Source organism: Streptomyces sp. NPDC002994 (assembly GCF_040611155.1).
GTDB lineage: Bacteria > Actinomycetota > Actinomycetes > Streptomycetales > Streptomycetaceae > Streptomyces.
In genome coordinates, this window is record NZ_JBEXNQ010000004.1 from 280,797 (window position 1) to 338,467 (window position 57,671).

At 69.9% G+C, this 57,671-nt stretch carries 42 protein-coding genes and 1 pseudogene (1 of these 43 only partly in view); 30 read left to right on the forward strand and 13 right to left on the reverse strand.

The features are described from left to right. The first annotated feature begins 8 nt into the window (after positions 1–8). The 4 genes from ABZX79_RS06880 (at position 9) to ABZX79_RS06895 (ending at position 5,160) form a co-directional block, all read left to right on the forward strand. The gene (locus ABZX79_RS06880) at positions 9–809 is read left to right on the forward strand and encodes an NAD(P)H-binding protein (protein ID WP_355252750.1); all 801 of its coding nucleotides are present in this window, start codon (positions 9–11) and stop codon (positions 807–809) included. Between the two features lie 46 nt (positions 810–855). After that, positions 856–1,860, forward strand: a complete 1,005-nt coding sequence (locus tag ABZX79_RS06885) for a M28 family peptidase (protein ID WP_355252753.1) — start codon at positions 856–858, stop codon at positions 1,858–1,860. A gap of 80 nt (positions 1,861–1,940) precedes the next feature. Then, positions 1,941–4,394, forward strand: a complete 2,454-nt coding sequence (locus tag ABZX79_RS06890; RefSeq protein WP_355252755.1) for a SpoIIE family protein phosphatase — start codon at positions 1,941–1,943, stop codon at positions 4,392–4,394. A 118-nt stretch (positions 4,395–4,512) separates the two neighbouring features. Continuing rightward, positions 4,513–5,160 carry an SUMF1/EgtB/PvdO family nonheme iron enzyme gene (locus ABZX79_RS06895; RefSeq protein WP_355252951.1) on the forward strand — a complete coding sequence of 216 codons (648 nt, stop codon included), beginning with the start codon at positions 4,513–4,515 and terminating at the stop codon, positions 5,158–5,160. 39 nt (positions 5,161–5,199) lie between these two features. Here ABZX79_RS06895 and ABZX79_RS06900 read toward each other — a convergent pair whose 3' ends face one another. Next, positions 5,200–5,685 (reverse strand): hypothetical protein, encoded by a 486-nt coding sequence (locus ABZX79_RS06900; RefSeq protein WP_355252758.1) that lies wholly within the window; start codon positions 5,683–5,685, stop codon positions 5,200–5,202. A 274-nt stretch (positions 5,686–5,959) separates the two neighbouring features. Here ABZX79_RS06900 and ABZX79_RS06905 point away from each other — a divergent pair, with 274 nt between their 5' ends. Together ABZX79_RS06905 and ABZX79_RS06910 are read left to right on the forward strand one after the other, a co-directional pair. Further along, positions 5,960–6,514 carry an HPP family protein gene (locus ABZX79_RS06905; RefSeq protein ID WP_355252761.1) on the forward strand — a complete coding sequence of 185 codons (555 nt, stop codon included), beginning with the start codon at positions 5,960–5,962 and terminating at the stop codon, positions 6,512–6,514. A gap of 54 nt (positions 6,515–6,568) precedes the next feature. Beyond that, complete coding sequence (locus ABZX79_RS06910) at positions 6,569–7,039, forward strand: hypothetical protein (RefSeq protein ID WP_355252954.1); 471 nt, start codon at positions 6,569–6,571, stop codon at positions 7,037–7,039. Between the two features lie 12 nt (positions 7,040–7,051). Here the strand turns inward: ABZX79_RS06910 and ABZX79_RS06915 are convergent. Next, positions 7,052–9,307, reverse strand: a pseudogene (locus ABZX79_RS06915) (BTAD domain-containing putative transcriptional regulator); the annotation flags it as partial. Positions 9,308–9,460: 153 nt separating this feature from the next. On the opposite strand from ABZX79_RS06915, the gene ABZX79_RS06920 reads away from it, so the two are divergent. Both ABZX79_RS06920 and ABZX79_RS06925 read left to right on the forward strand, forming a co-directional pair. After that, positions 9,461–9,712, forward strand: a complete 252-nt coding sequence (locus ABZX79_RS06920; protein WP_355252764.1) for a hypothetical protein — start codon at positions 9,461–9,463, stop codon at positions 9,710–9,712. Between the two features lie 89 nt (positions 9,713–9,801). Further along, the gene (locus tag ABZX79_RS06925; protein ID WP_355252767.1) at positions 9,802–12,660 is read left to right on the forward strand and encodes a beta-L-arabinofuranosidase domain-containing protein; all 2,859 of its coding nucleotides are present in this window, start codon (positions 9,802–9,804) and stop codon (positions 12,658–12,660) included. 81 nt (positions 12,661–12,741) lie between these two features. On the opposite strand, the gene ABZX79_RS06930 is transcribed toward ABZX79_RS06925, so the two are convergent. The 3 genes from ABZX79_RS06930 to ABZX79_RS06940 all read right to left on the reverse strand — a co-directional run bounded on the left by ABZX79_RS06930 (position 12,742) and on the right by ABZX79_RS06940 (position 15,925). Continuing rightward, positions 12,742–13,596 carry a carbohydrate ABC transporter permease gene (locus ABZX79_RS06930; RefSeq protein WP_355252770.1) on the reverse strand — a complete coding sequence of 285 codons (855 nt, stop codon included), beginning with the start codon at positions 13,594–13,596 and terminating at the stop codon, positions 12,742–12,744. After that, complete coding sequence (locus ABZX79_RS06935; RefSeq protein ID WP_355252957.1) at positions 13,593–14,480, reverse strand: sugar ABC transporter permease; 888 nt, start codon at positions 14,478–14,480, stop codon at positions 13,593–13,595. The genes ABZX79_RS06930 and ABZX79_RS06935 overlap by 4 nt, the downstream gene beginning before the upstream one ends. Before the next feature lie 95 nt (positions 14,481–14,575). Continuing rightward, positions 14,576–15,925 carry an extracellular solute-binding protein gene (locus tag ABZX79_RS06940; protein ID WP_355252773.1) on the reverse strand — a complete coding sequence of 450 codons (1,350 nt, stop codon included), beginning with the start codon at positions 15,923–15,925 and terminating at the stop codon, positions 14,576–14,578. A 309-nt stretch (positions 15,926–16,234) separates the two neighbouring features. Between ABZX79_RS06940 and ABZX79_RS06945 the strand changes: the two genes are divergently transcribed. Beyond that, positions 16,235–17,749 carry an alpha-N-arabinofuranosidase gene (locus ABZX79_RS06945; protein WP_355252776.1) on the forward strand — a complete coding sequence of 505 codons (1,515 nt, stop codon included), beginning with the start codon at positions 16,235–16,237 and terminating at the stop codon, positions 17,747–17,749. A gap of 70 nt (positions 17,750–17,819) precedes the next feature. Here the strand turns inward: ABZX79_RS06945 and ABZX79_RS06950 are convergent, their stop codons facing one another. Next, positions 17,820–18,815, reverse strand: a complete 996-nt coding sequence (locus ABZX79_RS06950; protein ID WP_355252779.1) for a rhamnogalacturonan acetylesterase — start codon at positions 18,813–18,815, stop codon at positions 17,820–17,822. A gap of 108 nt (positions 18,816–18,923) precedes the next feature. On the opposite strand from ABZX79_RS06950, the gene ABZX79_RS06955 reads away from it, so the two are divergent. Further along, a complete protein-coding gene (locus tag ABZX79_RS06955; protein ID WP_355252782.1) occupies positions 18,924–20,990 on the forward strand; it encodes a pectinesterase family protein in 2,067 nt (688 codons plus the stop codon). An 11-nt stretch (positions 20,991–21,001) separates the two neighbouring features. On the opposite strand, the gene ABZX79_RS06960 is transcribed toward ABZX79_RS06955, so the two are convergent. Then, positions 21,002–22,531 (reverse strand): APC family permease, encoded by a 1,530-nt coding sequence (locus ABZX79_RS06960; RefSeq protein WP_355252785.1) that lies wholly within the window; start codon positions 22,529–22,531, stop codon positions 21,002–21,004. Positions 22,532–22,687: 156 nt separating this feature from the next. Between ABZX79_RS06960 and ABZX79_RS06965 the strand changes: the two genes are divergently transcribed. After that, the gene (locus tag ABZX79_RS06965) at positions 22,688–23,527 is read left to right on the forward strand and encodes a class I SAM-dependent methyltransferase (RefSeq protein ID WP_355252788.1); all 840 of its coding nucleotides are present in this window, start codon (positions 22,688–22,690) and stop codon (positions 23,525–23,527) included. Between the two features lie 23 nt (positions 23,528–23,550). Here ABZX79_RS06965 and ABZX79_RS06970 read toward each other — a convergent pair whose 3' ends face one another. Next, positions 23,551–24,534, reverse strand: a complete 984-nt coding sequence (locus ABZX79_RS06970; RefSeq protein WP_355252790.1) for a LacI family DNA-binding transcriptional regulator — start codon at positions 24,532–24,534, stop codon at positions 23,551–23,553. Between the two features lie 286 nt (positions 24,535–24,820). Here ABZX79_RS06970 and ABZX79_RS06975 point away from each other — a divergent pair, with 286 nt between their 5' ends. From ABZX79_RS06975 to ABZX79_RS06995, 5 genes are read left to right on the forward strand one after another with little or no spacing between them, the layout of a single operon-like run. Further along, positions 24,821–25,759: a sugar ABC transporter permease gene (locus ABZX79_RS06975; RefSeq protein WP_355252793.1), complete on the forward strand. Its 939-nt coding sequence runs from the start codon at positions 24,821–24,823 to the stop codon at positions 25,757–25,759. A gap of 3 nt (positions 25,760–25,762) precedes the next feature. Beyond that, entirely contained in the window at positions 25,763–26,710 is a 948-nt protein-coding gene (locus ABZX79_RS06980; protein WP_355252796.1) for a carbohydrate ABC transporter permease, read from the forward strand. Positions 26,711–26,746: 36 nt separating this feature from the next. After that, the gene (locus ABZX79_RS06985) at positions 26,747–28,087 is read left to right on the forward strand and encodes a sugar ABC transporter substrate-binding protein (protein WP_355252799.1); all 1,341 of its coding nucleotides are present in this window, start codon (positions 26,747–26,749) and stop codon (positions 28,085–28,087) included. Positions 28,088–28,097: 10 nt separating this feature from the next. Beyond that, positions 28,098–30,140, forward strand: coding sequence for a beta-galactosidase (locus ABZX79_RS06990; RefSeq protein WP_355252802.1), 2,043 nt, complete (start codon positions 28,098–28,100; stop codon positions 30,138–30,140). 33 nt (positions 30,141–30,173) lie between these two features. Continuing rightward, positions 30,174–32,246, forward strand: coding sequence for a glycoside hydrolase (locus ABZX79_RS06995; RefSeq protein WP_355252805.1), 2,073 nt, complete (start codon positions 30,174–30,176; stop codon positions 32,244–32,246). A gap of 82 nt (positions 32,247–32,328) precedes the next feature. Here ABZX79_RS06995 and ABZX79_RS07000 read toward each other — a convergent pair whose 3' ends face one another. Both ABZX79_RS07000 and ABZX79_RS07005 read right to left on the reverse strand, forming a co-directional pair. Then, positions 32,329–33,186, reverse strand: a complete 858-nt coding sequence (locus ABZX79_RS07000) for a hypothetical protein (RefSeq protein ID WP_355252808.1) — start codon at positions 33,184–33,186, stop codon at positions 32,329–32,331. A gap of 283 nt (positions 33,187–33,469) precedes the next feature. Continuing rightward, complete coding sequence (locus ABZX79_RS07005; protein ID WP_355252811.1) at positions 33,470–36,817, reverse strand: NACHT domain-containing protein; 3,348 nt, start codon at positions 36,815–36,817, stop codon at positions 33,470–33,472. A 301-nt stretch (positions 36,818–37,118) separates the two neighbouring features. On the opposite strand from ABZX79_RS07005, the gene ABZX79_RS07010 reads away from it, so the two are divergent. Genes ABZX79_RS07010 through ABZX79_RS07025 form a run of 4 tightly spaced genes read left to right on the forward strand, consistent with a single transcriptional unit; the run spans position 37,119 to position 40,721 of the window. After that, the gene (locus ABZX79_RS07010) at positions 37,119–38,507 is read left to right on the forward strand and encodes an MFS transporter (RefSeq protein ID WP_355252814.1); all 1,389 of its coding nucleotides are present in this window, start codon (positions 37,119–37,121) and stop codon (positions 38,505–38,507) included. 29 nt (positions 38,508–38,536) lie between these two features. Then, the gene (locus ABZX79_RS07015; protein WP_355252817.1) at positions 38,537–39,586 is read left to right on the forward strand and encodes an aromatic ring-hydroxylating dioxygenase subunit alpha; all 1,050 of its coding nucleotides are present in this window, start codon (positions 38,537–38,539) and stop codon (positions 39,584–39,586) included. Further along, positions 39,580–39,747 (forward strand): hypothetical protein, encoded by a 168-nt coding sequence (locus ABZX79_RS07020; RefSeq protein WP_355252819.1) that lies wholly within the window; start codon positions 39,580–39,582, stop codon positions 39,745–39,747. The genes ABZX79_RS07015 and ABZX79_RS07020 overlap by 7 nt, the downstream gene beginning before the upstream one ends. Then, positions 39,744–40,721: a PDR/VanB family oxidoreductase gene (locus ABZX79_RS07025; protein ID WP_355252822.1), complete on the forward strand. Its 978-nt coding sequence runs from the start codon at positions 39,744–39,746 to the stop codon at positions 40,719–40,721. The genes ABZX79_RS07020 and ABZX79_RS07025 overlap by 4 nt, the downstream gene beginning before the upstream one ends. Positions 40,722–40,788: 67 nt before the next feature. On the opposite strand, the gene ABZX79_RS07030 is transcribed toward ABZX79_RS07025, so the two are convergent. Next, positions 40,789–41,508, reverse strand: coding sequence for a transporter substrate-binding domain-containing protein (locus ABZX79_RS07030; RefSeq protein ID WP_355252825.1), 720 nt, complete (start codon positions 41,506–41,508; stop codon positions 40,789–40,791). 456 nt (positions 41,509–41,964) lie between these two features. On the opposite strand from ABZX79_RS07030, the gene ABZX79_RS07035 reads away from it, so the two are divergent. From ABZX79_RS07035 to ABZX79_RS07060, 6 genes are all read left to right on the forward strand, one after another. After that, a complete protein-coding gene (locus ABZX79_RS07035; RefSeq protein WP_355252828.1) occupies positions 41,965–42,648 on the forward strand; it encodes a CPBP family intramembrane glutamic endopeptidase in 684 nt (227 codons plus the stop codon). Positions 42,649–42,915: 267 nt separating this feature from the next. Continuing rightward, positions 42,916–45,606 (forward strand): SpoIIE family protein phosphatase, encoded by a 2,691-nt coding sequence (locus ABZX79_RS07040; protein ID WP_355252960.1) that lies wholly within the window; start codon positions 42,916–42,918, stop codon positions 45,604–45,606. A gap of 452 nt (positions 45,607–46,058) precedes the next feature. Further along, entirely contained in the window at positions 46,059–46,652 is a 594-nt protein-coding gene (locus tag ABZX79_RS07045; protein WP_355252831.1) for a carbonic anhydrase, read from the forward strand. Positions 46,653–46,744: 92 nt separating this feature from the next. After that, positions 46,745–48,199, forward strand: coding sequence for a SulP family inorganic anion transporter (locus ABZX79_RS07050; RefSeq protein WP_355252963.1), 1,455 nt, complete (start codon positions 46,745–46,747; stop codon positions 48,197–48,199). 171 nt (positions 48,200–48,370) lie between these two features. Beyond that, complete coding sequence (locus tag ABZX79_RS07055; RefSeq protein WP_355252834.1) at positions 48,371–48,760, forward strand: MmcQ/YjbR family DNA-binding protein; 390 nt, start codon at positions 48,371–48,373, stop codon at positions 48,758–48,760. Between the two features lie 212 nt (positions 48,761–48,972). Further along, the gene (locus ABZX79_RS07060) at positions 48,973–50,964 is read left to right on the forward strand and encodes an RICIN domain-containing protein (RefSeq protein ID WP_355252836.1); all 1,992 of its coding nucleotides are present in this window, start codon (positions 48,973–48,975) and stop codon (positions 50,962–50,964) included. Between the two features lie 147 nt (positions 50,965–51,111). Here the strand turns inward: ABZX79_RS07060 and ABZX79_RS07065 are convergent, their stop codons facing one another. After that, positions 51,112–51,705: a TetR/AcrR family transcriptional regulator gene (locus tag ABZX79_RS07065; protein WP_355252839.1), complete on the reverse strand. Its 594-nt coding sequence runs from the start codon at positions 51,703–51,705 to the stop codon at positions 51,112–51,114. Positions 51,706–51,768: 63 nt separating this feature from the next. Here ABZX79_RS07065 and ABZX79_RS07070 point away from each other — a divergent pair, with 63 nt between their 5' ends. Beyond that, a complete protein-coding gene (locus ABZX79_RS07070; protein WP_355252842.1) occupies positions 51,769–53,634 on the forward strand; it encodes a serine/threonine protein kinase in 1,866 nt (621 codons plus the stop codon). Between the two features lie 17 nt (positions 53,635–53,651). On the opposite strand, the gene ABZX79_RS07075 is transcribed toward ABZX79_RS07070, so the two are convergent. Further along, positions 53,652–54,854, reverse strand: a complete 1,203-nt coding sequence (locus ABZX79_RS07075; RefSeq protein WP_355252845.1) for a hypothetical protein — start codon at positions 54,852–54,854, stop codon at positions 53,652–53,654. A 163-nt stretch (positions 54,855–55,017) separates the two neighbouring features. Between ABZX79_RS07075 and ABZX79_RS07080 the strand changes: the two genes are divergently transcribed. The 3 genes in view from ABZX79_RS07080 to ABZX79_RS07090 are tightly spaced (each overlapping or abutting the next) and all read left to right on the forward strand, a layout consistent with a single transcriptional unit that may run on beyond the window. Then, positions 55,018–55,998, forward strand: coding sequence for an ABC transporter substrate-binding protein (locus tag ABZX79_RS07080; RefSeq protein WP_355252848.1), 981 nt, complete (start codon positions 55,018–55,020; stop codon positions 55,996–55,998). Continuing rightward, entirely contained in the window at positions 55,995–56,987 is a 993-nt protein-coding gene (locus tag ABZX79_RS07085) for an iron ABC transporter permease (RefSeq protein ID WP_355252851.1), read from the forward strand. The genes ABZX79_RS07080 and ABZX79_RS07085 overlap by 4 nt, the downstream gene beginning before the upstream one ends. Beyond that, on the forward strand, positions 56,984–57,671 hold the 5' portion of the coding sequence (locus ABZX79_RS07090) for an iron ABC transporter permease (RefSeq protein ID WP_355252854.1). It continues 377 nt past the right edge of the window; only the first 688 of its 1,065 coding nucleotides appear in the window; its start codon is at positions 56,984–56,986; its stop codon lies beyond the right edge, outside the window. Before ABZX79_RS07085 ends, ABZX79_RS07090 begins: the two co-directional genes overlap by 4 nt.

Here is a 57,671-nt window from a genome sequence, read left to right on the forward strand (position 1 = left end):
AGCTGCGCATGGACACTGTCCTGGTCACTGGTGGGACCGGCCATCTCGGGCGTGACGTGGTGGCTCTGCTGAAGTCCCGGTACCAGGTGCGTGTGCTGGCCCGGTCCCCGGGCTCGGATCCCGACGTGGAGTGGATCAAGGGTGATCTCGCCACCGGATTCGGAACACAGGAATCCGTATCCGGGGTGCGGGCCGTGGTTCATGCGGCGACGCTGTCCCCGGCCGCCCGGCGCGGTTACCTCCTACCGACGGATTTCTGGCGCAGCCCTCCCGAGGTCGATGTCGACGGCACCCGCCGGTTGCTGGAGGAGGCCCGCAAGGCAGGCGTCGCCCACTTCGTCCATGTCTCGATCGTCGGCGCCGACCGCCCCCGTGTTCCGTACATGCAGGTCAAGCACACCGCCGAGAAGCTGGTACGGGACAGCGGAGTGCCGTGGTCCGTCCTGCGGGCCACGCAGTTCCACTGGCTGACCGACCGCATGCTCGGCAAGATGTCGAGGATGCCGTTGCTGGCGCTTCCGGGTGCCTTGGTGACTCAGCCGGTGGACTCGCGCGATTTCGCCGCGTACGTGGCCGGCCGCGTTCAGGACGGCCCGGGCGGGGATTGCGAGGAATTCGGTGGCCCCGAGGTGCTGGAGCTGCGTGCTCTCGTCAGGCAGTGGCAGCAGGCGCGTGGCCGGGCGTTTCGCGTGCTGGACGTACCCGCGCCCGCTCGCCTGCGGCAGGCGGCCCGTGACCTGACCACTCCGGATGGCCGACTCGGCCGGACCACTTGGCCGGACTGGCTGCACACCCACCAGCCCGAGTAGGCGGCGTACACCATCATCGATGACAGCGGGCCAAGGCGGTGGAACCGTGGTGCTCGAGCTCGTACGTGAACTGAACCGGCGGGCCGACCCGCTGCGCCTGCGGCACGACGTGGAATTCCTCGCCGACCGCCCCCGCAGCCGCACCCGCGCCCCCGAGGCCATGCTGCGCGCGGAGACCTATGTGATGCGGGAACTGGCCACCGCGGGATGGCGGACCGAGCGGCAGCCGTTCGACGTACGGTGGCGACTGGGCGGCAGCGACCGCCGGAGCGATCAGGCGATCGCGCTCCAACTCCGTCTGCACCCGCACCTGACCGGCGCGAACCTCGTAGCCGGCCTGCCGGGGGCCGACGACCGGCCCACCGTGGTCGTCGGAGCCCACCTGGACACCGTCGACGGCAGCCCCGGCGCCGACGACAACGCCTCCGGAGTCGCCGCGCTGCTGGAAATCGCGCGGCTCCTCGGCGGGCTGCCGCGGCCGCCGGCCGTCACCCTCCTGTTCTTCGACATGGAGGAGCTGGGCATGATCGGTTCCCGGTTCGCCGCCCAGGAGCTCCGGCGTACCGGGCAGGTCAGAGGCATGATCTGCCTGGAGTCCGTCGGCTTCTTCGCGACCGCGCCCGGCACCCAGCTGATGCCTGCCGGGTTCGCAACGGCCTTCCCCCGTGTGGCCGCCCGGGTCCGCTCCGGCGGGCAACGGGGCGACTTCACCCTGGTGGTCCACCGGCGCTCGACCGAGGCGGCGGCCTCTGCGTGGCGCCGGGCAGCGGAGGCGGCCGAGCCCCAGCTGTCCGCCGTCACCCTGCGCGACCCACGGCCGCAAGGCCTGCTGGGCGCGGTCGTCGGCCTTGCGGCGCCCCCGCTGATCCACCTCGACCGCAGTGACCACGCGTCCTTCTGGAACGCGGGGATTCCGGCCTTGATGCTCACCGGTACGGCGAATTTCCGGAACCCGCACTACCACCGGCCGACCGACACTCCGGACACCCTCGACTACGGACGTCTGGCGGCGGTCGCCGTCGCCACCGCCGCGACCGCCGCGTCCTGGTGAGCTGCGGACACCCGTACAAGACAGCACGCGTCGCCCACCTTCCCTAGGCTGGAACTGACTGGCAAGGTGCGCGTGGAGAGGTGGGGGCGCTACGGGCTGTGAGAGAGCAGATGCGGGTATTCGGCGGAGGATCGCTGACAGCTGTCTATGTGCTGGGCACGAGGGACGACAGCCTGCGGCTGACGGAATGGACCGGAGAATCCGAGGCCCCGTACGGGCTGTCGCCCAGCTACCCGCTCTCCGGTCACGGCCCCGTCGTGGACGCCTTCCGCGCCGGCCACCCCCTGTGGTTCGACGCGGCGGACCTGGCCGCTTACACCCGTCCCACGGAGGAGGGTGCTGAGGAGAGCGCTGAGCAGCCCCTGCCCGTCGGCGTCTCGCTGGGCGCACTGCCGCTCGGAGCGAACGGCCGTCCCCTGGGCTGTCTGGTCGTCGTGGACCGCCTCGGCCACGGTTTCGACGCCGAACGGCGCAACTTCCTGGAGCTCTACGCCGACCAGATCACCGCCTGGTTCGAAGCGGTCGGCGAAGCGAACACCCAGCACATCGGCCGTACGGAGCCCCGGCCGGTATGGGGCTCCGCCCTGGACTGTCTGAGCGTCGGCTCGTTCACCCTGGTCCTCAGCAGCGGGAAGATCGACGCGGACGGCCCCGTGCTCGACCTCGTCGGCATCCCCTGGGACGACTTCGACGGACGCGTGGAGACCCTGCTGGCACACACGGTCCCTGACGACCTGCCCGCGCTCATGTCCATCGTGGAGCCGGCCCACATGGCTTCCGGTGGCCGGGAACTGGAGTTCCGTATCCGCCGCCCCACCGGCGAGCTGCGCTGGCTGCGCCTGCGGTGCCGGCTGCTGGCGGACGGCGGTGGCAGGCCGGAGCGGGTGCTCGGTGTGGTCGCCGATGCCTCGAATCTGCGGCCCAGCGCCGACGAGGTCTCCAGGGTCCAGCGGCTGTCCGTCGCGCTGGCCGGGGCGATGACCGTGCGGGACGTCAGCAGGTCGGTGGTCGCCGCGCTGCGCGAGCCGCTGGGAGCCGATCGGGTGGCTCTCGCCGGACTCGAAGTGGACCGGCTGGTGGTCACGGTCCTCGACCCGCCGGAAGCCGATGCCTGGCCGGAGCTCTGGCGGACCGAATGGCGCTCCGAGTGGCCCGACGCGCCCGTCGCGGCCCTGCCCACGCTGCAGGCCGCGCTGCGCGAGGGCGGCGCGAGCCTGTGGACGGCGGGCTCCGCCCTCGAACCGGGCCTCGCGGGCGTCGGCCCCGGCGGTCTCGCCGTACTGCCGCTCCCCGCCGAGGGCCGGGTGGTCGGCGCGTGCCTGGTCGGATGGGACGAGCCGCACGAGTTCGGCCCCGAGGAACGGTCCCTGCTCACCGCGACCGCCGGACTGGTGGGTCAGGCCCTGGTGCGCGCCCGCGCGTTCGACGCCGAGCACGAGCTCGCCACGATGCTCCAGCGCAGCCTGCTGCCCCGCAAGCTTCCGCGGCTGCCAGGGGGAGTGGCCGTCGCCCGCTATCTGCCGGCGACGGTGGGACTCGACGTGGGCGGAGACTGGTACGACGTGATCCCGCTCTCCGACAACCATGTGGCGCTGGTCGTGGGGGACGTACAGGGACACAGCGCCGGCGCCGCCACGATCATGGGTCAGATGCGTACGGCGATCAGGGCGTACGCCGTGGAGGGCCACCCGCCCGACGTGGTGGTCTCCCGCGCCAATCGCCTGCTCGTCGGCATGGAGACCGACCTCTTCGCCACCTGCTGCTACGTCGCCATCGACATGGAGGAGGGCGACGCCTGGTGCGTTCGGGCGGGGCACCTGCCGCCCTTGCTGCGCAACCCGGAAGGCGGGACCCATGAACTCGCGCTCGAAGGCGGGCCTCCGCTGGGTGTGCTCGAGGAGGCGGAGTTCCCGATGACCGCGGTCGCCCTGGTCCCCGGCGCCGTTATGGCCCTGATGACGGACGGCCTGGTCGAGTCCTCCAGCCTCCACCTGGAAGACGGCATGCGGCGCGTGTGCGACGCACTCTCCACCACTGACCCCTCCGATGCCGGGCGGATGGCCGATGAACTGCTCGGCGGCGCCAACCGGCGCGACGACGACGTGGCGCTGCTGCTCCTGCGCTACGACGGAATGGGAGACCGGCCGCTCCGGGCGGGCTGGACGGTGTGGAGGCTGCCCGACGCCGTCGCGCACGCGCGCCGTTTCACCTCCCGCACCCTGCGCGCCTGGGACGTGTCGGAGCAGCGCGACGCGGTCCTGCTCATCGTCTCCGAGCTGGTCACCAATGCCCTGGTACACACGAAGGGCCAGGTGCGCCTCGACCTCACACTCACCGGTGAGCGCCTACGGGTGGCGGTGAGCGACGCCTCGCCGCGCGCGCCCGTCAGACCAGCGACCGTGGACTGGGAGGCGACCGGCGGCCGCGGCATCCTGCTCGTCGAGGCGGTCTCGACGTCCTACGGCTCGATACCACTGGGCGGCGGCAAACAGGTATGGGCCGAGACGCCCCTGCCGCCACCGGTGATCCTCTAGGCGGAGTCAACAAGCCACAACGCCATACGTATTGTGGGCGCGAGACGACCTTGTGGTCGCCCCGGACGGAGAGGCCCACCGCGTGCACCCCACTACCGACGACCCGGCGATCCCCTCGATGGTTCAGGTGCCCGGTGGCGTCGTGGACCTTCGAGACGACCGGCGCGGCACCAGCTGGCGGGCTGAGATCGCTCCTTTCCTGCTCGGCCGGTATCCGGTCACGGCGAACCTCCACCGTGCCGTTTCGGGAGTGGATCTCGGTCCTTCTCCGAGCGGATCCTCGCCCGTGACGAACGTCAGCTGGCTCGACGCGATCGACGTATGCAACCGGATCTCGGACCGGTCCGGACTGAACCAGGCGTACTCCCGCGACGCACAGAGCGGGGAAGTGACCTGTGACTGGTCGTCCAACGGCTATCGCCTGCCGACCGAGGCGGAGTGGCAGTACGCCTGCAAGGCGGGTACCAGCGGTTACCGGTACGGGGAGATAGGCGACATCGCCTGGTACGCGGACAATTCCGGAGGCCGGGTCCACGACGTCGGCGGCAAGGCCCCCAACGCGTGGGGGCTGCACGACATGCTGGGCAACGTCTGGGAGTGGTGCTGGGATCTCTACGACGAGGAGATCTACGGCTCGTACCGCATCTTCCGCGGTGGGGGCTGGGCCGAGTCGATGCGGGGCTGCGGTGCGTCCGTGCGCCGCCGCAGTCACCCCTCGTTCAGGATCGACGACCTCGGCTTCCGGCTTGCTCGTACCGTGTCTTGAGGCGTCAAGCGTGCGAGCGGCCGCGCGGCGGACCTGCGCTCAGTCGGGAAGGGGGCTGCCGCAGCGTGCGCAGTACCGGGCGCCCTGTTCGGCGGCGAGCCGCCCGCAGTCGGGGCAGACGTGGGGGAGCAGACAGGCGGGTTCGCCTCCTTCGGCCGAGATCGGCGCCACTCCGAGCCCGGGCCGCCGGGTATGGACCGTCAGGTATGTCATCCCGTCCGGTCCGGCGGTCAGCGAGCGCCGCGAGCCCCTCGCCAGCCAGACGGCCGAGTGCAGCGTCACCGGATGGGCCTCGGAGCCGGTGACGACTCGGCCGCTGCCTTGGACGACGACCATCAGAACGTCGAGGGCGGGTTCGGTGTGTTCCGCGATGACACCGCCGGGCTGAAGGCGGATGAGATGGGCGTCCAGGCCGCGCTGGGCCTCGGTCAGCCGCCACAGCGCGCCGACTGCTCCGGCAGGAGCTTCGTCCATCGCCGCCTCAAGATCGCTCACGGCTCCGGAGGAGGGGGAGTAGCTTGTCATGTCCATCCTTTTCGTGCTTTTTCGTGCCCCGATTCCGTCCGGCCGACAACAGGCCTGGCCGACCCGGTCCATTCCATCGCAAACCTGAGCGATAAGGTCTTGGGCGATTGCGTCGGCCGAACCACGACACGGGCGCAGGACACGGGCACAAGGCCGGGCGGACTGTCGATCACAGTAACTCCGCGCAGTTCGCCCGCCTCGCCCTCCTCGCTCTCCGACTCTCAGCCTTTGCCCCTGCCCGGCCGTCGGCCGCCCTGCCCCGGAAACACCTCACATGAGCATCGACGCCGGCCCGCGTCCCGAGCCCGCCGAAGCCGCCCCTGACGCGCCCCGCCGACGTAAGGCGGCCGGCCGGGCTCCCGCCCGGCCGACTCCTGCGACCGCCTTCCACAGCATCAGCGCCGTGACAGCCGTCCTGCTGGGACTCGTCGCGATCGGCGCGGTGATCCACGAACCGGTGCTGATACCCCCGCTGGCCGCCAGCGCGGCCCTCGTGCACAGCGCACCCACCCTGCCACTGGCCCAACCCCGCAGCGTGGTCATCGGCCACCTGCTCGGCACCGCCGTCGGCTACGGCGTCCTGGCAGCAGCGGGCAGCAGCGCATGGGCCGCGGCCGTGGCCGCTGGTGTCACGCTGGCCCTGATGATGACCGCCCGTACGCCACACTCACCCGCCTGCGCCACCGCCGTCGTCATCGTGCTCCAGACCCCCGCGCCCGCCCGGTTCATCCCCCTCGTGTTCGGAGCCACCGTCCTCCTCGTCGTGACGGGGTACGCCGCCTCCCGCATCCGCCGCACCGCACTGAGGTACCCCGCCTACTGGTGGTGACCATCCCCCCTTCGGCGCAACGTCCGGCCGTCAGACAGCGTCCTTCTCGGCGTGATCGAACTTATTGACCCCTCCAGCCCCGACGACCACGAAGAGACCGTGCGGCCCGGCCCGTGGTGGCGTCATGCCTGGTGGGTGGCCGGCATCACCGTCCTCGGAGTGGGGGTGGGTTGGGCGAGCGCCTTCTTCCGTATCGGCCCCGAGGAATACGGGCTGCCGTCCGCCGCTCCGGGGGAAGTCTGGCCGTATCTGCTCGCCTGGACCGCGACCGGCCTCGCGGCGGCAGCCGTGCTGCGGGCTGTCGCCGCCAGGGTGCCGGTCTACGCCGTGGGGCGGATCGCGGCCGTGCTCACCGCCCTGGGAACCCGGGTCTCGCTGGGCTGGCGGCCGGAAGCCCCGGTGCTGGCCGCGATGGCCGCGGCCGCGCTGACGGCGGCCGCCATCTGGTGCGCCCTCGCGCTGCGCTCCCCCTCCCGTGGCAACCGCGACGGACTGGTGACGCCGGCGGGTAAGGGGCAGGCCTGAGCAGAGGTTCGCTCACGTCCGGGCCATGAGCCGCAACATCGCCGTGTCGTACCGTGCCCTCGTCGTAGCCGAACGACTCCGCCTCCCGCGCCGCGCCCTCGAGGCGCCGGATGACCTCGGCCTCGTCACCCATTCCCAGCAGCGCTTCCCCGGCCGCCGTGAGCAACAGCACCCGGGTCGCAGCCGCCGACTTCGAGGGGTTGTCGAGGGCGAGTGCGGTGACGGACGTGTCGAGGGCCGACTGCCATTGCCGGGTGTCCAGTTGGCGCCGGGCGAGGTGGTACAGGGCCAGCCGCTCGGTGTGCCGGTCGCCGGCACCGCGAGCCAGTTCGGCCGCCTGCGCGCATCCCTAGGCCGCTTCCTCCGGGCTGCCGAGCGCCGCTTGGGCCAGCGAAAGATTGACCAGCGGTCGCCTTGCCGCGCAGATCACCGGCCACGGCGGCGAGAGCCGGGGCGGCCTCCAGGTGGACCAGCGCCTCCTCGGTGCGGCCCTCTTCGGTCAGGATCCATCCGAGCAGGGCCAGGACCCGCGACTCCGCGCCGCCTCAAGCGCCCTTTCCAGCAAGGGAGTCCACCCGTCCAGCACCCGCCACACCATCTGCGGCCACAGCGCCAGGCCGATCCGCCACGTCCTGCCGTGCAGTCCGGCGGCGTGCGCCGCGGCCGCCGCCAGGGTCAGGTCGTCACGTTCGGCCGCGTACCAGGCCATGGCCTGCTCACGGTCCGCGAACTCCCGTACCGCCTCCGGAGGACGAAAGTCCGCGGGCAGCGCGAAACACGACTCGTCGCCGGGCTCGGCCGCGTGGGCGGAGGCCAGGGCGGTGGCCACACTGTGGTCGAGTACGCGGACCAGGGCGTCCGGCCCCGCGCGTACAGCCGTACGAGATCGTGCAGCGTCCAGCGCCCCGGCGCGGTCCGGGTGACGAGGTGCGCCGCCGTCAGCTTGTCCAGCGCGGCCTCGGCCGTGACCGGATCCGTACCGGCCAGGGCCGCCGCCGTATACCGGTCGACGTGCGCCCCGGGTGGCGGCCGAGGTGCGCGAAGTGGTGAGCGGCCTCGTCGGGCAGCCGGCGCACGGAGAGCCGCAGGGCTGCCGTACGCCCGTGTCCTCCACGTCCAGCAGGCTCAGACGGCGTGACTCGTCGGACAGTTCGGCGCTCATCGCGCTCAGGGACCACTCCGGCTGATCCGCCAGTCTGGCGGCGGCCACCCGTAGCGCGAGGGGAAGCCCGCCGCGCAACTCGGCCAGGCGCCGGGCGGCAACCGCCTCCGCGAGCACCCGCTCCTTGCCGAGCACCGCGGCGAGCAGAGCGGTGCTGTCCTCCGGTTCGAGTACGTCCACGGACGCGGGACGGACGGCATCCGAGGCGATCAGGCCGCGCAGCCGGTACCGGCTGGTGACCACGGTGACGCCTCGGGCGCCACCCGGCAGCAGCTCTCTTACCTGCTCGCTGCCGCCTGCATTGTCGAGTACGACGAGGAGCTGACGATCAGCGGCAAGGGACCGGAACAGCGCGGAGGCGCCGTTCGTCGACTCCGGGATCCGGCGCGGCGCGACGCCCAGCGCCAGCAGAAACTCGCGCAGCACCTCCAGATGGGCCGGCTCTCCCGTATCGCTGAAGCCGCGCAGGTCGGCGTAGAGCCGGGAAACCCGGCGCGGTTGCGGTGTGCCCAGTGCACCACGAGCGCCGTCTTGCCCACTCCCGCCGGCCCGGTGACCAGGCACACGGGTGCTTCGCCGGCGGCGGCCCGGGACAGCGCGGTGAGTTCGGCGGCGCGTCCGTGGAAGCCACGCGGCATGCGCGGCAGCAGGTCGACCGTGGCCGTGGGCGCGGAGGCCGACGGCCCGTGTGCGGTGGTGGGCACGGGGGGCGGGACGGGAGCCGGGGCTGCCTCCGCACCGTCGCCCTTCTCACCCTCCACCCCCTCCCCGCGCAGCGCCACCGCGTACGCGTCCGCCAGCTCCCGGCCCGGATCGACGCCCAGTTCGTCGGCGAGCAGCCGCCGGGTCCTGTGGAACCAGTCGAGCGCCTCCGAGCGGCGCCCCGCACGCTGAAGTGCCCTCATGAGCGCGGCGGACAGCGATTCGCGCAGCGGATGGTCACCGGCCTCCGCGCGCAGCACGGCCGCGGCCCGGGCGTGCTCACCCAGCCGCGCGTAGGCCGCTGCCAGCAATTCCACGGAGGCCAGCCGAAGTTCCTCCAGCGCCTGGGCGGCGGCCTGCAGCGGCGGGCTCGGATACACGCCGGTCAGCGCGGGCCCCAAGAACGCTCGGGAAACCTGGCGGCATGAACTGAAGGGGGCAACCGTCCGATGACGAGCACCTACTGGGTCACGATCGCGGCCTACGAAAACCTGCCGGGTCGCCTCCGGCCGATCGCGGCTGCGCGCGCTTGACTGCGCGACCGCGGCATCGACTGGATGCCCTTCGACCAGGATGAGATCCGCTGGAGCCTGGCCTGCGGCATCGGTGCTGACGGGCACTGGCATGGCTGGTTCGACGTCCGTGTCCACCCCGACGCTCTCCGTCGGCTGGGCCTCCACCCCGACCAGCCGCTCTCCGAAGTCACTACTCCCTCTCCACCGGGTTGGTGGCATGCCGCAGCCGAGCGCCAGGCTCACTGGCGGAGCTTGGGCCGGCGGTCATTGTCGAGTCGGTCCAAGTGGCCGTGAGCCGTGGTGTTGACGTGTCCGTGCCAGCGCCCTACTTTTTCGATCGAGATGTCAGACCGTGTTCGATATATCGGACGAATGAGGAGTTCATGGCGGCGCCCCTTGACAGACGAAACTTCCTCCGTGGCGCGACGCTCGTCGCGACCGCACCTCTGGTGTCGTCCCTGCCCGCAGGCCAGGCGACCGGGGCGCCTCGGATGCCCGGTGCCGGCGCCGGTGACGCGGGCGTTGGGCTGCCAGTTCCGCCCGCTTGGAAGGTGCAGCCCTTCCCGCTCAAGGACGTGACCCTCGGCGGCAACGGCATCTTCGCCGCCAAGAGCCAACTCATGCTCGACCACGGCCGTGGCTACGACGTCGACCGGCTGTTACAGGTCTTCCGTGCCAACGCCGGGCTCTCCACCCGCGGCGCGGTCGCCCCCGGCGGCTGGGAGGGGCTCGACGGTGAGGCGAACGGAAACCTCCGGGGCCACTACACCGGCCACTTCCTCACCATGCTCTCCCAGGCGTACGGAAGCACCGGGGACGCGGTCTACGCCGACAAGATCGCCCACATGACCGGCGCCCTCACCGAGGTCCGCGACGCGCTGCGCCGCGACCCGGCTGTGCTCAGCGTCCCCGGCACATTCGGTACGGCCGCCGAAAACGTGCGCGGCTCCTACCAGTACGTCGACCTGCCCGCCGGAGTCCTCGGTGATTCGTCCTCCGTCACCCTCTCCGCCTGGGTGAAGCCCACTCACGACGCCAACTGGACACGCGTCTTCGACTTCGGCAACGACACCACGGTTTATCTCTACCTCGCCGCCCGCAACGCCAACGGCCATCCCCGCTTCGCGCTCACCGCCAACGGCCCCGGCGGCGAGCAAGGTGTCAACGGCACCGCCCCGCTTCCGCTGAACCGGTGGAGCCACCTCGCGGTGACCCTCTCCGGCGCCACCGCGACGCTCTACGTCAACGGCACCGCCGTCGGCCGGAACACCACCATGACCCTCACCGCGGCGGCGCTCGGGACCCTGGCCAACAACTGGCTCGGCCGGTCGAACTACCCTGCTGACCCCGTCTTCGCCGGCGCTTTCGACCAGGTCGACATCTGGTCACGGGCGCTGACCCCCACCGAGATCGCCGCACTCCAGGACACGCCGGCCGCCGAGTCCTCCGCAGGCGCCGGCGACCTCGCCTCGTACCCCTTCGACGAGACGAAGGGCGCCACCTTCGCCGACGCCTCCGGCCACGGCCGGCCCGCGACCCTTCGCCGGACCTGGGGCGCGCCGAGCCACCCCGGTTTCCTGGCGGCGTACCCGGAGACGCAGTTCATCGCCCTGGAGTCGATGACCACCGGCAACTACACCGTGGTGTGGGCGCCGTACTACACCACTCACAAGATCCTGCGCGGACTCCTCGACGCGTACCTCTACACCGGCGACGACCGGGCGCTCGATCTCGCCGCCGGCATGTGCGACTGGATGTACTTCCGGCTGTCCAGGCTGCCGGCCGCCACTCGCCAGCGCATGTGGGGAATATTCTCCAGTGGCGAGTTCGGCGGCATCGTCGAGGCGATCTGCGACCTGTACGCGATCACCGGCAAGCCCGAACACCTGACGCTGGCCCGGCTCTTCGACCTCGACCGGCTCATCGACGCCTGCGTCGCGGGCACGGACGTCCTGAACGGCATGCACGCCAACCAGCACATCCCCATCTTCACCGGCCTGGTCCGGCTGTACGACGAGACCGGCGAGCAGCGGTATCTCACCGCGGCCAAGAACTTCTGGGGCATGGTCGCACCAACCAGGATGTACGGCATCGGCGGTACCAGTACCGCGGAGTTCTGGCGGGCGCCCGGGGCCATCGCCGCAACCCTCAGCGACACCAACGCCGAGACCTGCTGCGCGTACAACATGCTCAAGCTGAGCCGGATGCTGTTCTTCCACGAGCAGGACCCGGCGTACATGGACTACTACGAGCGGGCGCTCTGCAACCAGATCCTCGGATCCAAACAGGACCGGCCGGACGCCGAGAAGCCGCTCGTCACCTACTTCATCGGGCTGCTGCCCGGGCACGTGCGGGACTACACCCCCAAGGCGGGTACGACGTGCTGTGAGGGCACCGGCCTGGAGAGCCACACCAAGTACCAGGACTCGGTGTATTTCGCACGGCCCGACGGCGCCGCCCTGTACGTCAACCTCTACAGCCCGACCACGCTCACCTGGGCGGAAAAGGGCGTCACCGTGACCCAGGCGACCGATTATCCCAGGGAGCAGGGGTCCACGATCACCGTGCGGACCGGCCGCAGGGCCACGGCGTTCGAGCTGCTGCTGAGGGTGCCCGCGTGGGCGCGAGACGGCTTCCGCGTGACGGTCAACGGCGGGGCGGTGAAAGGAAACCCGGTCCCCGGCAGCTATTTCAGCGTGTCCCGCACTTGGCGTGACGGAGACACCGTACGCGTGAGCGTTCCCTTTCGGCTGCGCGTGGAGAAGGCCTTGGACGACCCGGCCGTCCAGACCCTGTTCTACGGCCCCGTCAACCTGGTGGCCCGGGACGCCCGCACGGACTACCTCCGTCTTGGGCTCTACCGCAACGCCGCCCTCTCCGGTGACCTGTTGCCCAGCCTCGTCCCCGTGGACGGCAAGCCGCTGCACTACTCCCTCGACGGTGTCGAGTTCGCCCCCTTCTTCGAAGGGACGGAGGATCCGGTCCACGCCTACTTCCGGCGCGCCGAGCCGCGGGTCGTCTTCGGTACCACCGAGTCCGGCGTCGCCAACCCGGCCCGGGCCGACGGCGTGACGCTCCTCGACGAGGTCTGGGCCGCCGCTCCTTTCAAAACGAAGTCGGCCCTGGTCAGACACGTGGAGTCCACGGTGAACGCCTGGGTGACCGCGAAACTGCTCGGCGCGGCCGACGGCCGGAAGGTGGTGAGCACGGCGAAGAGGGCTTCCTACGCGGCACCGAAATAGCGGCCGGCCAGGCTTACCGCCGTCGGCGCCGCGGTCGCTGCGTGCGCTCCCCGACGCCGACAAGGGCGGGTTCCAGCAGCCTCACTGGCCCGCCAGGCCCGTATGGGCCACGCCGCTGACGATCTGGCGCTGGAAGAAGACGAAGACGACGACCAGGGGCAGGCCGGCGATCAGACCGCCCGCCATCAGCTGGGCCCACTGGATGCCGTAGGAATTCATCACGGTGGCGATGCCGTTCGGCATGGTCATCAGGTCGGGATTGCTGGTCACCATGTACGGCCACAGGAAGTTGTTCCAGGAGGCGATGAAGGTGAAGATCCCGACCGCCGAGAGCGCCGGCCGCGACAGCGGCAGCACGATGGTGAAGAAGACCCGCCAGCGCCCGGCGCCGTCGATGAAAGCGGCCTCCTCCAGCTCGCGCGGGACGGACTGGAAGAACTTGTAGAGGATGTAGACCATCGCGGCGGGCGCGCACTGCGGCAGGATCATGCCCCAGTAGGTGTCGACCATCCCCATCGACTGGACCGTCGTGAACAGCGGTACGCCCAGCACGGCGGGGGAGACCATCAGCCCCGCCATGACGATGCCCAGCAGGGCGTTCTTGCCGCGGAACTCGGTGCGGGCGAAGCCGTAGCCGGCGAGCGCGGCGACCAGCAGCACGATGACGGTGACACAGACCGAGACGACGAGTGAGTTGACGAACCAGTTGGTGAGGTTCCCGGTCTCGAAGACGGCCTTCCACGCCTGGGCCGTCCACTCCTCCGGCACCCAGTGGGTCGGCACGGCGACCGCCTCGGTCTCCGACTTGAGGGAGGTGAACAGCGCCCATAGCAGAGGGGCCATCCACAGCGCGGATACGGCGACGCCCAGTGCGGTCAGGACGATCTGGCTCGCGGGCCACTTCTTGCGCGGCCGGAACTCGGTGACGGCGGTCATCGCACGCCCTCCTCACGTTTGCGCAGCAGCCACATACGCCCCAGGGCGACGACCGCGATGATGACGAAGAAGATGTTGGAGATCGCGGAGGCGTACCCCACGCGATAGCTGGTGAAGCCCTCTTCCAGCGTGTACTGGACAAAGGTGCGGGTGCTGTCCTCGGGGCCGGCCCCGAAGTCGTACATCACCACGACCTGGTCGAAGACCTGGAGCGAGGCGAGGATCTGGAGCGTCACCACCAGGCCGGTGATGTTGCGCAGCATGGGCAGGGTGATGTGCGTCATCCGCCGCCAGGCGTTGGCGCCGTCCAGCGCCGCCGCCTCGTACAGATGCCGCGGGATGTTCTGCAGAGCGGCAAGGTAGAGCAGAAAGCTGAAGCCGACCGTCCACCACAGGGTGGCGATGACGACGGCGACCATGGCGGTGGACTTCTGGGTGAGCCAGGGCGTCTCCAGGCCGAGCGCGTGGTTGACCAGGCCGGTGCCCGGGTTGAAGAGCCACTGCCACAGATTGCCGACGACCGCGGAAGGCAGCAGGAAGGGGGCGAAGAAACAGAGCCGCCACAGCCACTTCGCATGGTCGATGTGGTGCGCGAGCATCGCCATCAGAAACGCGACGACGACGATGCACGGCACGACAAGCAGCGTGAAGTACGCACTGTGGCCCAGCGAGTCCCACACCAGCGGGTCGCCGAAAGCCTCGCCGTAATTGTCGAAGCCCACAAAGTGCGCACCTTCACCGGACACGTTGGCGTCCGTGAAGCTCAGCCACAGCCCGCGGCCGAGCGGCAGCAGCACGAAGAGCGCGAAGAGCACCAGGAACGGCGCCACGAACCAGCCACCGTGCTGGAGCTTCTGTACGATCCGGGCCCGGCCGGATGCCATGTCGCCCGTACGGACCGGGCGTCCTACGGCGGCCCGCGCGGCGGCCCGCGCGGCGGTCGGCCCGGCGGCCGCCGCGCCCGCGGTGTCGACGGCGCTCATGCGGCAGAACCTCTCTCGGTCACAGCCTTGCCCTCCATCGGGTTCTTCATCGCCAGCAGCTTTTCCAGTACGCCCTTCATCCGGCGCGCAGTGGCATCGGGCCTGGCCGAGCCCAGGTTGGAGGCCGCGATGACCGGGCCGATCCGCTGGGCCAGGATTCCGGTGGAGCCGGCGAACCACACCGACGGCTCGACCGCCATGTGGTCCATGGCCCGGACGTACTCGGACTGCGGCTGGAGTGCCAGGTAGGCCTTGTCCTTCAAGGTCGGCCTGTACGCCGGGATGTGGCCGCCCCGTGACCAGTCCAGCGCGTGCTTGACGACGTACGCCGCCAGCTGGTGCGCCCCCTCGTTGGCGCCGCCGCCCCGCTCGTCCTGGTGCGGCAGGACGAAGCAGTGCGACTCGGCGTGGGTGGCGGGACTGCCGAAGACGGGCGGCAGCGGGGTGGCGCCGAAGTCGAGTTCGGCCCCCGCGTATACGGGTACCGACCAGTTGCCCTCCCAGGTGAAGGCGGATCCGTTCATGAACGTCTCGGCGTCGGCGGCGCCGACGGTCGTGTAGCCGTCGGTGACGTGCTGCCGCAGGAACTCCAGGACCCGAGTGGCTTTGTCGACGTCGAAAGTGACGCTCGTACCGTCGGCTCCGATGCAGGTCCCGCCGAGCTGGGTGTAGAAGGACAGGAAGAACCACCAGCAGAAGTTCTGGTCGTTGGCGTGCAGGCCCACGGTTTGCAGGCCGCCCTTGACGGCCTTCTTCGCGGCCTTGAGCGCCCCGAACCACTCCTCGGTGGAGGAGACCGGGACCAGGTTGCCGTCGTCGCCGATCAGCCCGGCCCTCTTGCAGACGTCCTTGCGGTAGAAGTTCAACTGGGCGTGGATGTCGAGCGGCAGACCGTAGAGCTTGCCGTCGACGACCGCCCGCTTCCACAACACGGGATTGAAGTCCGCTTCCCGTACGCCGTACTTGGCCAGCAGCTGTATGTCGAACGGGTCGAGCAGCCTTCCCGGCGCGAAACCGGGTATCCGGCCCAGGTGCATGACACCGAGCTCAGGGGCGCGGTTGCCCGAGGCGGCCATGGCCAGCTTGGTGTAGAAGGGGTTTCCCCACTGGAGGGTGGAATCCTTCACGTCGATGCCGGGATTCGCCTCACGGAAGGCATCCAGCATCGCGATCATGTTGGCCCCGTCGCCGCCGGAGAACAGGTTCCAGTAGCGAACCCGTACCTCCGCGTCCGAGGCGATCGCGGAGGCACTGCGGCCGGTCGCGGCCAGCCCGAAGCTGCCCGCGACGGCCAGCGCTCCGAGTCCGCCGAGCACGCCGCGGCGGCTCGGGAGAGATGGTGACATAGCGGCTCTCTTCTCTGAGTCACTCGCACCATCGAGGGGCGCGAGCGTTTTCCTGCGGCTCGGAGGAGGCCGTCCCACGCCCCGTTCCGGGTGTTCGAAATACCGGACGCCGCACGCACCTTCGAACGGACCGTAAAGTCGAACATCGCGCGCGTCAACGGTTCGCGCACGCTCTCGTCAATTTCCCGGCCGCCGTGTTCGGCGCACCGGACGTGCCCGCCCGGCCATTGACCTCCGGATCCGGACCGACTTACGGTCTGTCCGGGCAATCGTTCAACGTCCGGTATTTCGAACCTGGTTGAGGGAGTCATGACCCGTTCCGCCCGCTTCACCCTGCACCCCGACTACACCGTCGGCGACGTGGACCCCCGGCTCTTCGGCTCCTTCGTCGAGCACCTCGGCCGCTGCGTCTACACCGGCATCCACGAGCCGGGCCACCCCTCGGCCGACGAAGAAGGGCTGCGTACGGACGTACTCGAACTGGTCCGTGAGCTGGGCGTCACGGCCGTGCGCTACCCCGGTGGCAACTTCGTGTCCGGCTACAAGTGGGAGGACTCCGTCGGTCCCGCTGACGAACGGCCGCGCCGCCTCGACCTGGCCTGGCGGTCCACCGAGAGCAACCGCTTCGGGCTCAGCGAGTACATCGCCTTCCTGAGGAAGATCGGCCCGCAGGCCGAACCGATGATGGCACTCAACCTCGGCACCCGCGGTGTGGCAGAGGCCCTCGAACTCCAGGAGTACGCCAACCACCCGGCCGGCACGGCCCTTTCGGACCTGCGGGCGGCCCACGGCGACAAGGACCCCTTCGGCATCCGGCTCTGGTGCCTCGGCAACGAAATGGACGGACCCTGGCAGACCGGCCACAAGACGGCCGAGGAGTACGGTCGCATCGCCGCCGAGACCGCCCGCGCGATGCGTCAGATCGACCCGTCCGTCGAGCTCGTCGCCTGCGGCTCGTCCGGCCAGTCGATGGACACTTTCGCCGAGTGGGAGGCGACGGTACTCGCCGAGACGTACGACCTCGTCGACTACATCTCGCTGCACGCCTATTACGAGGAACTCGACGGCGACCGCGACTCCTTCCTGGCCTCGGCCGTCGACATGGAGTCCTTCATCGAGAACGTCGTCGCTACCTGCGACCACGTCGGCGCACGGCTGAAGTCGAAGAAGAAGATCAACCTCTCCTTCGACGAGTGGAACGTCTGGTACCTCTCCAAGACCCAGCGCGAGGCCGAGGAGAACCCCCTCGACTGGCCCGAAGCTCCACGCCTCCTGGAGGACAACTACTCCGTCACCGACGCCGTCGTCTTCGGCTCCCTGCTAATCGCGCTGCTGCGCCACGCGGACCGGGTCACCGTCGCCTGCCTCGCCCAGCTCGTCAACGTCATCGCGCCGATCCTGACGGAGCCGGGTGGCCCGGCCTGGCGGCAGACGACGTTCTTCCCCTTCGCGCAGGCGTCCCGGCACGGACGCGGGCGAGTACTGGACGTGCGCGTGGACTCACCGACGTACGAGACGCGGAAGTACGGCGAGGTGCCGCTGCTGCACGCGACGGCGGTACGCGCGGACGACGGCACCGTCACCGTCTTCGCGGTCAACCGCAGCCAGAGCCAGCCGCTGCCGCTCGAAGTGGCGCTCCAGGGACTCGGGTTGACTTCGGTCGTGGAGCACAGCGCGCTGGCCGACGCGGACCCGGAGGCCCGGAACACTCTCGCGGATCCCGAGCGCGTCACCCCGCACGAGGCAACGGGCACGAAGCTCCAGGGCGGCACGCTGAGCACCACCCTGGAGCCGCTGTCCTGGAACGTGATCCGACTGGGCTGAGGGGCCCGCTCGGATCACCGGGGGAGGAGGGGGTGGGCCGGGTGCGGGCCCGGTCCACCCCCGGCCCTCCTTACACAGAGGAACCCTGACGGGCCGGTATCACCTCGCCGGAGAGCGGCAGACCGAGCCCGGACACGGCCCGGGCGACCAGGCGGGACATCTCGGTGGCACCCTTCAGCTGGAAGTGGGTATTGTCCTGGACCCCGTTCGGGAAGTTGGGGTACTGACCCGGAGCCAGCCACAGGAAGATGCCCTTGGACTGCTCCACGCCGAGCCTTGTGAGGAAGACCCGGCTGAGCTCGGACAGGTCGACCAGCGGGACCCTCTCCTCCGCTGCGACGGCGCGCGCGGCGTTCACGTACGCGGGGAAGGAGACGTTGAACTCGCCGGTCGACGCGTTGTAGGAGCGGCGCGAGACGGGCGTGACGACGATCGGTGTCGCGCCGCGTGCGCGAGTGGCCCTGATGTAGTCGTTGCGCAGGTACTCCTTGTAGTCCGCGGGTGAGGTGTAGCGGTCCGGGTTGCTGACGGTGGCGTCGTTGTGCCCGAACTGCACGCACAGGTAGTCGCCCGGCCGGATCGCCTGGTGGATGGCGGCCAGCCGCCCCTGCTCGATGAAGCTCCGCGAACTGCGCCCGCCTATCGCGTGGTTGGCGATGGTGATGTTCTGGGTGAAGAAGCCGGGGAGCGTCTGGCCCCAGCCTGCCTCGGGGTAGTAGCCCGCGCGGTACGTCTGCGCGGTGGAGTCACCGGCGATGTACACGGTGGCGGTCGCCGCTGCGCCGGCGGCGGTACGCCGGGACTGCGCGGCAGCGGTGCCGGGGAGACACAGGCCGGCGCCGGCGCCGAGCGCGGCGGCGGTACCGACGAGAAAGCGTCTGCGGCTCGGGGCAGTGATCGGAGCCGGGTTGTCGTTGTCGCCGCTGGGGCCCATCTGGCGCTCCTGACAGTGGGGGGTTGAAAGCGTCGAGCTCTTGTCGCCGCCGCCCGTGAATAGGTTGCAGGGCGCTGTGTACGAGTTCTTGTTGTCCGGGGGGCCTTCGTACGTCTCCCTGATCTCTGCCACGGGGAAGCCTCGACGGCTCGCCATTGCGCGACCCCGGCAACCCCTGCACCGTCGGCGGCAACTGCTCTGTGAACCCCATCCCCCCACGTACGGAATGGAAGCGACCGCATGAGCGAGATACACAGAACGGCGCACCGCCGCAACGGGCGCAGGGCTCTGGCGGCCGGTCTCGCCCCGACGCTGGTTGCCGCGGGGCTGCTGGCCTACGGCACGGCCTTCGGGGTGTTCGGCGAGTACGCGCAGCCCCGGGCTGCGGCGGCCACCGCTCCGGCGGCGTGGGCCGACGACGTCGCCGACGGCTTCGCTTCGGTCGACGCGCTGGGACAGAACGGCACGTACGGCGGCCGCGGCGGACGGACGGTGACCGTACGGACCCTCCCCGACCTGGAGAAGTACGCGACCGCGGCCGAGCCGTACGTCATCGTCGTGGCCGGCGCGATCACGATGAACCCCAAGGGCAAGGAGATCAAAGTCGCCTCGGACAAGACGATCGTGGGGTCGGGAACCTCGGGCCAGATCGTCGGCGGCGGCTTCTTCCTCGGCCAGGGCGTCCACAACGTCATCATCCGGAACCTGACGATCCGAGACTCGTACGAGGGCATCTGGAACGACAAGGAACACGACTGGGACGCCATTCAGATGGACGGCGCGCACCACGTGTGGATCGACCACAACAATCTGCGGCACATGGCCGACGGCCTGATCGACGTACGCAAGGACTCCACGTACGTGACGGTGTCCTGGAACAAGCTGAGCGACAACAACAAGACCTTCGGCATCGGCTGGACCGAGAACGTCAAGACGGACATCACGATCCACCACAACTGGCTGCGCGAGAGCGAGCAGCGGAACCCCTCCACCGACAACGCCGCCCACGCGCACCTGTACAACAACTTCCTCGAGGACCCCCCGGACACGGAAATCACCACCTCGTACGGCAACTACGCACGCGGCAGCACGAAGATGGTCCTGGAGAACAGCTACTTCCGGGGCCTGAACAACCCCGTCATCATGGACAGCACCGCCGGCCTGGTCCAGCGCGGCAACGTGTTCTCCCGCACCAGCGGCCGCAACGAGAGCGGCGGCACGGCGTTCGACCCGACGACGTACTACAGCTACACCCTGGACCCGGCGGCGGACGTCCCCGCGCTGCTCAAGTCCGGGGCCGGGCCCCGCAGATCCCTCGGTACGACGACGAGCGCGGCCGGCGCCGGCGCCGCGGCCGCCCTCACGGTGGCCAAGGACGGCAGCGGCCAGTACACGAGCGTGCAGAAGGCCGTCGACGCCGTCCCGGCGGGCAACACCTCACGGGTCGTGATCCAGGTCAAGCCCGGCACGTACCGCGAAATGGTCAAGGTCCCGTCGAACAAGCCGCACATCACGATCCAGGGCACCGGCGTCGGCCGCAAGGACACCGTCATCGTCTACGACAACGCCGCCGGCACTCCGAAGCCCGACGGTTCGGGAACCTACGGCACCAGCGGCAGTGCCACCGTCACCGTGCAGGCCGATGACTTCCAGGCCCGTAACCTCACCGTCTCCAACGACTTCGACGAGGCGAAGAACCAGAACCTGAGCGGACACCAGGCGGTGGCGCTGCGCACCGCCGCCGACCGGGTCCTTCTCGACAGCGTCATTGTCAGCGGTGACCAGGACACACTGCTGCTGGACACTGCTGCCCCGGACAAACTCGGCCGGGTCTACGTCACCAACTCCTACGTCATCGGCAACGTCGACTTCATCTTCGGCCGGGCCACCGCGGTCATCGACAGGTCCGTCATCACCCTGAAGAAGCGCTGGGACGGCAGGTCGGCCGGCTACGTCGCGGCGCCCAGTACCGCCGCCGACCGCAAGGGCTTCCTCATTACCCGCTCGACCGTGAACGGCGACGTGGCCGCGGGGAGCTTCTTCCTCGGCCGCAACTGGCACGCGGGCGGTAACGCCTCCCTCGACCCGCAGGCCACCGTCCGCAACACCACCCTCAGCGCCGCCGTCAAGACCACCCCCTGGTCCGACATGGGCGGCTTCTCCTGGAAGGACGACCGGTTCGCCGAGTACAAGAACACCGGACCCGGCTCCGGCCCCGCCGGCGGCGACCGGCCGCAGCTGACCGACAGCCAGGCCGCCGACCAGGAGACCGCTGACTGGCTCGGCGACTGGACGCCCGGGAACTGAACTCCCTGGCGTCAGTCCTCCATGACAAGAGGCGGCGTCGCCCGGTGCAGCACCTCGCCGCGGAAGAACTCCGGGCTGTGTCGCCGCATCAGCAGCATGATCACGGCGCCGAGGAGCAGCAGCCCCACGCCGATGACGAAGACGCTGCCGATGCCGGCGACCGAGCTGCCGCTGCCGTAGGACGGCTCCCAGGCGTCCCTCAGCGTCCGGAGGAACACGCCGGTGAGCATCAGGCCGCCGAGGCCCGGCAGGAGACCCTTGATCAGGAGGTTCCCCGGCGAGCGCCGCAGCTCGCGGCGGAAGAACCAGACGCAGGCGAAGGCCGTGATCCCGTAATAGAAACTGATCATGAGGCCGAGTGCGAAGACGGTGTCCAGCAGGACGTTCTCACTGACCAGTGTCATCAGCGTGTAGAAGGAGCCGGTGATCACGGCCGCCGTGACGGTGGCGCGGGAGGGGGTTCTGAAGCGCGGATGGACGGCGGCGAACATCGTCGGCAGGGCCTTGTAGGTGCTCATCGCCAGGGCGGTGCGGGCCACCGGGAGGAAGGTGGTCTGAAGGCTGGCGGCGGCGCTGGTCAGGACCGCGACGAAGAGCAGTACGCCGATGCCGGAACCCATGACCGGATAGGCGAGCGCGGCGAAGACGTTGTCCGCGGTGTCCGGGTTGCCGAGCCCGGTCCCCGTGGTGCCGATTCCCGCGTACATCTGGGCGGCGACGGCGATGAGCAGGTACGTACAGACGATGACGACGATGGAGAGCAGCGCGGCGTGACCGGGCGTCCGCTCACTGCCGATGCTCTCCTCATTGACCGTCAGACAGGTGTCCCAGCCCCAGTACATGAACATCGACAGCGTGACGCCGGCGGTGAAGGCGGTGAAGGACTCGACGCCGAACGGGTCCAGCCAGTACCAGGAGAAGTCGAGCGCCCCCTCCGCCTCCCCGGATGTGGAGATCGCCATGACGATGAACAGGGCGAGTACGACCAGTTGCAGGCCGACCAGCACGGACTGGAGCCACTCGGTGACGGTGATACCGCGGTAACTGACGCAGGTGGCGGCGGTGATGAAGGCCAGGGTGGTCAGGATGTGGACGGCTTTGTTGTCGTTGAGTTCAACGACGTCGGGGCTGCCGGTCGCCTCGCCCAGGGAGAGGTAGAAGAACTCCGTGGCCACCCCCGCCAGGTTGGAGAGCACCACGATGGAGGCCATCAGCAGGCCCCACCCGCACATCCAGCCGGTCATCGGGCCGAATGCCTTCACCGACCAGGCGAAGGAGGTGCCGCAGTCGGGCAGCACCTTGTTCAGCTCGCGGTAGGCGAAGGCCACCAGCAGTATCGGCACGAACCCGGCGAGGAAGATTCCGGGCATCCGCAGCCCGGCCTCGCCGACGGTCGGTCCAAGGGTGGCGGTGAGGCTGTAGGCGGGGGCGACGGTGGAGATACCGATCACCGTGCCGCCGAGTAGGCCGAGGGTGTTGCCGCTGAGGCCCTTGGCCTTGAGGTCCTCGCGGTCCCCGGCGTGCGCGGCTCCTTGTTCCATGGCCCCAGCATTCCGTCCAGCGGTGGCGTTCGGCCCGCCGTGCCCACCGTCCGCGTGTCGCGGTCCCTGCGTCCGGCTACTCCATCCCGGTCGAGGTGCCCCTGGTACAGGTCTCTTACCAGGGCCGTAGCCCTCCGTCCTCCTACCTTGGGTGACATGACCGAAACGAACGACACTGTCGAGGCCGACCGCGCGATCAAAACCAAGCACCGCAAGATGTGGGCGCTGGGCGACTATCCGGCCGTGGCCACACAGCTGATCCCGGACCTCGGGCCGGCCCTGGTCCAGGCTTGTGGCGTACGGAGCGGCCAGCGCGTCCTGGACATCGCGGCCGGGTCGGGCAACGCCGCGATCCCCGCCGCCCTGGCCGGTGCGAGCGTCGTGGCGTCCGACCTCACGCCCGAGCTGCTGGAGGCCGGGCGCGAGCTCGCGGCCGAGCACGGCGCGGAGCTGGAGTGGCGGGAAGCCGACGCGGAGGCGCTGCCCTTCGCCGACGACGAGTTCGACACGGTCATGTCGTGCGTGGGGATCATGTTCGCCCCGCATCACCGGGCCGCCGCCGGGGAACTGGTCCGTGTCTGCCGTCCGGGTGGCACCATCGGCATGATCAACTGGACCCCGGAAGGCTTCATCGGCCAGCTGTTCGCCACCATGAAGCCGTACGCTCCCACGCCGCCGCCCGGAGCGCAGCCCCCGCCGCTGTGGGGCCAGGAGGATCACGTCCGCGGCCTCCTCGGCGACCGGGTCACGGACGTCGAAGCGCGTCGGCAGACCGTGCGGGTCGACCGCTTCAGGAAGCCGGAGGACTTCCGGGAGTACTTCAAGACCAACTACGGGCCGACCATCGCCACGTACCGGAACATCGCGGAGGATCCCGACCGGGTCGCCGCGCTCGACCGCGATCTCGACGCACTCGCGCAGCGCCACGGCGGCGGGGCGGACAGTGTCGTCATGGACTGGGAGTACCTGTTGTTCACCGCCCGTAAGCGCGGCTGAGGGGTCGGCTCACGGCCCGCGGGTCAAGGCGGCGGGGCCGTACTCGCGCGCACCACAAGGCGCGTGGGGACGAGCGTGGTGCCTTTTTCTGTCGCATCGTGACGCATCTGCCGCAGGGCGCCCTCGACGCACAGCCTTCCCACTTCCGCGAAGTCCTGGTGAACGGTGGTCAGGGGAGGCAGGAAAGAGCCGGCCTCGGGAATGTCGTCGAAACCGACGACGCTGACGTCTTCCGGCACTTTCCGGCCGCGCTCGTGCAGGGCCCGCAGAAGACCCAGCGCCATCTGGTCGTTGGCGGCGAACACCGCCGTGCAGTCCGCCTCTGCAGCGAGTTCCAGGCCGGCCCGGTAGCCGGACTCCGCCGACCAGTCGCCCCGTACCGGAGGCGGGGGGGTGCGGCCCGCCCCGGTCAGTTCGGCGCGCCAGGCGTCGGTGCGGCGCTGGGCCGCGTAGGACTCCTCGGGACCCGCGAGGTGCCAGACCGTGCGGTGACCGAGGTCGAGCAGATGGCGCACGGCGGTGCGGGTTCCGCCCGCCTGGTCGGTGTCCACCACGGTGTACCGGTCGCCGGCGTCGGAGTCGGCCACGACGACTTGGACGTTCGGCGGCAGGGAGAGGGTCACCGCGTCGAGCAGGTGCACCTCCAGAATGACGATGACGGCGTCCACGGCCAGTTCCCCGAGCCGGGAGAACGCGCCCCGCACCTCGTCCTGCGTGGGGACGGCGACGGGCAGGAGCGTGACCGCGTAGCCCTCGCTCGCCGCGGAGACGGCGATCGCCTCCAGGGTGCGTACGTTGCCCGTGCTGGACAGGCCGAAGGTGATGACGCCGATGGTGCGGAACTCGCCGCGCTTGAGTGCCCGGGCGGCGCTGTTGGGCCGGTAGCCCAACTCCTTCATGGCTGCCAGCACCTGACGCCGGGTCTCTTCCGTCACGCCCGCGTACCCGTTGGACACCCGGGAGACGGTCTGCGAGGAGACCCCGGCCACGCGGGCGACGTCCGCCATGGACGCGCTCTGCGTGCGCCCCGCGGCCCGCTTCCTGGTCCGTGCCCGCACCTGTGGCCCGCTCGCCGAGGCGCTGTCCGCTGTCTCCACCCGTATCCCTCGCTGCCTGCGTCGCGGTTTGCGAACCGACCCTTGACCACCGTCTTCAGGGCAGTGTAGACATGCCGCCATCAGATGTTTACGCAAACATAACAGGGCCGGGGTTCCTTGCGGGGCGAGATGTTTACGTAAACATTGGCGGTGCCACACAACGCCGGGGTTCCGAGATGGACGAGCGAGGAACGACATGACGACGCTGCAACAGCCGGTGGTCGCGAAACGGCGCCCGGCCCGCCCCCCGGCCCCGTCGCCGGCGAAACGGAGCCGCCGCTCCTGGACGGGATGGGGATTCATCGGCCCCTTCGCGGCGGTCTTCGCCCTGGTCTTCCTGGCCCCGATCGGCTACTCCCTCTATCTCAGCCTCTTCCGTGACCAGTTGATCGGCGGCACCACCTTCGTCGGCCTGGACAACTACCAACAGGCCCTCGGCGACGACCAGTTCTGGGCCTCGCTGGGCCGGGTCTCGGCGTTCCTGGCGGTGCAGGTCCCGATCATGCTGCTCATCGCGCTGTTCGTGGCCCTCGCCCTGGACAGCGGACGGCTGTACGGCAAGGACTTCTTCCGGATCTCGATCTTCCTGCCGTACGCCGTACCCGCCGTGGTCGCCACACTGATGTGGGGCTTCATGTACGGCACCCAGTTCGGCCTGGTGGGCGACATCAACGACGCACTCGGTGTCTCCCTGCCCGACCCGCTCTCCACCGGCCTGGTCCTTGCGTCCATCGGCAACATCGTGACGTGGGAGTTCGTCGGCTACAACATGCTGATCTTCTACTCCGCGCTGCGGGTCATCCCGCACTCGCTGTACGAGGCGGCGGAGATCGACGGCGCCGGACAGTTCCGCGTCGTCACGGCCATCAAGCTCCCCGCGATCCGCGGCGCCCTGGTCATCGCGACGATCTTCTCCATCATCGGCAGCTTCCAGCTGTTCAACGAGCCGGTCATCCTCCGCGACCTGGCGCCCAACGCCATCACGACCGACTACACCCCGAACTTCTACACGTACTCGCTGTCCTTCGACGGCCAGCAGCACAACTACTCCGCGACGGTCGCCATCGTCATGGGTCTGATCACGATGGTGATCGCCTATGTCGTCCAGCTGCGCGGCATGCGCAAGGGAGCGTGAACGATGAGCAGCCCCGCCACCACCGCTTCCCTGCCCACTCCCACGACGGCCGGCACACCCGGCTCCGCGCCCCGTCTGCGCGCACCGCGCAAACGGCACTCTCCCGGGCGCCCCCGGCGCAGCGTGCTGCTGACCGTGCTCACCGGCCTGGTCATGCTCTACGCCCTCGTGCCGCTGCTGTGGCTGGTCATCAGCACCACCAAGACGCAGGAGGGACTGGCCGGTTCGTTCGGGCTCTGGTTCGAGGGCGACTTCGCCCTCTGGGACAACATCAGCACGACGTTCACGTACAACGACGGCGTCTTCACCCGCTGGCTCCTCAACACCCTGATGTACGTCGGTCTCGGCGCGGGCGGTGCCACCTTCCTGGCGGTGCTGGGCGGCTACGCGCTGGCGAAGTTCGCCTTCCCCGGCAAACGCGCCGTGTTCGCCGTCGTCATCGGCGCCGTCGCCGTGCCGGGCACCGCGCTGGCCGTGCCCACCTTCCTGATGTTCAGCAACATGGGGCTGACCGACACCCCGTGGGCGGTCATCATCCCCTCGCTCATCTCGCCCTTCGGCCTGTACCTGATGTGGGTCTTCGCCACCGAGGCCATCCCCACCGAACTGATGGAGGCCGCCCGCATCGACGGCGCGGGCGAGGTGCGCACCTTCTTCCAGGTCGGCCTGCCCCTGCTGGCGCCCGGGATGGTGACCGTACTGCTGTTCACGATGGTCGCCACCTGGAACAACTACTTCCTGCCGCTGATCATGCTCAAGGACCCGGACTGGTATCCGCTGACCCTGGGCCTGAACAGCTGGAACGCCCAGGCCGCGACGGCCGGCGGCGAACCCGTCTTCAACCTGGTGATCACCGGCTCGCTGATCACCATCCTGCCGCTGATCGCAGCGTTCCTGCTGCTCCAGAAGTACTGGCAGTCCGGCCTCGCCGCCGGAAGCGTCAAGGAATAGTCCGAAATTCCGCCACGAAGAAGTGGAAGCGCCACCATGCCCATGAACACCCGCCGCCTGCTGCGCGGCATCGGCATCGTCTGCGCCCTCGGCCTGGGGGCGACCGCCTGCGGCGGCTCCGAGGAGGGCGGATCAAGCCAGAAGCAGGTCTCCGCCGAGGACATACAGGCGGCCCTGAAGAAGGGCGGCACGCTCACGGTCTGGGCCTGGGAACCCACGCTGAAGCAGGTCGTCGCCGACTTCGAGGAGAAGTATCCGGCCGTCGACGTCAAGGTCGCCAACGTGGGCACCAACAACGACGCGTACACCGCCCTGTCGAACGCCATCTCGGCGAAGAAGGGTGTCCCCGACGTCGCGCAGATCGAGTACTACGCACTGGGTCAGTACGCACTGACGAAGGGCCTCGACGACCTGGCCCCCTACGGCGCCGACAAGCTGGCCACCAAGTACTCGCCCGGCCCGTGGAACGCCGTCACGTCCGACAAGGCCGTCCACGCCCTGCCGATGGACTCCGGACCCATGGCCATGTTCTACAACAAGAAGGTCTTCGACCAGCACAAGGTCAAGGTGCCGACCACCTGGACCGAGTACGTCGACGCCGCCCGCGACCTGCACAAGGCCGACCCCAAGGTCTACATCGCCAACGACACGGGCGACGCGGGCATGGCCACCAGCATGCTGTGGCAGGCCGGTTCACGCCCCTACACGGTCGACGGCACCAAGGTGAAGATCGACTTCTCCGATGCCGGTGCCAAGAAGTACACCGAGACCTGGCAGAAGCTACTCGACGAGAAGCTGCTCGCGCCCGTCACCGGCTGGACCGACGCCTGGTACAAGGGCCTGGGCGACGGCTCCATCGCGACCCTCACCACCGGCGCCTGGATGCCCGCCAACTTCACCACCGGCGTGAAGAACGCCTCCGGTGACTGGCGCGCCGCGCCGCTGCCGCAGTGGACCGCGGGCGACAGGGCGAGCGCGGAGAACGGCGGCAGCGCCCTGGCCCTGCCCGCGCTCGGCAAGAACAAGGAACTCGCCTACGCCTTCACCGAGTTCGCGAACGCCGGCGAGGGTGTGCAGGCCCGTATCAAGGGCGGCGCCTTCCCGGCGACTACCGCGGACCTCCAGTCGGACGCGTTCCAGAACACCGAGTTCCCCTACTTCGGCGGGCAGAAGGCCAACAAGATCTTCGCCGAGTCGGCCGCGAACGTCGCCGACGACTGGTCCTACCTGCCGTACCAGGTCTATGCGAACTCGATCTTCAACAACACCGTCGGCAAGGCCTACGTCTCCAGCACCACGCTCTCCCAGGGCCTCAAGTCCTGGCAGGACGCCTCCGTCAAGTACGGCAACGAGCAAGGCTTCACCGTTGAGAAGTAAAGGGACCGCCATGATCTCCACCCTTCTGTCCCAGCCGAACGGGCCGGACGGTGACTCAGCCCCACGCCTCGCGTACGGCGCGGACTACAACCCCGAGCAGTGGCCGCGCGAGGTGTGGGAGGAAGACGTCCGGCTGATGCGCGAGGCCGGCGTCAACATCGTCTCCCTGGGGATCTTCTCCTGGGCACGCATCCAGCCGGCCGAGGACGTGTGGGACTTCGCATGGCTCGACGACGTCATGGACGTCCTGCACGCGGGCGACATCGGCGTCGACCTGGCCACCGCCACCGCGTCCCCGCCACCCTGGCTCACCACGGCGCACCCGGAGATCCTCCCGGTGACCGCCTCCGGCGAGACGCTGTGGCCGGGCGCGCGGCAGCACTGGCGCCCCACGTCGCCGGTCTTCCGCACGCACGCGCTGCGCCTGGTGCGGCAGATGGCCGAGCGGTACGCCGGCCACCCCGCCCTGGTCGCCTGGCACGTCTCCAATGAGCTGGGCTGCCACAACATCTACGACTATTCCGACGATGCCGCCGTCGCCTTCCGGGCCTGGCTGCGCGCCCGCTACACCACCATCAACACCCTCAACCACGCCTGGGGTACGGCATTCTGGTCGCAGCGCTACAGCGACTGGGACCAGATCCTGCCGCCCCGGCTGGCCGCGTCCCACCCGAACCCCACACAGCAACTGGACTTCAAGCGCTTCTCCTCCGACGCGCTCAAGGCGTACCTGCGCGCGGAACGGGACGTACTGCGAGAGATCACGCCGACCGTGCCCATCACCACGAACTTCATGGTGATGGGCGGCACCAAGGGCATGAACTACGCCGACTGGGCGGGCGAGATCGACTTCGTGTCCAACGACCACTACGTCCACCCCGGCCCGCAGGCCCGGGACGAACTGTCCTTCTCGGCCAACCTCACCAGCGCGATCGCCGGCGGTCGCCCGTGGTTCCTCATGGAACACTCCACCAGCGCCGTCAACTGGCAGCCCGTCAACCTGCCCAAGGACCAGGGCGACCTCGTCCGCGACTCCCTGCTGCACGTCGCGCACGGCGCCGACGCCGTGTGCTTCTTCCAGTGGCGCCAGTCGGCGGCCGGCGCCGAGAAGTACCACTCGGCGATGGTGCCGCACGCCGGAGCCGACAGCGACCTCTTCCGGGCGGTGACCGGCCTCGGGCGCACCCTTCAGGCGCTGGCACCGGTCGCGGGGAGTGAGCGGGAGCCGGCGCGGGTGGGGATCGTATTCGACTGGGAGTCGTGGTGGGCGAGCGAGCAGGACTCCCACCCCACCTCCCGGCTCGACTATCACCAGGAGGCCCTCGACTGGTACTCGGCTCTCCTCACCCTCGGCGTACGGGCCGATGTCATCACCACCAAGGCCGACCTCGACCGGTACCACGTGCTGATCACACCTGTGCTGCACGTGATCCCCGCCCCACTGGCCAAGGAACTCACGCGGTACGTCGAGAACGGCGGCCACCTGATCACCACGTACTTCTCCGGTGTCGTCGACGAGAACGACCACATCTGGCTCGGCGGCTATCCGGGCGCTCTGCGCGACCTGCTGGGCATCCGCATCGAGGAGTTCGGTCCGCTGCTCGCCGAGGACACCGTCGAGCTGGACGACGCGAGCACGGGCACGCTGTGGACCGACCGGATCACCGTCACCGACCCGGAGGTGGAGGTACTCGCCCACTACGGCACCGGTGCGTACGCCGGCCGCCCCGCCATCACCCGGCGCGCCGCGGGCCGGGGTTCGGCCTCGTACGTCTCCACCCGGCTGGGAACGGACGGCCTCGCCGGCCTGCTGCCGAAGCTTCTGGCCACCGCCGGCGTGGAGAGCGAGCTGCCGGGCCCCGCACGTGGACACGTCGAGCAGGTTGTACGCCGCAGCGCCGACAGCCGGTACCTGTTCCTGGTCAACCGGACCGACGAGCCGGTGCCGCTGCCCGGCCTCACCGGGGAAATCCTGGTCGGCCGGGCGGACGCCGACGGCGCCCTGCTTCTGGCGCCCAGGGAGGTCGCCGTACTGCGACAGCCCGCCCTCTGACACCCACCCCACCACGAGTTGGGAGCACACACGATGGCACGCCGTACCCGCAAGCGACGACTCCTAGGGGTCATCGGCATCACCGCCCTGGCCACCGGGGCCTCACTGGTCACTGTCCCGCAGCAGGACGCGCAGGCCCAGAGCGCGGCAGCGGTCCCTTCCGTGACCGTCCGGCCCGATCCCTCCTACGCGCACGAGAGATTCCAGGGCTGGGGCACCAGCCTGGTCTGGTTCGCCAACGCCACCGGCGACTACCCCGAGGAGATACGCCGGAAGCTGGCCGACCTCCTCTTCGGCGACGACGGCCTCGCCCTGAACATCGCCCGCTACAACATCGGCGGCGGTAACGCCCCCGACGTCAAGGACTACCTCCGGGCCGGGGGAGCGGTCGAAGGCTGGTGGAAGGCCCCGGCGGGCACCACCCGCGAAGACACCGACTGGTGGAGCGCCGAGGACCCGGCCGACTGGAATCCGAAGGCCGACGCCACTCAGCGCTGGTGGGTGGACCGGATCAAGAACGACATCGACCACTGGGAGACGTTCAGCAACTCACCGCCGTGGTTCATGACCGACAGCGGTTACGTCTCCGGCGGTTTCAACTCCTCCACCGACCAGCTCAAGACCGAGTCCGTCGACGACTTCGCCGCCTACCTCGCGGGCGCGACCGAGCGGCTGGAGAAGGCTCACGGCATCAAGGTCGACACGCTCGACCCGTTCAACGAACCCAACACCGACTACTGGGGGACCCGCCTGGGAGCCGACGGCCAACCGGTCGGCGGCCGCCAGGAAGGGGCCCATATAGGCCCCGGACTTCAGCAGAAGGTGCTCACCGCGCTGGCCCCGGCGCTGGAGAAGTCCCGTACCGACGCGAAGATCTCCGCGATGGACGAGACCAACCCCAACATCTTCGCGCAGAACTGGAACAGCTACCCCCAGGAAGTGCGCGACCTCGTCGACCAGATGAACGTCCACACCTATGGCACCGCCGGCCGCACCTCCGTGCGTGACCTGGCCAAGGCGGTTGACAAGCCGCTGTGGATGAGCGAGGTCGAGGGCGACTGGGGCGACGGGCAGAGCTTCACGGACATGAGGCCGGGCCTCGGTCTGGCCCAGCGCATGGTCGACGACCTGCGTGAACTCGAGCCCAAGGCCTGGGTGTTCTGGCAGCCCGTCGAGGACTACGACAACATGAAGCCCGGCGGGGAGTCGGCCAAGGGCGGCAACTGGGGGAGCATCCAGCTCCCGTTCAGCTGCACCGCGAAGGACACTCTCGCCACCTGTCCCATCCGTACCAACACGAAGTTCGACACGGCGCGCAACTTCACCCACTACATCAAGCCCGGTGACCGGCTGATCAACGTCGACGACACCTCCAGTGCCGCCGCGGTCTCCAAGAAGGGCGATGCGGCGACGGTCGTCCACGTCAACAGCACCACCGAGATCCGTACGGTCACGGTGGATCTGTCGAAGTTCGGCCACATCACCCGCAACGCCACGGTCACGCCCGTCGTGACCAGCGCCGAAGGCAAGCTCGAACGGCACCGGGCCGTCGCGGTCAGCGACCGGAAGGCCACCTTCACCGTGCCCGCCCAGTCCGTGACCTCCTTCGTCGTCAAGGGCGTCTCCGGGGTCGCGAACGACGCCGCTCTGCTGCGGAAGGACCACACGTACCAACTGACCGGCGTCCAGAGCGGCAAGGCACTCACCACCGCCGACAACGGCACGAGCCTCGTCATCAAGACCGCGAGCACGGGAGCGGCCACCACCGGCCAGCAGTGGCAGGTGCGGCAGATCAGCGGTGACACCGGCAACCAGAAGCGGTACGTGTTCACCAACCCGGCGGAAGGAAAGCGCCTGGCCGCCCGCGACGGAGCCCCGGTGCTGGAGCCTGACAGCGGCCCCCGCGACAAGGCCACCCAGTGGATCATGTCGACGACCGGCGACGGCACCTGGACCCTCGTCAACGCCGCCACCGGAAGACTGCTCGAGGTCGGCGGCCAGGCCACGCACGACGGAGCGGCGGTCACGCTGTGGACGCCGAACTCCGGCTCCAACCAGCGCTGGAAGGTGTCCGACGTAACGGCCCACACCGTCTCCCAGCCGTAGCCACTCAGGCACACACCCCGGCCCGGCACACGTCTGTGTCTCCGCCGACCACGGCGGAGACAGAGACGTCGCTGGGCCCCCGCTACGGGTTGGTGGTGACCTCGAAGCCCCCGCCATAGATGTTGGCGGAGTCGGCGGCGTCCCGGGCACGGAGGTCGGCGAGGATGTTCGCCGAGCTGGTGTAGACGTAGGGCGGCACACCAAGGATGCGCGCCTTGGTTATACCGGCCCAAGGGCCCTCGGCCTGGCCCCCGTTGGCCTCGGAAGGATACTCGCTGCCCGGCACGTGCCAGATGGCTGGGCCGCCCGAGTCGCCCGCCTTGTGCGGGGCGTGGGACTGGTAGACGCCGCGCGAGTTGTTCGTGATGCGCCCGTACCACACACCCAACTGGCCGGACACGACAAGCTCATTGTTGTTGAAGAGCCCGGCACCGAGCAGGCGCTCATTGTCGAGCGCGGGCTTCGGGGCGTTCGGGCTGACAGTGCCACCGGGGACTTTCACCATGCCGTTCTGCTTCAGATACGGCCCCTGTGAGGAGAGCGTCACCTCAGGGACCAGCTCGATGATCATGTAGTCCTTGGTTTCGTGCCCCGTCATCGAACCCTCGGCGCTCTTGAAGTACCGCATGTACCCGATCGGGCCGAACGCGAAGTCCTGGCGGTCATAGACGGGCAAGGTGTTCTCGTGGATCTCGCGGTCCACATAGTCCGCGCCACCGGCACAGTGGCCCGCCGAGACGGCTATCTTGCGCCCATAGTCGTCCGTACCCACCGCACCGATCGTGCAGAAGGCGTCGGGGGAGGAGGGGTGGGCGAACTGCATGGAGTTGTAGACGCGCTTCGTCGGCTCGTCCGCCCGGTCCTGGGCCTGAGCCGTCCCCACCCCCATGGTCGCGGTGTCCACCAGGGCTGCGACGAAGGTGCACAGTCGTCCGAGCATGCGTGATCCTGTCTGTCGGGGCCGCAAGGGCCCACGGTGAGGGCCGGCGGCTCATGATGACATTGGTGACGGCTTGCTCAGCTCTCCAACTGGCCGAACTAACACCTCCGTTGTGCTCGCTGTCAGTGGGTCAGGCCCTCTCCCACGACGTTTTCTTCGAGAAGCCCCGAAGTGACAAGATGGCCGGTTCCTCATCTCCTGACGACGCGCGCCCGCACACCGCCAAAGGGCCGGTGCCTCACGGGAGAGAACCCAGGAAGCAGCTGTACGGATACCGGTGCGGTCATCTGGGCCGGGCGTTGTTCTGTGCCCGTTCCCCCATGCGCTCCCAGAATCGCCTCAGCTCGGTGACGTCTGTGCGCCGCTGCCAGCGGGCCTGGCGACGGAAGAGCGACCGCGACAGTTGCGTGGACTGCGCGCGGCAGAAGGCCTCGCTCAGCTCGACCCGGTGGCTGTCCATGCCCTTGGGCGGGTACGGGCACAGTTCGTAGGCGCAGTCGTCCCGGCAGTTGGAGCCCGCCTGCGACGCGGCTGTACGTACGACCGTACGACCGGGGTCGAGCGGTGCGCGGTCCCGGGTGAGGCACGGCGGCAAGTCCGGCCGGCTCGTGTGCTGCAGGCGCCGTAGCCGGTCTTTGGGCCAGTCGCCCCGCTCGGCGAGGTTGAGCAGCAGGAGGACATCGGCGAGGAGCTGCTGGGCGCGCGGGTGCAGGGAACTCCAGCCGGTGGAGGGCGGAATCCACAGCTGGTGCTTGCGCGCTTCGCCCCGTGGGGCCGTCTGGGAGCCGACGTGGGCGGCGACTCCTGACTCGTCGATCCAGAGGAACCGCTCCGGCTGCCGGGTCTCCATGGCCCATACACACAACTCGGCGGCCGCCTCGACGAAGGGGTGCTGCGGCTCGCCGTCCGGGAGAGCGAGCCACTGCCGGACCTGTTCGGCGGGATCGGAGCCGTGTCCCTGCGCGGGCTGTGTCACCGTGACCCCGTCGGGCAGCGCCCAGAGGGTCAGCGCGTGCAGCAGCGTGAGCCGGGTGAACCAGAACCGGGTGCGCTTGAGCATGTCCCAGGCCTGCCCGCTGAGGTACTCACGGGCCTCGGGCCGGGCATGCGGATGGCGGTGGCGGCGGTTCGCCGCGTACTTGAAACCTTGAGCCAGAGCCACCTCCACGGTGAGGTCGAGAGCGGGCGCGCCGGCCCCGTCCGGAGCGCCGACCCGCCGCACCCAGCCCTCAAGGAACTCGTACGGCGTGTTCTGGTGGCGATGCGTGGTGACGGATCCCACGAGCAGGGGGACGAGCCACGCGCACATGGTGTCGTCCCGCCATCTCTGCTCCTCGTCCTCGCGCTCCTTCTCCTCCCGTTTGCGTTCCTCCCGCCGTCGCTCCTCGCGCTCTTTCGACTCCCGTTTTGTGCGGGCGATGTCACCTTCGGCCCGGCGGTGTCTCCTGTGCTCCTCTTCCGCGACGGCCTCCGGCTGCTGGCCCACCCACAGCTCCTCCATCCAGTCCGGATCGCGCTCCATTCGCGGTTCCTGGGCACCCTGCGGCCCGCGCAGCCTGGCCTGGAGCACCGCGAAGGCGCTGTCGCCGCCCGCCCCGATCTCCTGCGCGATGGCGACCCGGATGGGGTACGACGGCTCCAGGCGCGCGATCTCGAACAGCACCAGATAGGCGGGTTGCAGCGTGCGCCTGCGGGCGACGCCGCGCATCGCCTCGCCGAAGCGGGACACCACCAGTGCCTTGGCGACGCGCAGGGTGTGCGGATCGCGTGCGCTCAGGTCCGGCCAGGCAGTGGCCAGCCGCATGGCGATCAGGTGCTGCTGCGGTGCGGCATCGACGCTGTCGATCTCCAAGGCCGCCGCGTACAGCTCCAGCGCCTTGGCGTGCAGCGTGCGGCCGAGGAGCCGCTGGGCGGCGTCCGAGACGAGGCCTTCCGGAGCGTGCAAGCCGGGGGAGAGCGCCCGGTGGTCCCGGTCCGTCTGTGCCTGGCTCGCCGCGTTCAGCAGGAGGTCGCGGGCCGCGGACACCGGGCACCACGGCTCCCCGTCGCCGTGCGCCTCCTCGTGGAGGCACGAGCCTTCGGGCGTACGGGAGTAGAGCACCATGGCGATCAGCAGTTCCCGGCCCGGCTTCTGGAGCGCTGCGGGGAACATGGCAACGGCCCGTCGCTTCCTCGGGAAGTCCGGATGAATCACGGCGTTCATGAACCGGGCGCCGAGGTGAGCCTGGATCACGCTGTGCTGGAAGCGGACCCGGTCCCCGCCGAGCTCCAGCAGCCCCATCCGCATACCCCAGTGTGCGGCGAGGCGAAGGTCCAGCCGACTGCCCTCGACCCTTCTGTCCAACTCCAGCAGGATCTCGGGAAAGCGGGGACGTGAGGGATCCTGCTCGTCCATGACGTCGCTGAAGCGCACCTCGGAGGAGTCCGTGGCCAGCCCGACGCAGGCGATCGCCGACAGGTAGTGGATGACCGCCCTCCGCTCCTCCTGGTTGATGGGCAGTTCGGGGCGGAAGCGCCCGCCGATCAGGGCGTTGATCCAGGTGTCGAGCAAATGGAACCGCAGCGCCGCCCGGTCTCCGCCGCGCGTCTCCACGGCCTCCTCCTCTGACTGGCCGGTGAGGGCGCGTTCCAACAGCCCTTCGTCGTGGAGTTCGGCGGCGATCTGGAGATAGGTGGGCGCCTCGGCGATGCCGGCCTTCTCGACGATCCAGTCCAGCCGCTGCCGGTCCTCCCAGGCGCTGCCCGAGGAGATGTACGTGAGGGCCGCCTCCTCGCTCAGCGGTTCCAGGTCGGTGAGGGACGCCTCCATCCCCCTCAGCGAGTCGTGCGGACGTGAGGTGATGATGAGCGGCAGCCGCTCCTCGTTCGCCCGGCGGATCGCCAGCCGGATGATGGTGTCGCGCTCCTCCGCCAGCTCCGGAGCGGTCAGTGCCTCCTCCAGACCGTCCGCGAGTACGACGATCCGTCCTTGCTGGCACAGCCGCCGCCACACCTTCTCCGCCTCGGCGTCGGAACGGATGTGCCCCTGCACCTCACGGGAGAACCGTTCGAACGCCAGCTTTCGGAAGTCGAGTTCTTTCTCGGCACTCCGAAGCCGCAGCGGCACAGCGACGGCGTTGCGCCGGGCGAGCTCCTGCGTCAGCAGTACGACCAGCGCCGTCTTGCCGGTGCCGACGCCGCCGACCACGACGTGCGTACGGCGGAACCGGCTGTCCCGCTGGTCCTCCATGAGGATTTCGCAAAGCTGGTCACGTCCCACAACCTTGCCGAAGATCCCGCCCGCCGTCTCCACGAGCTCGTGCGGCTGCTCCCTGGCCTTCTTGAGATACGCCGTGCGCACACGGGTGAACCGGAAGAAGAGGTACGCGACGGTGGCGAGGGCGAGGGTGAGAAATGGCATGACGACCGTCTGGAGGACGCCACAGGAGAGCTGACTCTTCCCGCAGTGCCTGTCAGCCCACCTGATGGGCGACCAGAACTCCCTGTCCGCCCCCTCCGCCAGGGTGACCACGGCCGTGACCGCCAGGAACAGCAGGATCAGCGCGCCCAAGAAGGTCAGTACGAGCAACGGGACGTACGACCCACGCTTGCGGACCCGCCACTTCCGGGCGTGGTTGTATCCCTGCTGCATCAGCCGACGCGAAGCACCCCTGTCAACGTTCACCCGTCACTGATTCCGTGTCAGCGTGGCGCCCCACCGACATTCACCCACCCGGCGCATCACCCGGGTGCCACCCTCCGACTGAACCGCCTGAACCTCAGCTCCCGCCCATAAGTTTCCCGGCATCCGGAAAAGACCCTGGTGACCCGGTCCGGCCGGCCGCACGATGGTCCGCACCGGTCGACGCCCGGGCCCCGGTCCGCCGGGGCCGCACCTGCCGGGTGTACGGAGGCGTCGACGATCACCACGCAGTCGACAACGGAGTGCTGCCATGGTCCTGCCATCCTCTTCCCCCGCACCGAGACAGGGGCCCGGCTCCCTGCGCGCCGCCCTGGACGAGGGGCCGATGAGCCGCTTCCAGTGGGGCGCGATCGCGGTGTGCGTACTGCTCAACATGCTGGACGGATTCGACGTACTCGTCATGGCCTTCACTGGCAAAGCCGTGTCGTCGGAGTGGGCGCTCAGCCCCTCCCAACTGGGGCTGCTGCTCAGCGCCGGCCTCGTCGGCATGGCGCTGGGCGCGATGTTCGTCGCCCCGTGGGCCGACCGGATCGGCCGCCGCCCGGTCATCCTCGGCTGCCTGGCGGTGGCCGCCGTCGGGATGCTGCTCTCCTCGGTCAGCCAGTCGCCCGTCCAGCTCGGAGCGCTGCGTGTGCTCACCGGAGTCGGCATCGGCGGCGTCCTGGCCGGCAGCAACGTCATCGCCGGCGAGTACGCCTCCCGCCGCTGGCGCGGGCTCGCCGTCAGCCTCAACTCCACCGGGTACGCGATCGGCGCCACCGTCGGCGGACTGCTGGCCGTCGGCATGATCGGGGAATTCGGCTGGCGCTCGGTCTTCCTGACCGGCGGTCTGGCCACGGCTGTCGCCGTCCCGCTGGCCTTCTTCTGGCTGCCGGAGTCGGTGGACTTCCTGGCCTCCCGCAGGCCCAAGCACGCCCTGGAGAGGATCAACGTACTGGCCCGGCGCATGGGGCAACCGCCGCTGGAGACCCTGCCCGAGCCCACCGCCGTACCATCCGGAATCGGGGCCGGATTCCGCGAGCTGCTCTCTCCCGCGCTGCGCCGCTCGACGCTCCTGCTGTGGTCCGCGTTCTTCCTGGCCATGGCCGGCTTCTACTTCGTGACCAGCTGGACGCCGACCCTGCTGGTCGAGGCCGGCCTGTCCGGCACCCAGGGCCTCACCGGCGGGACCCTGATCAACCTCGGCGGCATCTTCGGCGCCGCCGTGCTCGGAGTGCTCGCCGCCCGCTTCGCGCTCCGCTCCGTACTCATGGCGTACCTGATCACCACGGCCGTGATGCTGGCGGCCTTCATCGCCTCGACCTCCTCGCTCGGGGCGGCCTTCGCCCTCGGCGCCGTGATCGGCCTGTTCGCCAACGGCTCCGTCGCCGGGCTGTACGCCCTCACCCCGGCGACGTACGGCGCAGGGATCCGGGCCACCGGACTCGGCAGCGCCCTCGCGATCGGCCGCATCGGCGCGATCCTCGCTCCGACCGTCGCGGGCGGCCTCCTCGACAGCGGCTGGACCCCGCAGGACCTCTACCTGGCCGTCAGCGTGATCTACGTCGCCACCGCGGCCCTCCTCCTGCTGCTGCGCCCCGCCACGGCACCGGGCACGGAGCCGGCCATCGGGACGCCGGCCGCAGGCACCGCGCACTGAACCCCCGCCCACAGACCCCAAGGATGATCATGACCGCTTTCGTACGCGATCAGTGGTACGTCGCCGCCTACGGCCGCGAGGTCGGGCGCGAACTGCTCGGACGCACCGTGCTGGGTGAGCCGATCCTCCTGTACCGCACCGAGGACGGCCTGGCGGTGGCGATGTCCGAGCGCTGTGTGCACCGCCGCTTCCCGCTGTCGCAGGCGCCGAGCCGGCTGGACGGCGACCGGGTGGTGTGCGGCTACCACGGCTTCACCTACGGCCCCGACGGCGGCTGTGTCTTCGTGCCCGGCCAGCAGCGCGTCCCGCGCACCGCGCGGCTGCAGACCTACCCGGTGGTCGAGCAGGACTCCTTCGTGTGGGTGTGGATAGGCGACCGCGAACCCGGTGACACCGTGCCGCCCCGCGCCCCCTGGATGGACTCGCCCGCGTACACCGTCGTGTCCGGCATGGAGCCGATCGACGGCGACTACGGGCTGCTCGTCGACAACCTCATGGACCTGTCCCACGAGACGTACCTGCACGGCGGTTACATCGGCACACCGGAGGTGGCCGAGACGCCCATCACCACCGAGGTCGACGACAAGGCCGGCATCGTCTACGTCAGCCGCCACATGGACGACGCCGAGTGCCCGCCCTTCTACGCGAAGTCCACGGGCATCGAGGGCCGGATCACCCGCTGGCAGGACGTCGAGTACCACGCACCCTGCCTCTACTTGCTCCACTCGCGCATCGCTCCCGTCGGCGCTCCCGGTCCCAATCCGGACGGCAGCGACCCCCATGCCTTCCACGTGGAGGTCGTCTACGGCATTACCCCGTCGACGGAGAAGTCGACGTACGACTTCTGGGCCGTGGCGCGCGACTTCGCCCTCGACGACCAGGAGGTGACCGAATTCCTGCGCAGCAACAACCACACGGTGGTGATGCAGGACGTCGTGGCCCTCAACGTGCTGCAGAAGTCCCTGGACACCGAGAAGCCCGGCTACCAGGAGCTGAGCATCAACATCGACACCGGCGGCCTCGCCGCCCGCCGTATTCTCGCCCGCATGGCGCAGGCGGCGCTCACCCCGCCGTGCTGACCGGCGAAGGCGTCTTCCGCATCCACTGGGTGCTGGGCACCGACCGGCTGCTGGCTGTCTGCCACTGCGGCGCCGAGCGGGAGTTCGAGGACCCGGTGGAGCTGTGGGACTGGCTGCTGGGCCACCCCGAGGGCCACAGAAATGTGAGGGAAGAACTGTGACCACCGTGATCCCCCCGCGCACTGCGGCTGAGGTCGAACTCGAACTGATCCTGGCGCGCAAGGAGATCCTCGCCGAGGGCGTCGCACTGCTGACGCTCGCGCACACCGACGGCTCGCCCCTGCCCGAGTGGAGCCCCGGCGCACACATCGACCTGCTGCTCGGACCCGGCCTGGTGCGGCAGTACTCGCTCTGCTCGGACCCGGCTGACCGCTCCCGGTGGCACGTCGCGGTCTTGTACGAACCGGACAGCCGGGGCGGCTCCCAGTGGGTCCACGAGCGCCTGCACGAGGGGGCCGAGGTGCGGGTGCGTGGACCGCGCAATCACTTCGCGCTGGAACCGTCCCCCCGTTACCTGTTCATCGCGGGTGGCATCGGCATCACCCCGGTCCTGCCCATGGTCGCCGAGGCCCAGCGCCAAGGGGCTGAGTGGCAGCTGGCCTACGGGGGCCGCAGCCGCCGGACCATGGCCTTTCGCGAGCATCTGGAGGCGGCGTACGGAGAGCGGGTTTCCGTACGCCCCCAGGAGGAATTCGGCGTGCTCGACCTGGACGCGCTGCTGGCCGGCCCGGAGCGGGACACGTTGGTCTACTGCTGCGGCCCCGAAGGCCTGCTGAAGGCCGTCGAACAGCGCTGCCGCGACTGGCCGTCCGGCGTACTGCACGTTGAGCGGTTCGCGCCCAAGGACCTCGGCCCGCAGGGTCAGGACGAGGCCTTCGAGGTTGAACTGGCCCGGAGCGGCATCACGGTGAGCGTCCCACCGGACAAGTCGGTCCTCCAAGCTGTCGAGGACGCCGGCGTGCAGGTGCTGTCCTCCTGCCAGGAGGGCACCTGCGGGACCTGCGAGACCGCAGTGCTCGACGGGGTCGTTGACCACCGCGACTCCCTGCTCACCCCGGCCGAGCAGGCAGCGGACGACACCATGTTCATCTGCGTCTCACGCGCGGCCTGCCCCCGCCTCGTCCTGGACCTGTGAGGGTCACGCCCGGGACCCCTGAACGGAGCCGGCCGGGCCGATCAGGCACCCTGTTCAGCGGGCGTGCCTACGTGGGCGGGGCAACGAGGGCGTCGGACTGATTCGCGCGACGAAGCGCCTCGGCAATGAATCCGCCGGCTTTCAGTTCCTCGACGAGGTCGCTGAGGAACTTGACGGTCTCGGGACGTCGGGTTCTGGTCGTGCCCACCGCCTGCTGGATCTGCATGAACCGGCCCTCGATCAGCCGCAGTTCGGGATGCGTCGCGACGAACTCGGTCATCGGCTGCCTGATGCCGGCCGCGACCTCCAGGCCCTGAGCGCGGAACACGTCGACACCTTCCTCTCCGCGCACAATGCTCGCGTGCCGAAGGGTGCGGGAGAGGAAGAGGTCGTAGGCGGACCCACGCTTCACGCCGATACGCACGCCTGCGCAGTCGACCTCAGCGGGCGTGGTGAAGGCTGAGTCGCGAGGCACGGCGAACACGCCCTCGATCACGACATACGGTGCGGTGAAGGCAACTTCAGCCTCACGTGCGGGCTCGATGGCCAGGAAGCACATGTCGGCCCGGCCCGCTGTCATCGCCTCGTACGACTTCCGCGCCGCGTCGAAGCAGAGGAGTTCCACCGGCACGCCCAGCCGCGCGCCGACCTCACGCGCGATGTCGACCGTGACGCCGGTCGGTGCCGTCGGTGTGCCCTGAGCCAGTACCGGATTACCCAGATTGATGGAGACCCGCAACGCACCACTCGGCGCCAGGTCCTTGGTGATGGCAGCAGTCACGATCATGGAGGGAGTGTAGGCCAGTCGGCGGGCTGTGCCGTTTTGCGGCTATGCCGAGCTTCACTTGGCGGCAGTTGCCGCCGGTGCATATCGGGTACGGCAGGCCAGGGACGGGGGATGCGCTGATCCGTGCCGCAGCAGTGGGCACCCTCACAGGTCTTGGCCACCGCACTTCACCGGGCGCCCTTCGCAAACGAGTGGCCGGGCACTCGCAGAAAGCGCGGGCAGAGCCACACGCCGGGCGGGACCTCGTCTGCCCGGGCCCCGCGCCAGGTCTCGGACAGGTCAGATGTGCGAGAGGCGGAGCCCTCGGGGATGTGCTCACGCCCCTTAGCGACGCGTGACCAGCACCGACGGTTGCTGTGGCTCGCTGGGAGCGTGCCATCTCCGGAACTGGGGCCTGACGCCGTCCGGCGCGTTGTGCGGGGGACCGCCACTGGTTTCGGTGATCCTGGTACGACGATGCGGATCACTCTCGTCATCGCGGTTCTTGCTGCCGTACAGGTGTGGGGCAATCGGCTCGGTGCCGACTGGTACGTCCCCCTCTGCGTCGCCACGGCCGCCGTTCTCCTGCTGATCGCCCGGTGGGACGGCCTCGGCTGGGCGGACCTCGGCCTCGGGGCCGGCGGTGCCCGTCGGGGACTGCGCTGGGGACTGGTCCTGGTCGGTGCCGTCATCGTGGTCTATCTGCTGGGTCTGGCCGTGCCGTTCACCCGGGAGGCCTTCCTGGACGAACGCGCTGCGGGACTCACCCCGGAACAGCTGTTGTTCCGTGTGCTGGTCCGCGTACCGCTCGGCACCGTGCTGCTCGAGGAGATCGCGTTCCGGGGAGTGGTGTGGGCCATGGTCGAGCGGCGGCGGGGACACATCTGGGCCACCGCCGCGTCCTCGGTGCTCTTCGGGCTCTGGCACGTGGCGCCCGCGCGGGGACTCACGCGCGCGAACGCGGCTGCCGAGGCGATCTTCGGCACGGGGACGACCGGCGTCGCCCTGTCCGTCGCAGCAGCGGTGGTCGGCACCGCCCTCGCCGGCGTGTTCTTCTGCGAACTCCGCCGCCGCTCCGGCAGTCTCATCCCACCCGTCGCGCTGCACTGCGCCCTCAACAGCGCCGGCTACGCGCTCGCCTGGGCCGTCGCCCGCTGGTGAGGCGCGGCGGCCGCCGTGGCCGGTTGCGCACGCCGGGGTCCCCGGCTGGGTCCGGCCGGAGAAGGACCGCCCGGTCGATGAGCTGCGGCGGTTCGCCGTCACGCTCTCTGCGGGTGCTAGAAATGGTGCGTGGCTAGACTTTTCGGTCGATCCGGGCGTCCGTCGCGTCGGCTGTCCGCTTCGGACGCCGACGGGTCGGACCACAACGAAAACCACACGGAGAAGCAGCCCGCGCCACACCGCTCCCCGTGGCGGCGGCTGCGCTCCCTGCTGACGGTACGCAGCCTCGCCGGTCAAGTTTTCGCGCTGCAAGCCGCGGTCGCGCTGCTGCTGGTCGTCGCGGCCGTGGTGGCCCTCGTGCTGCAGGCCGAGCGCGACAGCACGCGGGAGGCCCGCAACCGGTCCCTCACGCTCGCCGAGACGTTCGCGCGGGCGCCCGGGGTGGCGCGGGCGCTGGACAGCCCGGACCCGACAGCGGTGTTGCAGCCGAGGACCGAAGAGATCCGCAAGCGGACCGGCGTGGACTACATCGTCCTGTTCAGTACGTACGGCATCCGCTATACCCATCCCGACCCCGACCTGATCCGCGAACACGTCGTCGGCACGTACGACGAGGCTCTGGCAGGCCGGACCGAAACGACGACCTTCACCGGCAGCCTGGGGCCGGCCGTGGACACCACCACCCCGATCTCCCGGCCGGACGGATCCATCGTCGGCATCGTCTCGGTCGGCATCACCGTCGAGACGGTGGAAGGCGCGGTGGACCGGCAGTTGCCGGTGCTCTTGGGGACGGCGGCGGGGGCGCTGGCGCTGGCGGCGGGTGGTACGGCGCTGGTGTCGCGGCGGCTGCGGCGGCAGACGCACGGCCTGGGGCCGACAGAGATGACCCGCATGTACGAGCATCACGACGCGGTGCTGCACGCGGTGCGCGAGGGAGTGCTGATCACCGGCCCTGACCGGCGGCTGCTGCTGGCCAATGACGAGGCCCGGCGGCTGCTGGACCTGCCGGAGGACGCGGAGGGGCGGCGGGTCTCGGAGCTGGGGCTCGACGGGGCGACGGCGGAGCTGCTGGCGTCGGGTGATGAGGTGACCGACGAGGTGCGTCTGGCGGGCGACCGGCTGCTGGCGGTGAACAATCGGCCGACTGAGCGGTACGGGGGGCCGGTGGGCAGTGTGCTGACTCTGCGGGACTCCACGGAGCTGATGGCGCTGACGGGCCGGGCGGAGGTGGCGCGGGAGCGGCTGACGCTGCTGTACGAGGCGGGGGTCCGGATCGGCACCACGCTGGATGTGGTGCGTACGGCTGAGGAGCTGGCGCAGGTCGCGGTCCCGCGCTTCGCGGACATCGTCACGGTGGAGCTGCTGGACCCCGTGCTGCGCGGCGACGAGCCGACCGGCTCCTTCACCGAGATGCGCCGCGCGGCTGTCGCGGGCATCCGGGGTGACGGCCCCCTCCAGCCGGTCGGTGACCTCATCCGGTTCGTCGCGCCCACCAGTCCGATGGCAACCGCCCTCACGGACGGCCAGGCCCAGCTCGTCTCCGATCTCACCACGGCTCAGGATTGGCGGGCGCAGGATCCGCAGGGTGCCGACGAGGCCCTGGCGTACGGAATCCACTCTCTGATCACGGTTCCGTTGCAGGCTCGCGGTGTGATCCTCGGGATGGCGAACTGCTGGCGGGCGGACGGGACCGAGCCGTTCGACGAGGAAGACGTGTCCTTCGCCGAGGAGCTGGCCGCGCGGGCGGCGGTGTCCATCGACAACGCCCGCCGTTTCACGCGCGAGCACGCCATGGCCGTCACCCTGCAGCGCAGCCTGCTGCCCCGTGGCGTGCCGGAGCAGAACGCCCTGGACGTCGCCTGGCGCTATCTGCCCGCGCAGGCCGGCGCGGGCGGCGACTGGTTCGACGTCATCCCGCTGCCCGGTGCCCGGGTCGCGCTCGTGGTCGGCGATGTCGTCGGTCACGGTGTGCACGCCGCCGCCACCATGGGCCGCCTGCGCACCGCCGTGCACAACTTCTCCGCCCTCGACCTCCCGCCGGGCGAACTCCTCGGGCACCTCGACGAGCTCGTCACTCTTATCGACCAGGACGAAGGGGCCAACGGTGACGGAATCACGGGGGCCACCTGCCTGTACGCCATCTACGACCCGGTCACCGGGGCATGCAGCGTGGCCCGCGCCGGGCATCCCGGCCCTGTGCTGGTGCATCCCGACGGGAGCGTGGGCTTCCCCGACGTACCCGTCGCCCCGCCGCTCGGAGTGGGCGGGACCATGCCGTTCGAGACCACCGACCTGCGTCTGCCCGAGGGCTCCCGCCTGGTCCTCTACACCGACGGCCTGGTCAAGGACCGCAACCGTGACATCGACACCGGACTGGAACTGCTCCGTACTTCCCTGGCCGTCACCGGGGACGGCGACCCGGACGCCACCTGCGAGACCGTGATCGACGCCATGCTCCCCGAACGCGCCAGTGACGACATCGCCCTGCTGGTCGCCCGTACCCGCCTGCTGGATCCTGGGCAGATCGCCGTGTGGGACGTGCCCGCGGACCCGGCCGCCGTCGCCCCGGTGCGCGCCCAGTGCGGTGCGCGGCTGCGGGAGTGGGGCCTGGAAGAGATCGGCTACACCACCGAACTGATCCTCAGTGAGCTGATCACCAACGCCGTCCGCTACGCCTCGCCGCCCATCCGCGTACGGCTGTTGCGCGACCGCAGCCTGATCTGCGAGGTCTCCGACGGCAGCAGCACCTCACCGCATCTGCGCCGTGCGGCGACCACCGACGAGGGCGGGCGCGGGCTGTTCCTGGTCGCCCACCTCGCCCACCGCTGGGGCACCCGCTACACCCCGGACGGCAAGGTCATCTGGACCGAACAACCCCTCCACGACGGCACGGACACCACGACGGGAGAATCCCTCGCCGACCTCTTCCTGGGCGCGTGGGACGAAACCGCTCTGTGACCCGGTCTCAACTGGGGTGACCCGTGGTAGCCCCGTCATGCGGCGACTGTCAAGGGGTGTGACGCTCACGAATGTTTAACGAATCGCTGACTTTTGCGCCGTCGTGGTGTCAGAGTGACTCAAGAGGCTGGAGTTACTGACCAGTTGGGCCGAACGTCCATGGCTGGAGTCGGGGAGGGACCGTGACACGGCGAAACGCGGCACTGGATGTACGTGCTGCATGTGCTGCACTGTGCAGCCTGTTGCTCGCGGTCCTGCTGGACCCGGCCCACCAGGATCCCCTGGACAAGCTGTCCCCTCGCAACGGCGGCCCCACCGCCTCCCGGGTGCACGGATCACCACCCCACGGTCCTCCCGGACAGCGCCCCGCAGCACGGCCCGCCGTTCTGCGGGTTTTCCGCCTCTGATCGATTCCCCCCACCGCGCGCCCCTGGCGCTCTGGAGGCACCCCCATGCACATGCTCATGAAGAACGCCCGCGCCTTCCGGCACCGGGCCGCCGCCCGCGCCGAGGAGTTCGGCCGCCTCGCTGACGGTCAGTCCCCCCAAGCGTTGTTCATCACCTGCTCCGACTCGCGGGTGATCCCCTCGCTGATCACCGGAGCTCGCCCCGGCGAGCTCTTCGAACTCCGCACGGCGGGCAGCATCATCCCCGCACACGACCCCGCCCGGCACTCGAGCGAGGCGGCCACCATCGAGTACGCCGTCGAGGTGCTCGGCGTCGCCGACATCGTCATCTGCGGCCATTCCCACTGCGGTGCCGTCGGTGCGATGGTGCGCCGCGAAGACCTCTCCGCCGTCCCCGCTGTGCGCGGCTGGCTGGAGAGTGCGTCACCGCCGCCCCTCTTCAACGGCACCTCGTCCCCGGCCATCGCCGAGGCCGTCCAGCACCACGTGCTGCGCCAGCTCCGGCGGTTGCGCGACTACCCGTGCGTCGCCCGCAGGGCCGCGGAGGGGCGACTGAATCTGCACGCCTGGTTCTACGAGATAGACACCGGCTCCGTGCTCTTCCACGAGCCGCACGACGATGCGTTCCTTCCCCTGTGAACGCCGCCGACACCCGCGAACGCGGGAACCGCGGACGCCACCGGCGGGCGGCGCCGCAGCGGGCGGACGCGGAGCGACCCTCCGTCTCGACGCTGCGATCCGATCTCACCGCGTCCGTCGTCGTCTTCCTCGTCGCCCTGCCGCTGTGCGTGGGCGTGGCCGTGGCCTCCGGTGTTCCGGCGGAACTCGGCCTGGTCACCGGCATCGTCGGCGGGCTCGTCACCGGACTGCTCCCCGGGAGCAGCCTCCAGGTCAGCGGACCGGCAGCGGGTCTGACCGTCCTCGTCCTCGAAGCCGTCACCGATTTCGGACTCGGGGCCCTGGGTGTCTTCGTCCTCACGGCGGGCGTACTCCAGCTGGCCATGGGCGCGCTGCGGCTGGGCCGCTGGTTCCGCGCCATCTCCATCGCCGTGGTGGAAGGGATGCTGGCCGGAATCGGCCTCGTCCTGATCGCCGGTCAGCTGTACGCCATGGCCGACGCGAAGGCCCCCGGCTCGGGCCCCGCGAACCTCTTGGGCCTGCCCGAACTGGTTCTCCGTACGGTCCGCTCGCCCGAGGCGGTGACCGCGTTCGCGCTCGGCGCGGTGACCGTCGTACTGATGGCCCTGTGGAAACACCTGCCGCCGAGAGTCCGGCTGGTACCCGCGCCCCTGGCCGCCGTGGCGCTGACCACTGCCGTCGTGGCACTGTTCGCACTGCCCGTGAAGCGGGTCGACGTACAGGGGTTGCTCGGCGTGATCCGGCCGCCGTCCCTCGACGACCTCGGCCACATCACGGATGCCGGAGTGGTAGGGGCGATCGGCACGGTCGTCGCCATCACGCTCATCGCGTCGGCGGAGAGTCTGTTCAGCGCCGCTGCCGTCGACCGGCTGCACAGGGGCCCCGGCACCGACTACGACAAGGAGCTGATGGCGCAGGGCGCGGGCAACGCCCTGTGCGGAGCGCTCGGGGCGCTGCCGATGACCGCGGTCATCGTGCGCAGTGCGGCCAACGTGCAAGCGGGTGCCCGGACCAAGGCGTCGCGAGTGATGCACGGCGTATGGCTGCTGCTCTTCGCGGCGCTCGTGCCGGCCGCGCTCGGCCTCATCCCGGTCGCCTCACTCGCCGGCATCCTCGTCTACTCCGGCTGGAAGCTCATCCCGCTGAAGGAACTCGGGCCCCTGTGGCGCGAGCACCGCGGGGAGGCGCTGATCCTGGTGGCGACGGCGGTCGCCATTGTCGCGACGAACATGTTCGAGGGCGTGCTGGCCGGGCTGCTGCTCGCCGTCGCCAAGTCGGCGTGGGAGACATCGCACGTCCAGGTGCACGTGGACGAGGGCCCCGACCGGAACGGCCGCCTGCGTGTGGTCCTCTCCGGCAACGCGACCTTCCTCCGGCTGCCCCGGATCCTCGACACCCTCGAAGGACTGCCGAAGGACCGGCACATCGAGCTCGACCTGCTCGACCTGCGGCACCTCGATCACGCGTGCAGTACGGCCCTCACCAACTGGGCCGACCGGCACAACAAGGAGGAAGGAGCGACCCGCGTGCTGATGCCCGCGGCCTGACATCGATCAGTACGCCCCTCCCGCGAAGGCCCGCACCGGCAGGTGCGGGTCTTCGCGGCGTGCCGCGTCGCAACAGTGCGAGTGCTTCCTACGGGATGCTCTCGCTCGCTGAGGCTAGCGTGAAGGGCGGCTGTCCGTGCGGGCAGTGCGAGCTGCGGTAGGGAGGCGTCGATGAAGGCTGCGGTGCGCAAGTGGGAGGCGGTGCGGGAATTCGCTCTCGGGCTGCCGGGAGCCGTGGAAGAGTTCCCCTGGGGCCCCGAGGACTGTGTGGTGAAGGTCAACAAAAAGATCTTCGTCTTTCTCGGCAACGCGGACGGGCCCGAGCTCCCGGGTCTCTCCGTCAAACTGAAGGACCCGGCGGTGCACGAGCACGCGATGACTGCGCCTGGCGCCGAGCCCACCGGGTACGGACTCGGCAAGGCGGGCTGGGTCTCCGTACCACTGGGGGAGAAGGGGGCGCCGACGGCCGAGGTGCTGTGCGAGTGGGTGGAGGAGAGCTACCGGACCGTCGCCCTCAAGCGACAGGTCAAGGAACTCGACGCACGGATCGAGGCGGAGTAACTCGCGTACCCGACTTTCCTTTCACGAATGGAAGTTACTCTTGCGTCTTGTTCCTCATGAGTCACTTGTGCAAGGGTGAACTACCTCACGTGTAGTCAATGGTGGGCGCTTTTCTCCCCGTTACGCGAACTTGGTATGCACCAATCAGGGGCCGATTTTCAGCGACCAGAACTTCTCTGTGCCATTTTGCGCCTTGGAAGGAAAACAGTTCTGTGCACACCCCCCACCCCCCACGCCCGTCCTATCCTCCTGGTTCCGGTTCCGGCGCCGCTCCGGGTGAATCCGACGAGAGCCTCGCCGCCCAGTTGCGAGCGCGGCCGGAGAGCGGGACGGCGCACGCCGTCGCGATGCTCCTGGCCCGGCACTGGAAGCCGGCTCGCGACTATGCGGCCATCTGCCTCGCTTCTCCGGCGGACATCGCGTCACAGGTCACCACGGCGGCCTGCCATCAGATGCTGGAGCGCCTCGTACGGGGTGAGTCGGCCGCGGCCCTGCGTCCCCGACTCCTGGTGGCCGTGGGCGACACCGTGAAGGGGTGGGCCGCGGATCCACGCATATCCGCTTCCATGCCGGAACTGCGGAAACCGACAGGAGGCCGCGGCATGCGCGCGGCGCAGCCCAAGGCGGCTGAAAGCCGCAAGCTCGCGGATCACTCGTTCCGGGCATTGCCGGGAGCCGCGCAGTGTGTGCTGTGGCACGTCGAAGTCGAGGCCGAGCCCATATCCGTACCGGCTGGTCTGCTGGCCATGGATACCGACTCGGCGTCGGCCCTGCTCGAACAGGCCCGCAAGCAATTCCGCGCGGGTTGCGTGCGCGCGCAAAGGGAACTCGCACCGAGCCAGGAATGCCGCTACTACACGCGTCTGATAGATGTACCGATTCGCCGCGGCGGCGCCCTGCTGCCGGATGTTCAGACGCATCTGCTGAAGTGCCGTCACTGCCGCCACGCCGCTGAGCAACTCGGCTGTTTCGAAGACCGGCTGGGCCTCCTGCTGGCCGAAACGGTGCTCGGCTGGGGCGCCCGGCGCTACCTCGACTCACGGCCGGGCCGCAGTGCCCAGGGGGACGGCGTGCACGCCGGAGGCACCGTTCGCCACGGTGCCAGGCGCCCGGGAGCCGGACGCCACCGTCTGCTGCCCCACATCACTGCGTCCGGCGCCCAGTTCACACCACCGACGCGAAATGCGAAGGTCCTGCTCACCGGCCTCGGCCTCGTCTCGGCCGCCCTTCTCACGGCCGTACTGGCCACCGGCCTCTCGCCGGACCACGGAAACGGCGATGATGCCGGGCCGGCCGCTTCCACGGCTGCGAGCGACAGCCACGCCACCGCCCCGCATCCCACGTCCGAGGCTCCGCCCGCCGAGTCGACCGCGACCACGCCCGCCAACCCCACTACTCCCGCCGGATTCCCCGTGGCTCCTGTGCGGACCAGGCTGCGCAACGCCGCGGCGGACCTGTGCCTCGACATCCGCGGCGGAAAGCCGAAGCCCGGTGCCTTGACGAAGCTGGCGATGTGCTCGTCGGCCCTGAACCAGCAGTGGTCGTACGAGGACGACGGCCTGCTGCGCAGTCTCGCGGACCCGGAACTCTGCCTTGATTCCCATGCGGACGCGGGCCTGATCACCCTCGCCACATGCGCGGGACCCTCTGCGGCGCGCGCCGATGACGTGCGCTACGACCTGACCGTACGAGGGGAACTGCTGCCCCGGTGGGACGAGGGACTGGTGCTCGCCCCTGCGTCTCTGGACGGGGACGTGGACGTAGTGGTCAAGATTCGCAACGGGTCCGCGGAGCAGCGCTGGCTGCTCGACTCCCCGACAGTGGCCCCGGGATCCCGGTCGATCTCCAAAACGCCCCCGTCCCCGTCCCGGGAGAACGTCTCCACCGACGTGCCCCCTGCCGAAGAGCGCTGCACCGCGCCGAAGTGCACGTCTTCCTCACCGGGCGGCAAAAAGGACAAGCCGAAGGAGCCGGAGGAGCCGGAGGCTTCGAGCGAGGAGGCCCAGCCGGGGCATTACGGCAAACGGCGTGCGGAGGTCGGAGGCCGCAGGGGACCGGAGTCCGTGGCGCCGCGCCGTGGCAGCGACAACACCTGGCCTCTCGTCGAGCTGGTCACCCGCGTCCATGACCGGCCAGTGCGGCAGGCCATGGCGGTGACGGGCCTCCACAAGGGCGCTGGGAAGGTGAATTCGGAGCAGCTGTAGGCGAGTTTTTCAACACGTGATCCCTCTCCGTGACTCAACCGCCCTTCCGGTTTAGTGGGGGGCCGGGAGTGGGGTTATGCGTGGCCTTGCCGTATGAAACGTCACCGGCCGGCATTCTGCGAGGCGGACATGCGCGCCGTTCGGGCGTTACGGGGCCAGTGACCGCCAGATCCGGTCCGGCAGGATCCGGGCCGCCTCGTCGAGGTCGACGTCGTCGATGCCCGAAAGCCAGCGGCGGGCGAGGGCGACGACCGGGCCGAGCGCCAGGGATTCGATCAATGGCAGGGGGAGTGGGGCGAGTTCGCCGGACTCGACGCGGGGCTGGATCCACTGGGCGAAGGCCGACAGCCGGGCCTCCTGGGCGTCGCGGATTTCCTTGCCCTGGGCCATGTGGTGACGGTCGGCCGTGGAGGAGTGCAGGAGCAGGGCGGCGTCCCGGTGTTCCTGGATGAACGCCAGGTAGGTCCGGACGAGGGCCCGGATGCCGGTACGGGCGGTGCGTGCGCCCTGCAGGGACTCGGCCAGCTCGCCCAGCAGCCGGCTCAGCCAGCGGTGCGTCAGCGCGGCGACGAGGCCGTCGACGCTGCCGAAGTGGTGGTAGAGGCTGCCCAGACTGACGCCGCTGGCCCGGGTGACCGCGCCGACCGTGATGCCCCCCTCGCCCTCGGCGGCGTACACGCGCAGCGCGGCGTCGAGGAGCAAGTCGGCGGTCACCTCGCCGCGTTGCTGTTTCGGGCTCATCGATTCCTTCTCTGGTTCTAGAGTATGTTTCTAGAAACTGATTCCAATTCTAGCGGGGCTGACGTGTTGGAGCTGCGGGGGAGCGGGGCCGAGCCGCTGGAGGCGGGGGATCCGCTCCGGATCGGGTCGATTCCGCTGGCGGGCCGGCTCGGGGCCGGCGGTATGGGGCGGGTGTACCTCGGCGTCCACGAGGGGCGGTACGTCGCCGTCAAGCAACTGCTGTCCTCCGTCGTCGGCGAGGACGAGGACTTCCTGCGCCGTTTCGGGCACGAGCTGGACAACCTGTCCCGGCTGCCCGCGGGGGCCACCGCACCGCTGCTCGCCAGCGACCGCACCGCGCGGCCCCCGTGGTTCGCCACCGCGTACGTCCCCGGGCTCACCCTGAGGCAAGCCGTCGACCTGCACGGCAGTTCCCTGCCCGCGCCCGCACTGTGGCTGCTGCTGCGGGAGGCGGCAGCGGGCCTGGCGTCGGTGCACGCGCTGGACATGGTGCACCGGGACATCAAGCCGTCCAACGTCATGCTGACGCTCGACGGTCTCACCCTCATCGACTTCGGAGTCGCCCGGGCCGCCGAACAGAGCCAGCTGACCAGGACCGGCATGGTCGTGGGCACGCCCGCCTACATGGCACCTGAACAGGCGTCTGGCTCAAGGGGGTTGAGCGGCGCCACCGACGTGTTCGCGCTGGGCTCGGTACTCGCGTACGCGGCGTGCGGCCGGCCGCCCTTCGGGGACGAGTCGGGGCACGGCGTGCTGTACCGCATCGTGCACGAAGAGCCCGACCTGGAGCCGTTGCGGCAGCTGGAGCCGGACCTCGCCGAGGTCGTCGCGGCCTGCCTCGACAAGGACCCCGAGGGCCGCCCCACCGCCGCCGAACTCCTCGAACGTGCCTCGCAGCACGGCCCGTTCACCGCCCCGCTGTGGCCTGCGGCCATCACCGAGCGCCTGTCCGAGCGGGCCGCCTTCGCCGCGGATGTGCAGGAGATCGACGTACCGACGATCCCGCTCACCGGCGGAACGCCGGAACCGGAGAAGGTACCGGAGAAGGACACCGAGCCGGAGTTGAAGCCGAAGCCCGAGGCCGATTCCCGTCCTGAACGCCGCCGCCGTACCCGCGTCCTCCTCGCCGTCGTCCCCGTTGTCGCGGTCGGCGGTACGACCCTCGCCATCCAGCTCCTGCCGTACGTGTCCTCGCCGCAGGCCGGGGCGCAGGCCACCCCTTCCGCCTCGGTTTCGGCACCGGCCGACCCGACGTCGCCGACAGCGGGAGGGAGCCCGTCGGGTACGGCGTCACCGGCGAAGTCGCCGGCCAAGGACAAGGGGGAGGAGGACGACAAGGACAAGGGGCAGGGAGGGGCGAGCGGGTCCCAGGTCACGGTCGCCGGGGGCACCGGGACCGGCGCACAGGACGGCACGGGCGGAAGCGACACCTCCGGCGGCTCGGACACGTCCGGCGGTTCCGCCAGCTCCGGCAGCTCCGGCGGTTCCGGCAGCTCGGGCACTTCCGGCGGCTCGGGCGGCTCCGCCACGTCCGGCGGCGGATCGCCCACAGCCACCACGCCTCCCGCCTCCGGCACCCACCGCTACCGCAACGGCGACAACGGCAGGTGCGTCACCCAGGTCTACGGCGCCTCGGACCACGGGGACTGCTCGGACTCGACCGCCCGGTGGACCGTGCGGAGCGCGTCGGACGGCAGCTTCAAGCTCGTCAACCAGCAGACCGGCCAGTGCCTCTACTCCAACGGGCTCGGCCAGGCCGTCTTCGTGGGCGACTGCGCCCAGGACTCCGGCCGGCTGTGGCGTACGGGTTCGGGCGGCAGCCTCCGCAGCGACTACGGCGGCGGCTGCCTCGACCTGGGCATGAGCAGCGGCCTGGTGACGAAGACGTGCGCCGGGGAGGCGTCGCAGCGCTGGACGCGACAAGCCTAGGGCACCTGGGTGGGCACTCAACGGCCCACCGGATCCATGGAGGATGCGTCGTCGGGGGTGATCAGCGCGAGGTGGCCGCCCTCGTCGAGGGGTGTGGGCACGGTGATGAGCGCCGTCTGCCGGGCCGTGTCGGCGTCGAAGACGTGGACCTCTCCATGGCCCCCGCGGGAGACCGCGACGAGTGAGGCGCCGGGGGAGGCCGCTATGGCGCGGCGCTGCACGCCGTCCCACGGAGTGCCGCCGCGGCGCGGGGCTCCGGCCATCGCCGGCAGCGGCAGGCGCGCCGTCACCCTCGGGGCCGTGTCTCCCGTGGAGACGAGGATCAGTTCGTCGCCGTCGGGGTGTACGCGGGCGAAGGCGACGTGGCCGGCCAGCACAGCCAGGCGGAAGACCAGGCCCGGGCCGAGGTCGAGCCGGCCACCGCGGCCCGTATCGAGGTGGTGCCACCAGGCGTCGTTGGTCCAGTCCGGCCAGTCTTCGGGGGCGCTCGGACCGCCTCTTACGCAGGACCACAGCGTTCGGCGCGCGGCGTCGACCCGCAGGTAGTAGCCGCGGCCCCCGGTACGTCCGCCGGCCTCCCAGGGCAGCGTATCTCCGGCCACGAGGGCGCCGCCGTCTTCGCGAGCGCGGTGAACCCCCGAGCCCGCTGCCGCGAACACCCAGCCTGTCAGGGGGTCGTAGGCGTCGCCGTGTCCGTCGTGGTCCGGCAGGGGGAGCGTCTGTGCCGGCTCGGCGGGCGGGCATGAGGGGGCGGCCGCCATCAGGTCGGCGTGCCGGTACGCGGTGAGTTCGCCCGGCTCGCGATGGCGCAGCACCACCAACGGGTCGTCGGCCGAGCCGGCGAAGGTGACGCCCGGTTCGCCTACCCGGGTACGGACGCGGACCGCGCTGGGGCCTCCTTCGGCTGCCAGGTCGATGGCCGTCAACTGGTCGCTCCAGGCAAGCCAGTTGCGGCCCAGGCCGGTGGTGACGGCGATGCGGCGCCCGGAGCGGTCTGCGGCCAGATGCTCGGCGGGGACTGCCACCGGTATGCGGGACTCGACGACCGGACGTCCTGACTCCGGTCCGTACGGATCGAGGATCACCAGCTCGCCCGCGCGGTCGTCGACGAAGGCTGAGCGGTTGCGCGGAAGGGCGAGGAAGCCTGCGTGCTCGGCGAGGTGGCGTCCGTCGAGCTGAGCTGTGGTCCGCCCGGTCCTCCCATCCTGCCCGTCCCGCATGTCCAGAATGCTTATTTTTCCGGCTATTTGGTCAGCGACGATCAGTCGTGGTCCGAGATTCACGGTCGGGTCTCCAGGGCTTCGACGGCTGGACAAGAGGTCCTTTGACAATGATTATCATGTCGAAACAGTCCTGGATATCGAGAAGAACAGAGGGCACGTCATGTCGCGCGCAGTGAGAAGGGTCCGCCGTTGGGCGGCGGCCGTCGTCATGGGAACCGTCCTGGTCGGATGCGGCGGCGCCGAGAAGCCCGCATCCGGGAAGGCCGGGGCGGACGACTCCGGTCCGAAAACCAGCGTGACCGTCCGGCCCATCAAGGCGTCGGCCACGATCACCGACGCCCAGGGCGTCACCGTCACGGCCAAGAAGCCGCCCCGGCGCATCGTCTGCCTCGTCGCGCTGTGCGACGACATGCTGGCGGAACTCGGCATGACCCCGGCGGCCACCAATTCCACGCTGCTCGCCCACCCGGAGTTCTTCGGCAAGGAGCGGGCGCGGAAGATTCCGGTGGTTCCGGGCGGCTTCCTCAGTCCCGAGGTCGAGGCGGTCCTCTCGCACGAACCGGACCTGGTGATCGGCCTGGAAGACACCCACGGCAAGCTCGCTCCCGCACTGAAGGGAGCCACCACCTTCTGGCCCGTTCAGCCCTCCACCTGGGAGGACAGCGTCGGCTACCTGCGCGACCTGGCGGCACTGACCGGGCGTACGAAGCAGGCCGAAGAGGCGGAGAAGCGTTTCCGTACCAAGCTCGCCCGGGCGGAGAAGGAGAAGAGCGACAAGACGTCTCTGATCATCTTCGGCAGTGACGAGAACTTCGGAGTCGCGACGCCGAAGAACGACGTGGCCGCCGGCCTCTTCCCGAAGATCTCGTCGTATCCCTGGAAGGGGCGCGGCGTCGAAGGCAGTTACAGCATCGAGGAAATCCTCAGCCGCGACGTCGACGTGCTCTTCGTCGAGACGCTCTCCTTCGGCGCGCCGGACGGAAAGCTGTCCGACAAGCTGGCCAAGAACCCGCTCTGGTCGCGCATCCCGGCCGTACAGAACGACAAGGTGTTCGAGGTGAACTCCGACGTCTGGGCCAAGGGACGTGGAACGCGCTCGCTCGGCCTGGTTCTCGACGAGGCCACGGCCGCACTGCGGTGATACGCCAACTGGCAGGCGCCGCGGTCCTCCTGGTGGTCGCGTCCGGCGTAGCCCTGTGCATGGGGACGCCGTACGTCGCTCCGCACCAGCTGCCCGCGGCGCTGAGCGGTGGCGGCCTGGAGGGGGTGATCCTCACCGAACTGAGACTTCCGCGGCTGGTACTCGCGCTGGCGGCCGGCGCCTGCCTGGGCGCGGCGGGCCTCGTCCTCCAGGAGGCGCTGCGCAATCCGCTGGCCGTACCGGAGATGATCGGAGTGTCCTCGGGGGCCGCCCTCGGCGTCGCCGCGCCGCTTGTACTGGCCCTGTCGGTGCCCGCGGCCGTGGTCCCGCTGCTCGCCCTGGGCGGAGCGGTGCTCGGCGGCGTGCTCACCCTCGTGGCGGCGGGATTCGGGCGCAGTCCCTCGGCCGTTCTCCTGACGGGAGCTGCCGTATCGGCCGCTCTGCAAGCCGGTCTGCTGGTGCTGATGGTGCTCGCCGACCAGCTGGATCTGCAGCTGATCTACCGCTACCTGCTGGGCAGTTTGTCCGCACGGACCTGGGACGATGTGACAGGGCTGTGGCCATGGCTGCTCATCGCCGTCCCGGCGCTCGTGCTGTGCGCCCCGGTGCTCGGGGTGCTGCGCCTCGGGGACGACGACGCCCGCGCCTTGGGAGTGCGCGTGCGGCAGGCGCGGCTCGGGGCGCTGGCGATCGCCATTGTCCTGATCGCTCCGGTCGTCGCCGTCTGCGGGCCGGTCGCGTGGGTGGGATTCCTCGCGCCGCAACTCGCGCGTCGGCTGCGGCCGGGGGCGGATGCGCTGACCTGGCTGCCCTGGTCAGCCGTGTGGGGGGCGCTGGTCGTCCTGTGCGCCGACCAGCCGGCCCGCTTGGCGCTCGCGCCGGTCGAGACGCCGGTCGGCGCGTGGACGGCGCTGCTCGGGGTGCCGGTGGGAGTCGCGCTGCTGCGGATGCGGCGGCCGGCCGACGCTGTCTCGGGAGGTGGCCGATGAGCGTACCGGCCACCGCACGCGAACGCGCACGACGCGGGTCCTCCACGATCGGCGCGGGCGCGAAGTTGGGGATGCTGTCGGCACTCGTCGTCGTCGCCGTCTGCGCCCAGATGACCGTCGGCCGCAGCCCGGGCGCGGGTGAGGTGTGGGAGGTGCTGGCAGGGGCGGGCGAGCCGACCGCGCGGCACATCGTCGTGCACCTGCGGATGCCGAGAGCACTGGTCGCTCTCGGCGCCGGGGCGAGCCTGGGGCTTGCCGGGCTTCTCCTCCAGTCGGCGCTGCGCAACCCGTTGGCGGGCCCCGAGGTTACGGGTGTCACCCCGGGTGCGGTGCTCGGAGCGGTGACCGCGACCGGGCTGGGGCTGGCGGGCTGGGAATCCCCGACGGCGGTGGTCGTCGCCGCATGTGTGGGCGGCTTCCTCGGAGCAGGGCTGCTGTGGCTGCTCGCCGGACGTGAGAAGGGGGACCCCGAGCAGACCGCTGTGTACGGAGTGCTCGTGTCCGCCGTACTCGCCGGGCTCACCGCGGTGGTGCTGCTCGTCGCACCGGGAGAGCTGGGCAGTGTGGTGCAGTGGCTGATCGGGTCCACCGAGGGGCGGGTGTGGGAGCACTGGTCGCTGCTGTGGCCGTGGGCCCTGGCATGGGCCGTCGCGGCCTGCTTCCTGGCGGCGCCGCTGACGTTGC

Coding starts and splice junctions, on each gene's coding strand:
- ABZX79_RS06920 (WP_355252764.1), top strand. CDS start 9,461: ATGCCCTTCGACCAGGATGAGATCCGCTGGAGCCTGGCCTGCGGCATC.
- ABZX79_RS06930 (WP_355252770.1), bottom strand. CDS start 13,596: ATGACCGCCGTCACCGAGTTCCGGCCGCGCAAGAAGTGGCCCGCGAGC.
- ABZX79_RS06880 (WP_355252750.1), top strand. CDS start 9: ATGGACACTGTCCTGGTCACTGGTGGGACCGGCCATCTCGGGCGTGAC.
- ABZX79_RS07000 (WP_355252808.1), bottom strand. CDS start 33,186: ATGCTCGGACGACTGTGCACCTTCGTCGCAGCCCTGGTGGACACCGCG.
- ABZX79_RS07015 (WP_355252817.1), top strand. CDS start 38,537: ATGACCGCTTTCGTACGCGATCAGTGGTACGTCGCCGCCTACGGCCGC.
- ABZX79_RS07010 (WP_355252814.1), top strand. CDS start 37,119: ATGGTCCTGCCATCCTCTTCCCCCGCACCGAGACAGGGGCCCGGCTCC.
- ABZX79_RS07035 (WP_355252828.1), top strand. CDS start 41,965: ATGCGGATCACTCTCGTCATCGCGGTTCTTGCTGCCGTACAGGTGTGG.
- ABZX79_RS07045 (WP_355252831.1), top strand. CDS start 46,059: ATGCACATGCTCATGAAGAACGCCCGCGCCTTCCGGCACCGGGCCGCC.
- ABZX79_RS06900 (WP_355252758.1), bottom strand. CDS start 5,685: ATGACAAGCTACTCCCCCTCCTCCGGAGCCGTGAGCGATCTTGAGGCG.
- ABZX79_RS06905 (WP_355252761.1), top strand. CDS start 5,960: ATGAGCATCGACGCCGGCCCGCGTCCCGAGCCCGCCGAAGCCGCCCCT.
- ABZX79_RS06960 (WP_355252785.1), bottom strand. CDS start 22,531: ATGGAACAAGGAGCCGCGCACGCCGGGGACCGCGAGGACCTCAAGGCC.
- ABZX79_RS06975 (WP_355252793.1), top strand. CDS start 24,821: ATGACGACGCTGCAACAGCCGGTGGTCGCGAAACGGCGCCCGGCCCGC.
- ABZX79_RS07055 (WP_355252834.1), top strand. CDS start 48,371: ATGAAGGCTGCGGTGCGCAAGTGGGAGGCGGTGCGGGAATTCGCTCTC.
- ABZX79_RS06955 (WP_355252782.1), top strand. CDS start 18,924: ATGAGCGAGATACACAGAACGGCGCACCGCCGCAACGGGCGCAGGGCT.
- ABZX79_RS07030 (WP_355252825.1), bottom strand. CDS start 41,508: ATGATCGTGACTGCTGCCATCACCAAGGACCTGGCGCCGAGTGGTGCG.
- ABZX79_RS06965 (WP_355252788.1), top strand. CDS start 22,688: ATGACCGAAACGAACGACACTGTCGAGGCCGACCGCGCGATCAAAACC.
- ABZX79_RS06970 (WP_355252790.1), bottom strand. CDS start 24,534: ATGGCGGACGTCGCCCGCGTGGCCGGGGTCTCCTCGCAGACCGTCTCC.
- ABZX79_RS06990 (WP_355252802.1), top strand. CDS start 28,098: ATGATCTCCACCCTTCTGTCCCAGCCGAACGGGCCGGACGGTGACTCA.
- ABZX79_RS06940 (WP_355252773.1), bottom strand. CDS start 15,925: ATGTCACCATCTCTCCCGAGCCGCCGCGGCGTGCTCGGCGGACTCGGA.
- ABZX79_RS06895 (WP_355252951.1), top strand. CDS start 4,513: ATGGTTCAGGTGCCCGGTGGCGTCGTGGACCTTCGAGACGACCGGCGC.
- ABZX79_RS06980 (WP_355252796.1), top strand. CDS start 25,763: ATGAGCAGCCCCGCCACCACCGCTTCCCTGCCCACTCCCACGACGGCC.
- ABZX79_RS06925 (WP_355252767.1), top strand. CDS start 9,802: ATGGCGGCGCCCCTTGACAGACGAAACTTCCTCCGTGGCGCGACGCTC.
- ABZX79_RS06935 (WP_355252957.1), bottom strand. CDS start 14,480: ATGGCATCCGGCCGGGCCCGGATCGTACAGAAGCTCCAGCACGGTGGC.
- ABZX79_RS06995 (WP_355252805.1), top strand. CDS start 30,174: ATGGCACGCCGTACCCGCAAGCGACGACTCCTAGGGGTCATCGGCATC.
- ABZX79_RS06985 (WP_355252799.1), top strand. CDS start 26,747: ATGCCCATGAACACCCGCCGCCTGCTGCGCGGCATCGGCATCGTCTGC.
- ABZX79_RS07080 (WP_355252848.1), top strand. CDS start 55,018: ATGTCGCGCGCAGTGAGAAGGGTCCGCCGTTGGGCGGCGGCCGTCGTC.
- ABZX79_RS06945 (WP_355252776.1), top strand. CDS start 16,235: ATGACCCGTTCCGCCCGCTTCACCCTGCACCCCGACTACACCGTCGGC.
- ABZX79_RS07075 (WP_355252845.1), bottom strand. CDS start 54,854: ATGCGGGACGGGCAGGATGGGAGGACCGGGCGGACCACAGCTCAGCTC.
- ABZX79_RS07065 (WP_355252839.1), bottom strand. CDS start 51,705: ATGAGCCCGAAACAGCAACGCGGCGAGGTGACCGCCGACTTGCTCCTC.
- ABZX79_RS07005 (WP_355252811.1), bottom strand. CDS start 36,817: ATGCAGCAGGGATACAACCACGCCCGGAAGTGGCGGGTCCGCAAGCGT.